Here is a 54,693-nt window from a genome sequence, read left to right on the forward strand (position 1 = left end):
ATCGCGCGCTCGCCAAACGGCCCGCGGATCGGTTCGACTCCTGCGCGGAGTTCGCCGCGGCCGTGCAGCAGGCGTTGCGGGGACCGGTCAGCGCGCCGCACGCCGTGGCGCAGCCGAGGCCGCACCCGGGTCCGCAGGGCTCGGCGCCGAACCCGATGCCGGTGGCGCATCCGCCGCGCTACGCCCAACCCACGCCGCACTATGCGAACGCCGGTGTGCCGCAGGGCTATCCGCCCGGTTACGGCGCCGTACCACCGGGGTATCGTCCGCCCGTCGCGCCGCGGCGGGGCGGCTCCGGCGCGAAGGTGCTCGCGGTGATTCTCGGCCTCGTCTTCGTGCTGCTCGCCGGGTGCGGGACCTTCGTGTTCACCGACGATTCGACCTGGGTGTCGCAGCTGACCGGACGCTCCAAAGGACACAAGGATCTGTCGGCGATGTCGGCGGCGTTTCCCGGGATGCTGCCGAGCGGCAACCGCGACACCGGTAGGGGCTACAACGGCGCATCCTGCCGCCCGGCATCCGAATGGAAGGACTGGCAGGCCGAAAAGGGCGATCAATCCGCCTTCGACCACTGGCAGGCCCGCTGGGAATGTCTGCTGGAGGGCGGCGCCAAGCTCGCGTATCGCTTCTACGCCTTCCCGAGCGCGGAGGCTGCGCGGCGGGCGGTCAGCACGTTCAAGTCGCGGGCGAGGTCCGAAGGTTCCAGCACGGAAGGCACCAGGACCGACGAACGCTTCCTCTACAACGACAACTACGGCGAGTCCGCGCTCATCCTGTCGACCTTCTCCGACCCGTCACGCGACCGCTGGGTACTGACCTTCCACGGCCCCACGCGCCGGGACGACGAACTGGCGACGAAGGTCCGCAACGCCCCGCTCTGAGGCAGACTGCACCTTCCGCTGCGGTCGTCCGCGGGCCGGGACGGAATTCCGACGTAGGTGCCGTCGGCGGTGAGTGTCGCTGCGGGCCAGGGGCGACACGCTGGCGGTCGATGCCGCCGATCCGCTCGACGTCACAATCAGCTGGAATCAGCTGGATCTCGGCTTGGACTGATCGCCCCTATCCGAAGCGGTTCTTGGCCGGGCGGTTGGTGGTTGCGCGGCGTTCGGCTTCTTTTGCCTTGACGCGCTCGTTCTCGCGGAGGACGGCCTGGTAGTTCTCGCGTTCGCGGGTCAGCCATTCCGGGGGGTCGGCGAGGAGGGCGGTGATCTCGTCGGCGGTGAGGGCGTCGGAGACGCCGGAGCGGGCCAGGCCGCTGTTGGAGATGCCGAGCTTGCGGGCGGTGATGTCGCGGGGGAAGGGGCCGGTGCGGCGCAGTTCGGTGAGCCAGGCAGGGGGATCGGTGCGCAGCCGGTCGAGGTCGGCGCGGGAGATCGGCGAGTTCCGGAAGTCCTCCGGCGCGGCGGGGAGGTAGATGCCGAGCTTGTCCGCCGCGGTCAGCGGCTTCATCATCTGCGGGTTCTTGTCCGGGCTCACCGGGACAGCCTAGTCGACGGCCGGAGTGCCCCTGTCGTCGCGGCGACCGTCCTGGCGCGTGTATGTCGTGCAATACCCTTTACCGAATGAGTCAGGTGGAGTCGATCGACGTCGAGCGGTTGCGCTGGTTCGTCGCGGTGGCCGAAGAGCTGCATTTCGCGCGGGCGGCGAAGAGTCTCGGCATCGCGCGTCAGCGGCTCAGCCGGGCGGTCATCGACCTGGAGACCGAACTCGGCACGAAGCTTTTCGTCCCCGGCGCCCAGCCGACGCAGCTCACCGACGAGGGACGCGAGCTGCTCGCCGCCGCCCGCGCGGTCATCGCGCGCAGGGAAGTGGCCGAGCCGGAGCCCGAGGTCACGGCCGAGCTGCGGGTGGGTTTCGTGCCCGGCGTCACGGTGTCGAAGTGGGAGCGGATCTGGGCCGAGCGGTTTCCCGAGGTCCCCTTGCGGACGATTCCGCTCGCCGCCGCCGACCAGCTGACCGCCCTGCGGGACGGCCGGGTCGACATGTGCTTCGTGCGCCTGCCCATCGACCGCGAAGGGCTCAGCGCGATTCCGCTGTACCGGGAGGTGCCGGTCGTCGTGGTGCCCAAGGAACATCCGATCTCGCTCTTCACTGAGGTCACCGCCGCGGAGCTGGCCGACGAGCGCATGCAGGACGCCTCGGACATCGACGCGGCGGCGGTCACCTTCGAAATGGTCGCCGCCGGAGTCGGACTCGCCATCGTCCCGCATTCCATCGCGCGCCTGCACGCCCGCCGCGACCTGGTCTACCGCACCGTCACCGATCATCCCGACACCGAGATCGCCCTGGCCTGGCCCACGGCCGAGACCACCGAACTGGTAGAGGAATTCGTCGGTGTGGTGCGCGGCCGCTCCGAACGCAGCTCGCGCTCGCCGTCGACCAGCACCGCGCGGCAACCGAAGACGGCGACGAAAAAGCCTGTGGCACAGAAGAAGTCCGCAGCAGGGAAGAGCGCTACTCCGGCTCGCGGTGCGCGCTCCTCCGGCGCGAAGAAGCCGAGCAAGCGGCGCGGTCGCTGATTCGCGCTAGTCCGCCTCGTGGACGCGCGGCAGGATCTCGTCCCGCAGGCGCGCGCGGATCTCCGCGATCGCGGCATCACCCACTGTCACCCGCGGCGCTCTTCCACGTCGACAAGCGACGACCGCTCGGCAGGCAGGACAACGGCCGCGCTCCCGGTGTGCACCGAGCGGCGCGGCCGCGAAAGTATCAGGGCTACCTGGGCTTGCGCCGCAGGATCGAGTCGCGCACCAGGATGACCACGATCAGCGCGGCGAAGCCGACGAGGTAGATGTCCTCGATCAGCCCCTTGTGGTTGCCGATGATCATGGCCAGCAGGGCGAAAGCGACGAACCAGCCCGCGATGCGGAAGGTGCGGCGCGACTCACCGCTCCAGCCCCACTCCGCGGAGGGAACCTCGGCGGTGTCCACGTGAGTGACGACGGCGCGCTCGTTGTTGGCGGGTTCGATGTCCGTGGCGGCCACGATCGCTCCTCAGGTGGTTCGGGTACCGAACTTCCGGTACACACTCTTGGGCTACTGGTCGATATCGTGACATACGACGCCGCGTCGTTGGTAGTCGGGCCGCGCACGACGAGACGGCCCGCGCGGTAGGACACAATGACTGGGTGTCCGACATCGTGAGAGTCCTGCTGCTCGGCAGCACCGGATCCATTGGTACCCAGGCGCTCGAGGTGATCGCCGCCAACCCCGACAAGTTCGAGGTGGTCGGATTGGCCGCGCGCGGCGGCAATACCGAGCTGTTCGCCGCGCAGATGGCGGCCACCGGGACCCGCAATGTCGCCGTCGCCGATCCGGCCGCCGCCGCGGCACTGGACATTCCGTTCTCCGGCCCCGCGGCGGTCACCGACCTGGTGCGCCGCACCGAGGCCGACGTGGTGCTCAACGCGCTGGTCGGCTCGCTCGGCCTGGAACCGACCCTGGCCACCCTGGAATCGGGCACCCGCCTCGCGCTGGCCAACAAGGAGTCGCTCGTCGCGGGCGGTTCGCTGGTGACCCGCGCCGCCGCCCCGGGCCAGATCGTGCCGGTGGACTCGGAACATTCGGCGCTGGCGCAGTGCCTGCGCGGCGGCCGGGCCGAGGAGGTGGACCGGCTGGTGCTGACCGCCTCGGGCGGGCCGTTCCGCGGCTGGACCGCCGAGATGCTCGAATCGGTCAGCCCCGCCGAGGCCAAGGCGCATCCGACCTGGTCGATGGGTCTGATGAACACGTTGAATTCGGCGTCGCTGGTCAACAAGGGCCTCGAACTGATCGAGACTCACCTGCTGTTCGGCATTCCCTACGACCGCATCGACGTCACCGTGCACCCGCAGTCGATCGTGCACTCGATGGTCACTTTCACCGACGGCTCCACGTTGGCGCAGGCCAGTCCGCCGGATATGAAGCTCCCCATCGCGCTCGCCCTCGGCTGGCCGGACCGGGTGCCCGGCGCCGCGGCCCCGTGCGATTTCGGAACCGCGACCACCTGGACCTTCGAGCCCGTCGACAACGAGGTGTTCCCCGCGGTCGAGCTGGCCAGGCAGGCGGGCATCGCGGGCGGCAGCGTCACCGCGGTCTACAACGCCGCCAACGAGATCGCGGTGCAGGCCTTCCTCGACGGTCTGATCGGCTTCCCCGCGATCGTGCGGACGGTGGCTCGCGCGGTGGAGGCGGCCGACCAGTGGCGCGCCGAGCCGCAGAGCCTGGCCGAGGTGCTCGCCGCCGACAGCTGGGCGCGCGACTACGCCCGGCGTGTCGTCGGAGCCTGAACCGCCGGTGTCGGGCGCGTCCGCCCGCGCGCTGGCAGACTGAGGCGTACGCACTAGTGTGGTCGGGGTGCTCGCGGCCGCGCCGGCGCGTGCGCGGGATGTCTACGAGCTGCGCAACGCAGGAGGGCTGGAGAGCAAATGGTGTTCGCCATGGGGTTCGTGCTGTTCGCGCTCGGCATCCTGATCTCGGTCGCCCTGCACGAATGCGGACACATGTGGGCGGCCCAGGCCACCGGCATGAAGGTGCGCCGCTACTTCGTCGGCTTCGGACCGACGCTGTGGTCCACCCACCGCGGCGAGACCGAATACGGCGTCAAGGCCATCCCGCTCGGCGGTTTCTGTGACATCGCGGGCATGACCGCACTGGACGAGGTGCGGCCGGAAGACCTCGACCGCGCGATGTACCGCCAGGCGACCTGGAAGCGGCTCGTGGTCATGGTGGGCGGCATCGTCATGAACTTCGTGCTCGGCTTCCTGCTGATCGTGGTGCTCGCCGTCGGATGGGGCCTGCCGCGACTGGACGAGCCGACCCCGACCGTGGGAACCCTGAGCTGTGTCGCGGACGCCAATCCGGACGGGACGCTGCAGCAGTGCACCGGCCCCGGCCCCGCGCAGCAGGGCGGACTCCAGCCGGGCGACACCGTCACCGCCGTGAACGGCGTCGCGGTCGACACGTGGGCGGAGTTCACCGAGCAGACCCGCAAGCAGCAGGGCCCGATCACCTACACGGTGGACCGCGCCGGACAGCGGGTGCAGGTGACGGTCTCCCCGCAGCCGGTGACGCGCTACACGAAGGACGGCGCGAAGACCGAGGTCAGCGCGGTCGGCGTCACCTTGGACGTGCCGCCGATCGAGAAGGAGAACATCGTCACGGCCATCCCCGCCGCGGCCTCCTTCACCGGCGACCTGTTCGTGCGCACCTTCGAGTCGCTTGCCCAGATGCCCGCCAAGGTCGCGGCGCTGTGGGACGCGGTCACCGGCGGCGCGCGCGACCCGGAGACCCCGGTCAGCATCTACGGCGCGAGCCGCATCGGCGGCGAGAGCGCACAGGCGGGCCTGTGGCAGGTTTTCGTGCTGATGCTGGCCAGCCTGAACTTCTTCCTCGGCGCGTTCAACATCCTGCCGCTGCTGCCGCTGGACGGCGGTCACATCGCCGTGGTGCTCTACGAGAAGCTCCGCAACACCATCCGCGGTTGGCGCGGCTTGGCGCCCGCAGGTCCGGTCGACTACCTCAAATTGTTGCCCGCGACCTACGTCGCGGTGGCGCTCGGCGGCGCGTACATGGTGCTGACGCTGGCCGCAGACATAGTGAACCCGATCCGGCTGTTTCCCTGAGATTTTCCGGTGGACCTGCTCATTCTTTCGTTCTCTGGATGAGTGCCGTGCGACGGGAACGCAGGGGCTGTCGGTGCGCCGTCCACGCGTAAGAACACCCGCTGGGGGCGGCGGGGCCGGTGGACCTGCCCAGCCCACACCCTGCTGGGACGCGGCGGGGTAATCTGTCGCGGGCAATTGCGGGACATCTCGTTGTCATGCCGTGTCACGGGCGTCACAGGGTAGTGGTCCACCGCGCACGGCTAAGCTCGGTAGGCGAACGGCCCGCAGCACACGTACGGAAAGTAGGCAGCCGAAAGTGACCAGCACAATCGGACTGGGGATGCCCGCCGCACCCGCGGCCGTTCTCGCGCCCCGGCGCAAGACCCGCCAGCTCATGGTCGGTGGTGTCGGCGTGGGCAGCGACCACCCGATTTCGGTGCAGTCGATGACCACCACCAAGACCCACGACGTCAACGCGACCCTGCAGCAGATCGCGGAGCTCACCGCCTCGGGCTGCGACATCGTCCGGGTCGCCTGTCCCCGCCAGGAGGACGCCGACGCGCTGGCGACCATCGCCCGCAAGTCGCAGATCCCGGTGATCGCCGACATCCACTTCCAGCCCCGCTACATCTTCGCCGCCATCGACGCGGGCTGCGCCGCCGTGCGCGTGAACCCGGGCAACATCAAGGAATTCGACGGCCGGGTCAAGGAAGTCGCGAAGGCCGCGGGCGCCGCCGGTATCCCGATCCGCATCGGCGTGAACGCCGGTTCGCTGGACAAGCGAATGATGGAGAAGTACGGCAAGGCCACCCCGGAGGCGCTGGTGGAGTCGGCGCTGTGGGAGGCGAGCCTGTTCGAGGAGCACGGCTTCGGCGACATCAAGATCTCGGTCAAGCACAACGATCCGGTGATCATGGTGGAGGCCTACCGCCAGCTGGCCGCGCAGTGCGACTACCCGCTGCACCTCGGTGTGACCGAGGCCGGTCCGGCGTTCCAGGGCACGATCAAGTCCGCCGTCGCGTTCGGCGCGCTGCTGAGCGAGGGCATCGGCGACACCATCCGGGTCTCGCTGTCCGCCCCGCCCGCCGAGGAGGTCAAGGTCGGCGGCCAGATCCTGCAGTCGCTGAACCTGCGTCCGCGCAAGCTCGAGATCGTCTCCTGCCCGTCCTGCGGTCGCGCCCAGGTGGACGTCTACACGCTGGCCAACGAGGTGACCGCCGGTCTGGAGGGCATGGAGGTGCCGCTGCGGGTCGCGGTGATGGGCTGCGTCGTGAACGGCCCCGGCGAGGCGCGCGAAGCGGATCTCGGGGTGGCCTCGGGCAACGGCAAGGGGCAGATCTTTGTCAAGGGCGAGGTCATCAAGACCGTGCCGGAGGCGCAGATCGTGGAGACCCTGATCGAGGAGGCCATGCGCATCGCCGAGGAGATGGGCGAGAGCGCGGGCGCTGGGGAGCCGGTCGTCACCGTCGGCTGAGGCCGCATCGACCAGCGGGTTTCGGATACCCGTACCGCATCGGCCGCGTTCGTGGCAGGCTGTCGATTGTGCGGAGTCTGCTGGAGCCGACGCGAAGAGCGAAGTTTGCTTCCGCGCGTCAGCTCGCCAACCGGGATCTGGCGCAGGTCCTGCGAGTGCTCGACAGCGATCCGGTCGCCTCGTGCATGATCGCGGCCCGATTGCAGGAATACGGGCTGGACGCCAGGGGCGGGCACGGTGAGCTGTGGAGCCGCGGCGGTCCTGCCGAATCCCTCTGCTTCTCCGGAGCGAATCTGGTGCCGCTGCGTGGTGACAACGACGCGTTGCGCGCCTTCGCCGACCGCGCGACGCGCTGGCCGCGAATCTGCTCCTCGGTGGTCGGCCGCCAAGAGCTCGCGCTGCCGCTGTGGGAGATGCTCAGCGACAGCTGGGGCCCGGAGCGGGAACTGCGCGGCACCCAACCGCTACTCGCCCTCGGTCAGCCTGCGCTGGCCACGGCCGACCCGCAGGTGCGCAGGGCGAGACCGGACGAGCTGGACCGCTACCTCAACGCGGCGATCGCCATGTTCATCGAAGAGGTCGGCGTCGACCCGAGGGCGGGCGACGGCGGTCGCGGCTACCGGCGCCGCATCCAGAATCTCATCGAATCCGGCCGCGCCTGGGCACGTTTCGAGGACGGCGAGGTGGTCTTCAAGGCCGAGGTCGGGTCGCTGTCCCGGCGCACCGGCCAGATCCAGGGCGTGTGGGTGCATCCGGACCGGCGCGGCAAAGGCGTCGGCACCAGCGGCACCGCGGCGGTGGCCAACGCGGTGGTGGCCTCCGGGCGCACCGCGAGCCTGTACGTGAACGACTTCAACACCGTGGCCCGCCGCGCCTACGGCCGCGTCGGATTCCGCCAGATCGCGACATTCGCCACCGTCCTGCTCGACTGAACGAGAAACGGTGCGCCGCAGGCATTTGCCCGTTCGTGGCCAGTACCATCGGCAGCGATGTCGACACGCATGTTGATTCCGCTGGCCGTCGCGGTGCTCGCGGCCGCGGCCGCGGGCTGCTCGGCCGGTCCGCAGGGCCCGGCGCCCGCGGCGGACGCCTTCGTCGCCGCCTTCGCCGAGAACGATCTCACCGCGGCCGCCGAACTCACCAGCCACCCCGAGAAGGCCACTGCCGCACTGGCTTCCGCGTGGCAGAACCTACAGGCGGAGGACCTGACCGCGCGCACGGGCGCGGCCCGCGTCACCGGTGACACCGCGACCGTCGACTACACCTACGAGTGGCGGCTGCCGAAGGACCGCACCTGGACCTACACCGGCCAGTTGCAGATGGGCCGCACCGGCGGGCGCTGGATGGTGCGGTGGACGTCCTCGAACATCCACCCCGAACTCGGCGACACCCAGACGATGGAGCTGCGCGCGAACCCGGCCCCGCGCGCCAGGGTGAACGAGCAATCCGGCAGTGATGTCTTGGTGCCGGGCAAGGTTTCTCGCGTCGCCTTCACCGCGGCCGACGCCGCCGATCCCAGCGCGGTGGCCACGGCGCTGTCGCGGGCGCTGCTGCGTTTCGACGAACGCCTCACCCCCGACGCCATCCTGAAGGCCGCGAGAAACACCAACGGCGCCTATACCGTGCTGCTGCTCACCGAGCTCGAATACAACCAGGTCGGCTCCGAGCTCATCGGGCTGCCCGGCGTGCGGTTGACCCAGGAGTGGGACATGGTGCCCACCGACCGCGACTTCGCCCCCGACCTGATGACGCAGGTGCGCCAGACGGTGATCGCCGAGGTGGACGGCAAGTCGGGCTGGAGCGTGGTCACCATGAACGCGCACGGCGCCGACACCGCCGTGCTCACCGAGGTGCCCGCGCAACCGGCGCCGTCGTTCGCGCTGAGCATCGACCGCTACGTGCAGAATGCCGCCCAGCGCGCCGTCGACCTGCGCACCGAGCAGACGATGATGGTCGTGCTGCGCCCGTCCACCGGCGCGATCCTCGCGGTCGCGCAGAACAAGGAGGCGGACCGGGACGGGCCGATGGCCACCATCGGCCAGTATCCGCCCGGCTCGGTGTTCAAGACGGTGACCGCCGCGGCGGCCATGGCCGAGGGGCTCGCCACACCCGACACCGTGCTGCCCTGTCCGAGCAGCATCGTCATCGGCGAGCGCACCATTCCCAATTACAACCATTTCACCGTCGGCAACGTGCCGATGGCCACCGCCTACGAACGGTCCTGCAACACCTCCTTCGCCAAGCTCGCCAGCCAGCTGCCCGCCGACGCGCTCGCCGTGACCGCCGCGAAACTCGGTGTTGGCCAGGACTATTCGGTGGTCGGTCTGCCCACCGCGTCCGGGTCGGTGCCGCCCGCCGACGACCTGGTGCAGCGCACCGAGGACGGGATCGGGCAAGGCAAGGTGGTGGTCAGCCCGTTCGGCATGGCGGTGATGGCGGCGACTATCGCGCACGGCTCGGCGCCGGTGCCGTACCTGATCGCGGGGCGGCCCACGGCCGTCGAGGGCGAGCGGCCCGCGATCGCGCCGGAGGTGATCGACGGATTGCGCGCGATGATGCGCAAGGTGGTCACCGGCGGCACCGCCGAACGCATCGCCGATCAGGGCGAGGTGTACGGCAAGACGGGCGAGGCCGAGGTCGACGGCGGCTCGCACTCCTGGTTCGTGGGGTACCGCGGCGACATGGCCTTCGCGACATTGCTGGTCAAGGGCGGCAGCTCGGACAACGCGGTCGCGGTGACCCGAGATATGTTCGCCGCGCTGCCGACCGGGTACTGACGGTTGTCACCCGGCCTCGGTCGGCCCGCCGTGATGGTCAGGCGCGGTGCAGGGTCGCGGCGAGATGGTGGGTCAGGGGTTCGCCGACCGCGGCCATGCGCAGCGTGTAGTCGATGGTGTCGCCCGCGACACGGAACGACCGGCCCAGCGCCGTCACCACCTTCGCCGTGCTGCTGCGGCCGATGCTGGTGGAGTCGAACTCCATCCGCACCTCGCCGTCGGTGATGGTCAGCCCGCCCTCGCAGATCTCGGTGATGCCGGTCGGGTGGGCGAGGATCAGCTCGACGTGATCGGGCCGAGGGCAGCGCAGGTAGCCGGTCTCGGCGTGCATCGACCTGCTGCCGTCGGCCGCACGGGTGCGCTGGCGGTAGGTGAGGAACGGGCGGCCCAGGTGGCCGAACCGTATCTCCTCCAGGTAGTCGAACGGTTCGATGGTCGGGTACTCACCGTGCCCGCCGCCGCGCCAAGTGCCGAGCAGCGAGGCGAGCGGTGCGATATCGGGATGGGGAGCGACGGACGGTAGGGGATCGACCACGGCGGACAGCCTAGACCCGTGTCCGCCGCCTCGCTCCCCGAGTCCCGAAATTGCACCGACCCGGCCTTTCGGGAGGGCGCCGCGCGGCCGCGTGCGCTTGCCATCTCGCGCACCGGCCCCGGTGCGTAACCTCGGACCGTGTGATGGACGCAGAGATGCGCGGCCACGCCGTCCGACGACCGCGGTTGGTTGTCGTCAGCGGACCGCCGGGCTCGGGGAAGACGACCTTGGCGCACGCGCTCGGCCGCGCCGTCGGCTGGCCGGTGATCAGCCGTGACGAGATCAAACAGGGGATGGCGCACGCCGATCCCGCGTTCGAGCCAGCGCCGGAGGACGAACTGGCGCTGCGTACCCTCGACACCTTCTTCGAGGTGCTCGCGGTGTTGGCGCGCGCGGGCGTCGACACGGTGGCCGAGGCGGCTTTCCAAGATCGCCTGTGGCGGCCGGGGCTCGAGCCGCTGGCCGCGCTGGCCGATCTCCGTTTCGTGCACTGCGTCGTGGACCGGGACGTGGCGGTGGATCGCATCGCCCGCCGCAGGCGCGACGAGCCGCTGCGGCGGGTGCATTCCGCGCCGGGCGCACCTGATCCGGCGGCGCTCGCCGCCCGGCACGACGCGTTCCAGCGGGTGCGGCTGGAGGGGCCCGCCCTCGAGGTGGACACGACGGGTGAGTACCTGCCCGGGCTGGACGAGATCGCCGCTTTCGCGAAGGATGCGCGGATCATCGATATCCGGTGAAGCGCCGCGGGATTCGGCCGCGGGGTGGTACACCTCAGATGTGCCTGGCAGGGCGGGTGGACCGCTTGTCCGCTTCCCGCCGTGGCGCGGCTCCGGAATCATGGTGGCGCGGGGAGGCGGTGCGATGTGACGACCGACAACTGGATGGTGCCGGGCAAGGAGCAGCTGGTCGCGGCCTGCCGCGGCTTTCCGCACGACGACCACCCGATGCTGGACGCGGCGGGCGAGCTGGCGCGGCTGCACGCGCTACGGGAGCGCACGCCCGCCCGCGAGGTGGCGAAGCTGGATCGGCGGCGCGTCCAGCTGGTCCGGGCCATCGACCGGTGGATGACGCTGGCGACGCCCGTGCCGGGCGGTGCGGCGCACGCCCACAGCGAGACGGTCGGGCGGATCGTGGACCGGCTGGCCCAGCTCACCACGCAGGCCTGGGTCCCGCCGGCGGCGCCGGATCCGGTGTCCTACGACGCGTGGACGCAGGTCGTCGAACTCGCCGACGTCTATCAGGATCTGGTGGACGCGCTGCAAGCGGGAACGCGCCGGGTGTCGGACGGCGTTTAGCGCCCGCGCCCGAATGACTCAGCGCCCGCGTCCGAAAGACTCAGCGCCCGCGCCCGAAGAGCCGGAACCCGCGCCCGCGCCGCTGCGGCAGCGTCGCGTACACCATCGTCATATCGGCGAACACCTCCGCCTCCTGCTCGCGCTCCGCGCCGAACTCGTTGCGTCCCAGCACATGCTGCGCCGCCATCGAGGGCAGCAGCGCGGCCAGCTTCGGCGACAGCGGTGCGGCGTCCTCGGAGTCGTCCCTGCCGTGTCCGAGCAACATGTGCCCGATCTCGTGCAGGATGATGTGATCGGCGTTGCGCTCGGTGGCCTCGGCGTCGTACACGATGATGTCGTCGTGTTTGCGGGCGACCCACAGACCTTTGCCACGACAACCGTTTTCGGCGAGCATCTCGGCGGGCACCGGTCGCAGCGAGATGGAGCGCCCGCGATGCGCAGCCACGTCGGCCAGGTAGGCGTTGAGGTTCCACGGACTGGGCAGCGGCACCGTCCGGTTAGCGTCGCCGAAACGGGCTTCCATGCTGGTCATCGGCGCTCACTCTACCGACACCGCCGCGCCGCGTCATCCCGGTGCTCGGTCACATGGCGGCCGTGATCGATTGTGGCCGACCGGGTTCCGCACGCGCTGCCAGTGCGGCTACCTGCGCGAACAGCGGTGTAGTCGGTCGCGGATTCAGGCTTCCGGAGTCGACGCGGCGGTGGTCGGCGGCGTCCTGCGCTGGGAGCGGATCGCCAGCTGGTTCAGCAGCCACAGTGCGACGCCGATGGCGAGCAGCACGCCCGCGATCAGGTACTGATCGGGGTTGCGGTCGGTGAACGGCGTGACGAGGAATCCGCAGGACAGCGCACCCACCACGGGCAGGAAGGTCGGCGTCCGGAAATGCTTGTGCTCGACCGGATCCCGGCGCAGCACCAGCACCGCGACGTTCACCACAGTGAACACCGCGAGCAGCAGCAGCGCGGTGGTGCCGCCGAGTTCGGGCACCTCGCCGACGAACGCGATCAGGCCGAGCGCCAGCAGCGTGGTGAAGACGATCGCGACCTGCGGCGTCCGTCGCCGGACGTGCACCTTGCCGAACGCGTGCGGCACGACGGCTTGCCGCGCCATGCCGTAGAGCAGCCTGCTCGCCATCAGCATGTTGATCAGCGCCGAGTTGGCGACGGCGAACATGGTGATGAACGCGAAGACGTGCGTCGGGAATCCGGGCGCACCGACCTCGACCACCTGAAGCAGCGGGGTGTCGCCTTCGCCGAGCTGCTCGGTGGGCACCAGCGCGACCGAGGTGATCGAGACGAGCACGTAGATCGTCCCGGTGATGAGCAATCCGGTCAGCAGCACCTTGGGGAAGATCCGGTTCGGTTCCTTGCACTCCTCGGCCATGTTGACCGAGTCCTCGAAACCCACCATCGCGTAGAAGGCCAGCGTGGTCGCGACGATCACGCCGCCGAGCGCGCTGCGGTCGCCGGTCTCGAATTCGGTGATGCGGCCGAAATCGCCGTTGCCGAAGCCGAGCGCCCACAGTCCGATCGCGATGACGATCAGCAGACCGGTCAGCTCCACGCAGGTGAGCAGCACGTTCAGCTTGACGCCCTCGCTGACGCCGCGCAGGTTGATGGCCGCGATCACGGCCATGAACGCCAGCGCGACGGCGGTGATCGCGATGCCGGTGCCCACTTCGAAATCGAAGGCCTCGGCGAAGTTCGCCGCGAACGCGCGCGAGGCGGTGGCCGCCGAGGTGATGCCGGAGCTCAGCACCGCGAACGCGACCATGAAGGTGAAGAAGTGGATGCCGAACGCCTTGTGCGTGTACAGGGCCGCGCCCGCGGCGTGCGGGTACTTGGTGACGAGCTCGAGATAGCTGAAGCCGGTGACCAGCGCGACGAGGAACGCGACGACGAACGGCACCCACACCGCCCCGCCCACCTCGGCGGCGACCCGCCCGGTGAGCGCGTAGATGCCGGTGCCGAGAATGTCGCCGACGACGAACAGCAGCAGCAGTCCCGGCCCCATCACCCGGTTCAGACTGGGTTCGGGCTTGGCGGGTTCGGCGGACACGTCGGCCATCGTGGACTCCTGTGCGCGGTTGCGGATGGGATCCTGGAGTACCCATTCTTCCGGCCCCACAGTCGCCGGAACACCGGAGAACGCTAGCTCATCCCGGCGGCGATCTCCTCGATCAACGCGACCGAATCGCGCGGGCTCAGCGCCATCGCCCGGAGCTGATCGAAGATCACCCCGAAGCGGCGGACCTCGTTGTGGCCCTCCACGAGTGTGTCGCCCGCGATGCCCTCCACGTACACGAGTTCGTTGTCGTCGGGATTCTGGAAGTCGAGCAGCGTGAACGAGCCCGCCATGCCGGGATGCGCGCCCGCGTTGAACGGAAGGATCTGCAAGATCACGTTTTTCCGTTTGCTCTCCAGCAGCAGCTTCTCCAGCTGCCCGCGCATGGTGTGGTGGCCGCCGACCTCCCGGCGGATCGCCGCCTCGTCCAGCACCACCCACAGCTCGAGCGGCTTGTCCTTGTCCAGCACCGCCGCCCGGTTCAGCCGGGCGTGGACGCGGCTTTCCATGATCGCGGTCTCGACCTTCGGCATGGACGTGTCGATCACCGCGGCCGCGTACTGCTCCGTCTGCAAAAGGCCTGGGATGTAAGAGGTTTGGTAGTGGCGGGCGGACAGCGCCTCGGATTCGAAGTTGATGTAGGCCGCGTACACCTCGGTGAGATTGGCCTCCCACGGCCGGGACATGCCGGGCTTCTGCGCGTCCGACAGCAGCTCGAGCGCGTATTTGCGCCGGTCGGGATCGACTTCGTAGATGTCGAGCAGCGTGTTCAGCGTTCGGCGCTGCGGACGGGCCTGGGCCTGTTCGATCCGGTACAGCGTCGTCACATTGATCCCGGTGCGGGTGCTGACTTCCTCCTTGCTGAGCCCGACCGTGTCGCGCATCTCGGTCAGCAGCGCCGCGAGTCGGCGCAGGCCGGCGGTGAGAACCGTGCGCTTGCCCGCCATACCGCAATCCTTTCGTGGTGACAGCGCCTCAGCCTACCGTCGTGTTCTCCGTGTTTTCGGGCGTTTTCGGCGCGATCGGGGGTTGCGCGGCGCCCGCTCGTCGCCTTCAATGTAAGTAAGTGGTTACTTACGTAGCGGTTCGAGAAGTGGAGAGCAATGAGCAGGACGTCGCGGGAGCGGATCATCGTCGAGGCGCTGCGGCTGTTCGGCGAGCAGGGTTTCGCGCGGACGTCCGTGGCCCAAATCGAACAGGCCGCAGGGCTTTCCGGCGGATCGGGGGCGCTGTACCGGCACTTCCGATCCAAGGACGCGCTGCTGGTCGAGGCGGTCCGCACCCGGCTGACCGATCGCGCGGAATGGGAGGCGTTCCTCGATCCGGAGTTCTCGTTCGTCGCGCTGCTCGACGCGGCGATGCCGGGCGGGACGGACGTCGATCGACTGGTCGCGCTGTGCCACGTCGGTCTACAGCGCCTCGACCACGATCGCGACGTGACCCGGATCCTGTTGCGCGACAACTCCATCGACCCCGGGGTGCTGGAGGTGTTCCAGCGCGAGGAGTACGGCGTGGTGATGTCGGTGGTGACGCGGGCCCTGGCGCAACTGGCCGGACCCGGTGGCGGCGAGCAGGACTGGACGGCAACGGCCGCGGTACTGGTCGGCGCCCTCGCGCACTTCTGGCTGATCACCGACATCTTCGACGGCGAGCACCCGGCGTCCGTCGACGCGGACCGCTATCTGCGTGCCACTGCGGAGCTGGTCGCCGCCCGGCTGGATCGGGCGGGCCACCGAGGAGAGGAAGCACCGTGAACACACACATCACCGTCATCGGCGGCGGCTTGGCGGGTCTCACCGCGGCCATCGCCTGCGCCGAGGCAGGCGTGCCGGTCCGGCTGCACGAGGCGCACCGGACGCTCGGCGGGCGCGCGCGGGCAACGGCCGCACCGTACGTCGCACACGAGGGCGCGCACGTGTTCTACGCCGACGGACCGCACTACACCTGGTTGAAGAAGCGCGGATTCGTGGCCGACCTCGGCTGGCCTTCGCTCGCGGACGCGACGAAGCTGGGTTTCCGCGTCGACGGCCGCCTCCGGCGACTTCCGCCCGTTCGGATGCTGCGCGCCCAGGCGCGTCTCGATCTCACCGCGCCCGTGGACGTCGACTTCCGTACCTGGGCGGCGAACCGCTGGGGCGAGGCGACGGCGGAGCGGATGGCGAACGCGATCAGCGTGGTCACCTACGACGCCGACACCGGCCGCCTCTCGGCCGCGTTCGTGTGGGAGCTGTTCCAACGGGTGTTCAGCGCGCCCATCCCGGCCGTGCGCTGGGTGAAGGGCGGCTGGCAGCGCGTGGTCGACCGGATGGCGGCACGCGCGACGGAGCTCGGCGTCGTCGTCGAAACCGGTTCGCGGGTGGACGAATTGCCGACGGACGGGCCGGTGATCGTGGCCACCGACGTGCACGCGGCCCGCGCGCTGCTCGGCGACGACAGCCTGACCTGGCCCAGTGGCTACTGCGCGTTGCTCGACATCGCCGTCACCGCCGACCGCCGCGACCGCTCGCTCGTTTTCGACCTCGACGCGGGCGGCTTCCACGAGAGCTACACCATGCAGGACGACACGATCGCTCCCGCGGGGGAGTCGCTGTTCCAGCTGCAGATGCCGGTGCGCGAGGGCGAATCCCCGCGCGACGCGCACCAGCGGTTGCAGGACTTCGCCGACCTGTGCGTGCCGGGTTGGCGCGACCGCACCACCTTCCAGCGCACCGCCACCGCCAAGAACCGCACGGGCGCAGTGGATTTGCCCGGCCACACCTGGCGCGACCGTCCCGCCGTCGATCGGGGCGGCGAGGTCTACCTCGCAGGCGACATGGTGGCGGCCCCCGGCATGCGCGCCGAGATCTCGATCAACAGCGCCCTGCTCGCCGCGCGCGGAGCGACCGCCGCGCTGCGATCCGGCGCCTCGGCGGTAGTCCGGCCGTAAGTGGCTGCGGCCGTGGGGATCACCTCGATCGGCTAGCCACGGTCCAGCTCGCCGAGCTTGTGCGCGATGCCCGCCCGGCCGCTCAGTTCGAGCTTGCGCAGGATGCGACCGAGGTGGTCCTCGACGGTGCGCGGGCTGAGATACAGCCGGTGCGCGATCTCCTTGTTCGGGTGGCCGCGTGCGGCCAACTCGGCGACTTCGCGTTCGCGCGCCGTCAGCGCCATCGCACCGCCGGGGGCGCGGCCACCGGCCAGGCGGCGTTGCAGCGAGGTCGTGGCGGCCACGAGCTGGGTCGCGCCCGCGGCCGCGAACGTCTCCCTGGCGCGGACCAGTCGCTGGGTCGCGAGCGCGAAATCGCCTCGCTGCCCCGCGATCTGGGCACCGAGCAGCACCGCTCGCGCGCGGTCGACCGGCATATCGGCCTGATCGAACCATTCGACGCAGGCCGTGGCAGCGGCCTCCGCCGACTCGAGATCATCTATAGCGCAGCAGTATTCGGCGCGAGCGAGCGAAGCGGCCGCCAGCTGACTCGGCAGGCCGAGGCGGGCGGCCGCCGCCTCGGCACGGGTGACGAGCTCGCCCGCCGCGGCGTGATCCCCGTCGGCCAGCGCCAGATTCGCGTACCGCGCCAGCTGGGTCGGCTGCATCGGGCCCGGCCGGTTGTCGGTCAGGGGCGGTAGACCGGGTTCGATCACACCGAGCCGAACGCCCACCTCGTGCAGCGTCGTCTCCACCACCTGCCGCCACCAGCGCATCACCGGTCTCGGCTGCTCGTTCAGCGCCGCCCACTGCCGGAGCACGTCCTCGCGCGCCGTGACCAGTTGCAGCGCACGGAGTTTCAGCGCGCCGGCGAACGGGATCAGATCGCCGTAGCCGAACTGCCGCGCCAGGTCGTCGGCGTCCTCGGCGGCGGCCAGCGCCTCGCCGACGCGGCCCAGCTTCATCAGGCAGTAGGCGCGCACCGTGTGCAATTCGGCCAGCGCGTAGCTGCGCCCGAAGCGGCGGCTGACCCCCACCGCGCGGTCCAGCTGCGCCAAACCCCCCGCGTGCGTGTCGAGGAAGTACGCCGCCCAGCCAAGGGCGGGCGTCGCGTGCACCACTTCGCGCAGCCGGTCGTCGTCGAGACGCTCGAACTCGAGGTCGGCCTGCTCGAAACCGGCACGCGCGGAATCGATGCGCGGCTCGGCTACCACGCCGAGGCAGCGCAACGCGGTCGCGGACGCGCGCACGGCGGGATCGGCGATGGCGTCGGAGGCGAACAGCGCGTCCAGCCGGGCGTGCCCCTCGGCGTCCTGGCCGTCCTGCAACTCCAGGATGGCCAGTTCCAGCTGCACGGGTCCGTCGCCGGGCAGCAGCGGCAGGTCCGCGGCGGCGGCGAGCAGCGCCCGCGCGCGATCGACCCGGCCGAGCATGCGTTCGCAGCGCGCCGAAAGCAGCAGCGCCTCCAGTCGATACGCGCCGGGCCGTGCGATCAGCGGCTCGAGCGTCTCGCGGGCCCGCGCGCCCGCGCCGGACAGCAGGAGCGCGCGTCCGAGCAGCAGCATGTCCTCCGGGGGTTCGGGCTGCCCGCCCGGTGTCGCGCGCAGCGCCGCGGCGATCCACCGTGCGCTGGTGGCCGGCGAACTCGGCAATACCTGCGCCGCCGCGTCTTTCAGCTCCGCGGCCGCGACCGGATCGGTGCCGAGCAGGCCGAGTTCGAGGTGGCGGGCCAGCGCGGGCAGGGCCGCGCTCCGTTGCCGGAGCAGCGTGGCCGCCCTGCGGTGCGCGGCGGCCCGCCAGCCCGCGCCGGCCAGCCGATGCGCGGCCGTGCGGATCAGCGGATGCCCGAACGTCACCGACGACCCGGCGACCTCGACCAGGGCGCGCCTGCTCAGCTCGTCGAGCGCGGCGGTGACCGCGTCGATCGGCAATTCGGATGTGGCGCAGAGCATCTCGAGATCGGCATGCGCGCCGCACAACGCGATGGCCTGCGCGACGAGTCGTTCCCGATCCGGCAGCTGCGCGAGTTCGGCGCGCAGCGTGCGATCCAGACCGGGGTAGTCGCCCTCGGCCGGGTCCTCGCCGCTGACCGCCCGCTCCACTTCGTGATCCGGCAGGTCGGCGAGCAACAGCAGGTAGAGCGGGTTTCCTCGGGAGGCCGCGAGCAGCCGATCGCGGCGCGCGGCGGTCGTGTCCGGCAGCAGGGCGGCGACGTCGGCGCCGGTGAACGGCGGCACCCGCACCGTCCGGGTCGCGGCGCCGGTCGCGGTCAGCACGCGGGTGAGCGCCACCGGGCACTGGCCGGAGCGATAGGCGAGCAGGAGGCGGAAGGTCGGCGCGGGGCGGTTGCGGACGAGGTAGGTCAACGTGCGGACGGATTCGGCGTCCAGCCAGTGCGCGTCGTCGACGACGAGCAGCGTGCCGGTCGCCGCGAGGTGCCTGCGCAACGCCCGGCCCAGCCGGTTGCCGTCGCCGTCGGACGGCACGTCGGTCACCTCCGCACCCGCGTCGGCGAGCCGTTCCAGCACATCGTGGATGACGTGCGAGGGTTGCGGCTGCTCGTCCTCGGTGGCGGTCACCGAAAGCACCCGCAGGCCGCGGCGCGCTGCGGCCGGGGCCAGCGCCGCGAGCAACCGGGATTTGCCGATACCGGCCTGACCGTCGACCAGCAGAACCCACGGCCCATCGGGCGATTCCAGGGCGTCGTCCAGGGCGGCGAGCTCGGCGCGGCGTCCCACGAATGCGCGCTCGACCATGATCCTCCGCCGACTTCCGGCAAACCTGCCGCGAAACAACCCCGGGCGAGCTTAACCGGTGCCGTGCCGCCACGGGGGAATCCCGTGTTTTCCCGGATGCTGCCCGCGCGATTGTGCGGTTTGGTGTTCGAGGCCGATCGCGACCCTCCGGGGGATGCGCCGAAGGGCACGGCGACGGCCGGAGTTCGGCGCAACGAGGGGTACTCCGGTCGGCCGCCTTCGCATCGACGAGAAAGTGACACGAATGAGATTCGTTGGTTCTGGCATCCGCACGCGGCTGCCGCTGGTGCTCGCCACCGTGGCCGCGTTGGGCGCGCTCGGCTGTTCGGCAGTCGAGAAGGGCGCCGACATGGTCCAGGATGCCGGGAAATCCGACACCGCCCGCGCGAACGTGGGTGACTGCATCAACGTCATCGAGGGATCGATGATCGACTCCAAGACCGAGCCGGTGGACTGCTCCTCGGACCAGGCCGTGTACAAGGTCGTGCAGGTCTTGGAAGAGAAGACCGAATGCCACGCGGACTACACCTCTTACGAGGAGACCCTCAATGGCGGCACCACCGCGTTCCTGTGTCTGGCGCCGAACTTCAAGCAGGGTCTCTGCTACAACGAGAGCATGCTGACCGGCTACAAGTACGTGGCCTGCACGGCGGCGGAGGCCAGCTTCAAGGTCGTCCAGCGCATCGACGGCCAGGCCGACGAGCAGCTGTGCGGGGAGGATGCCGACAAGTTCCTCACCCTGACCGAGCCCAAGACCACGTTCTGCCTCGGCAGCCCGAAGAGCTGACCAGCACATCCCGGTCGGCCGCACCACCTTCGGTGCGGCTGCTCTCCTTTCTTCAGCGAAAGGTGCGCCGGTAGGTATCCGGACTGACGCCCGCGGTGCGCTTGAAGCGGTCGCGGAAGGCTGTGGGCGAGCCGAAACCAACCTGGGCGCCGATGCGTTCGACGGTGTGGTCGGTGGTTTCCAGCAGGTGCTGTGCCCGGTGCACACGGGCGCGGTGCAGCCATTGCAGCGGGGTGGTGCCGGTCTGCTCGCGGAACTGCCGCAGTAGCGTGCGGGTGCTCGTTCCGGCCTCGGCGGCGATGTCGGCGAGGGTGAGGTTGCGAGAGAGGTTGTCCTGCAACCACATCAGCAGCGGTTCCAATGCCGAGCCGCGGGGTGCGGGCGGAAACGACTGAATGATGAACTGGGCCTGCCCGCCTTCGCGCTCCAGCGGCATGACCGACAGCCGTGCCGCATCGGCGGCGACGGCCGAACCGTAGTCGCGACGGATCAGGTGCAGACACAGGTCGAGCCCGGCGGCCGCGCCCGCGGAGGTGAGGATCTGGCCGTTGTCGACATAGAGGACATCGGGATCGACCGTGATGTCGGGGTGGCTCGCCGCGAGCGTGTCGGCGGCGAGCCAATGGGTGGTGGCCCGCAGCCCGCTCAGCAATCCGGTGGCGGCGAGCGGGAAGGTGCCCGTGCAGATGGAAGCGATCCGGGTACCCGCGGCGGCCGCGTCCCGCACGGCGTCGGCGACCGCGGGCGCCAGCGGCGCGGTGGGGTCGGCAACGCCGGGAACGATCACGGTGTCGGCTCCGGACAACCCGTCCAGCCCCCACGGAGCCCGGAGGGTGAACGCGCCCGCGTCGACCTCGGGCCGCTCGGCGCAGACGCGGACTTGATACGCGGGGCGGCCGTCCGGGAGGCGCGTCCTGGTGAAGACCTCGATCGGTGTGGACAGATCGAAGGGGATCACCCGGTCCAGGGCGAGAACGGCGACCACATGCATGGCTACAACCTAACCGGGCAACGGCTTCACGCCACCGGCACCGACATGGGCGAACGCCGAAGTATGGAGTGAATTCAGCTAGTGGCGATTTTCCGTTGATGTGTGGCATGAATGCCACTGGGCGGCGCGGGATCGGTTGCCTAACTTCGATGGCGATTTCGTTTGCATCCCCCAGGAGTCGTCCCGCCATGACCTACTTTGCCCCGCTGCTCGTCGGCGTCGTCTACATCACGCTGATGTCCCTGATCCGTGAACCCCATCGCCGCCACTTCAACGCCATCATGGTCGCGGGCGCGGGCGCGGCGTATCTCAGCGGTGGTGGATTCGCCGCGTGGGAGTTCGCGTTCACGGCGGTCGTCACCTACTGCGCTTACCGCGGTGTGCGGTCGTGGACGTTCATCGGCATCGCCTGGTTGCTGCACACCGCATGGGACTTGCTGCATCACCTCGAGGGCAATCCGATCATCCCCTTCCTGCACGGCTCGTCCCTCGGCTGCGCGCTGTGCGACCCCGTCATCGCCCTCTGGTGCCTGCGCGGCGGGCCCGATGTAATCGCCTGGGGCCGTAGCCGACTTCGCGCACTCGTCTCGCGCGAGCCGATGCGCGCGGCGTAGCACCGGCGCCCGTATCGGGGGAGCCGAGCGCCTGTGGTGGCCTGCCTCGAACCGGTGGCCCGCGGGCCCGTTTCGCCCGGGTTTCGCCGGGTAACCGGCCACCGAACGGGAGGTGAGAGGCACATGGCCCATACGACAGACGCGCGGCCCGCCGCGACGCGAGCGCGACCCGCGTCGGATACGCGTTCGGTCGCCGAACTCGTCGACGACGCGACCACACAGCTCACGCGGCTGGTTCGCGACGAGATGCAATTGGCCCGGCTGGAGATGCAGGACAAGACGAAGGGCATCGCCAAGGGCGCTGGCCTCGCGGGCGCGGGCAGTCTGCTGGCGTTCTACGGCGGCGCGGCGTTGATCGCGGCCGCGGTGCTGGCGTTGGCGATTCCGCTGCCGGATTGGGCGGCGGCACTGATCGTCGGCGTGGCATTGCTCGCCCTCGGCGGTGTGCTGGCATTGGTCGGCAAGAAGGCCGTCACCGAGGCGTCGCCGCCGGTGCCGAGCGAGGCCATCGAAGGCGTCCGCGACGATGTCGAAGCCGTCAAGAAGGGGAGCCGACGATGAGCGATGTCGGACGACCGAACATTCCGAACGGATCCGACGCTCTGCGCAAGGATCGAGACCAGGCGCGGCGGCAACTCGGCGAGACGGTCGCGGAGCTGACCGGCAAGTTCGACGTCCCCGGCCGCGTCGAGGACAAGGCGCACGAGACCGCGGACGCGGCGCGTCATCGGGTGGCGGACGCCAAGCAGCACGCGCACGAGACCGCGGACGCCGCGCGTCATCGCGTCGCGGAGGCCACGCATCACGCGCGCGACACCGCGGAACAGGCGCGCGCCCAGGTCGGGCACCTCGTCGATCGCGCCGCCAAGGCGCAGGAACCGGTGATCCACCGGGGCAAGCAGCTGGTCGGCGCGGCGCGCATGCGGCCCGCCCCGATCGCGGCGGCCGCTGTGGGCGCGGTGGTGTTGTTCTGGTGGATGCGGCGGAGGCGGGCATGACGACGCTGTACAAACCCCTCGGCATGATCGTCGGCGTGCTCGGCGGTGTAGCGGCCAACGCGGTGTTCACCCAGGTGTGGCGCCGGGTCAGCGGCGAGGAGCAGGCGCCGAGCGCCACGGCGCGCGAATACGGTTGGCGCGAAGTGCTCGTCGCCGCGGCGTTGCAGGGCGCGATCTTCGGCTTGGTGAAGGCCGCCGTCGATCGCGCGGGCGCGACGGGATACCAGCGCCTGACGGGCACCTGGCCCGACAAGTAGCGAATCCGGGTGAATCCGCGCGGGTCAACCGCGCGGATTCGCCGGTGCGCGAAGGGCTTCGAACAGGCGCACGCAGCGCGCCGTCATCTCGTCGGGGGAGTGCTGCGGATGCTCGCCCCACCAGGCGACGACGGTGGACACGACGCTGAACCAGATCGCCAGCAGCAGCGAGTGATCCTCCGCGTCGGTCACCGCGGCGTCGGCCAGCACCTGTGCCGAACCCTCGGCGCCCATGGCGTTCAAAGCTTTCTGATAGCCGCGCGCCACGTCGGCGGCCGGACCATCTGTGGGCAACGTGCTGTCGTAGATGATCTTCCAGTTCTGCACTCGCCCGTCGATCGCGGTGAAGATCGCGGCCAGCGTGGCAAGCGCCTTGCCCTCCGCGCCCGAAACCGCCTGTGTCGCCGACACCGCCGCGACCAGCCCGTCGCCCGCGCGACGCACGCACGCGGCGTGCAGACCGTCCCTTGATTCGAAGTAGTTGTAGATCAACGGTTTCGACACACCGGCCGCTGCCGCGATATCGGCGACCGACGCCTTCGCGTAGCCGCGGTCGCCGAACTCCACGGTGGCGATGTCGAGGATCTGCTGCTCGCGCCGTTCCCGTGGCACGCCTTTGGTGCCCGCCTTGCCCAGCGTCATGCGCCATCCCGCGCGAGCGGATCGATCAGCACGCCGGGGTTGAGAATCCCGGCCGGGTCGAGCGTCGACTTCGCCGCGCGCAGCGCGGCGGCGAACGGATCCGGACGCTGCCGGTCGTACCACGGCCGATGGTCGCGGCCGACCGCGTGATGGTGGGTGATGGTGCCGCCCGACTTCGCCAGTGCCTCCGAGACCGCCGCTTTGATCTCGTCCCACTGCTCCACGGTCCGTCCCCAGCGGCCCGCGGCGTAGATGCCGAAATACGGTGCGGGGCCGTCGGGATAGACGTGGGTGAACCGGCAGGTCACAACCCCCGTTACGCCGACGGTCTCGAAAGCGGAGGTCGCCGCGCGCAGCACGTCCGCCCGCAGTTCGTCGAAACGGTCCCAGGTGCAAGCGGTTTCGAAGGTCTCCACGATCATCGACTGCGCGGCGAGCGCGTCGCGCTGGTAGGGCATGCGCAGGAACGAGGAGCGCCAGGTGTCCGACGCGCCGCCACCGGCCTTTCGCTCGGCCGCGTCGGTGCTGCGCACGCCGTCGGGGAACCGGCCGCCGTGGTCGCGGCAGATTCGCACCGCCCACCGCATCGGCTCGTCGACGGGGTGATCCGCCGACTCGAAGCCGAGCACCAGAACGCCTCCCGCGCAACTGGTTCCGGCGTTGAGGAAGGCCTCCACCGGGTCGAGCAACCGGCAGTTGGCCGGGAACAAGCCGGATTGGGCGATGGTCCGCGTCGCCGCGACGGCCGCGGCGTAGTCGTCGAAGACCACCGACGCGCCCGCCCGCCAGCGCGGCCGGTCCTGCAACCGCATCCACGCCTCGGTGATCACGCCGAGCGCGCCCTCGGAGCCCAGGAACATCCGGTCCGGCGATGGCCCCGCGCCCGACCCCGGCAGCCTGCGCGATTCGCTGACGCCGATCGGGGTGACGACCCGCATCGACTCGACCAGGTCGTCGATGTGGGTGTAGACGGTCGCGTAGTGCCCGCCCGCGCGGGTGGCCAGCCAGCCGCCGAGGCTGGAGAACTCGAACGACTGCGGGAAGTGGCGCAGCGTCAGATCGTGGTGGCGCAGAGCGTCTTCCAACGCGGGCCCGAGAATGCCCGCCTGGATGCGTGCTGCTCGGCTCGTGCGGTCGATCTCCAGCACCTGGTTCAGACCGCTCAGATCCACCGCCACCGTCGCGGGATATTCGGCGGCGCAACGCGGTTCGACGCCGCCGACCACCGACGTCCCGCCGCCGAACGGAATCGCCGCCACCCTCGCGTCGGTGCACCAGTCGAGAACGTCGATCACGTCCCGCTCATCGCGGGGGCGCACGACCTGATCGACCACGTGATCGACGCGGCCGAGCAGACTGCGCACCACGTCGCGGAATGCCTGCCCGTGCGAGTGCGTCACGCGGTCGACGGGATCATCGGATGCCAAGGGCGCCAACGTATCCGGCACCCGCACCCGCGGCGCCGGTAGCTCCAGCGACGACGGATCGGGCGGCTCGTGCACGGTGAGGTCCGCCCCGGGCAGCAGCGCCGCGACCCGGCGTGTCAGCGCCGCCCGCTCCTCGCCGGTCACGGCGTCCGCCACGTTCCCCCAGCCCCACCACGATCGCGTCGCCATCCCGGTCCTCTCGACTCGAATTGACCCGATAGTAAATTAACTGCGAGTCAGTTCACAACTGTTGGTTGAACGACCCTGGCCGGAGCGAATGCGAAGGAACGCATGAAGGGCGCTGCCGGACGTAGTCCGTCGATAGACCGCGCATGGCCGGAGCGAAGGCGGAGGTACGCATGAAGAGCGCTGCCGGACGTAGTCCGTCGATAGACCGCGCATGGCCGGAGCGAAGGCGGAGGTACGCCTATGTATCGCGGCCCCGCTCCACCCGAATGCGCTGTTCCAGGCGGTTCGTCAGCGAGCGCACCCGCTCGTCGGTGCTCAGCTGCTGGTCGAGGACCACGTTCAGCGCGCCGCGCAGCATGGCGTACGGCTCCCAGCCCGCGGGCGCGATCGTGCGCGGCGCGCGCCGGGCGATGCCGTCGGCGATGGACGCGGCGGCGTCGGCGGCGCTGATCCGCTTGTTCAGCGGCCACGGCAGCAGGTCGCCCAGTTCCGCGCCCAGGTCGCCGTCATCGAGCGTGTCATGGGTCATCGCGGTCTCGACGACGCCGAAATAGGCGACGCCCGCGGTCGCGTCCGAGGCGGCGAGCTCGACACGCAGCGCCCTGCCGAACTGCTCGACGCCCGCCTTGCTCACCATGTACGGCGAGCCGCCCATCCCCGGCGCGAACGCCGCGCAGGACGACACGACGACCACGTGCCCGCGCGCGGCGACGATGTCGTCGAGAGCAGGCTGGACGGTGTTGAAGACGCCGGTCAGGTTCACGGCGAGGACGCGGTCGAAGTTCGCCGGATCCATCAGCCGGATGCTCGACGGTTTCGGCACGATGCCCGCGTTGGCCACGACGACGTCGATGCCGCCGAAGTGCTCGCGCACCCGGCCGATCGCGTCCCGCATGTCCGCGCGATCCGCCACGTCGGCCCGCACGCCGATCGCGTCCCCGCCGAGCCGTTCCGCCGCGTCGGTGGCCGCCGCACCGTCGATGTCGACCACCGCGAGCCGCGCTCCCCGTTCGCAGAGCAACTCGGCGAGCGCGAAACCGATGCCGGTGGCGCCGCCGGTGATCATCACGACCTTGCCAGCGACGTCATACTGTCCCTGGCTGCCTATCAGCGCTGCGGGAACCGCGCGCAACAGCTGTCGCACGGTGTGGAAGGTGCTCATCGCAGGCTCGATTCGTAGGATTCGGCGTCGAATTCGGCGACGCGGCGCCGGTAGTGGAAGCTCCAATCCGGATACAGACCGGCGTTGCGGCCGTCGGCGGTGGTGTAGTAGCTGTCGCATCCGCCCTTCAGCCAGACGGTCTCCCTGCTGCGTTCCTCCATCTCGTTCAGGAAGGACCGCTGCACGCCCGGACGCACCTCGACGCGCCGGATACCTTTGGCGCGCATCGTCTTCAGCGCGTCGACGATGTAACCGATCTGCCCCTCGATCATGTAGATGGCCGACTGGTTCCCGGCCGCGCCGAACGGACCGAGCGTGCAGAACATGTTCGGGAACCCGGCGGCGGCCGCCCCGAGGTAGCTGCCGGGACGTTCCTGATACGCCTCGGCGATCGACCGTCCGTCCTTGCCGATGATCCGCTCGTACAACTGCGGCAGCGAACCGAAACCGGTACCCCACACGATGGTGTCGACCGGGTATTCCGCGCCCGTGTAGGTGACGATCGACCGCGGCCGGATCTCCGCGATGCGTTCGGTGACCACCTCCACGTTGTCCCTGGTGAGCGCCGGATAGTACGCGTCGGAGAAGATGGCGCGCTTGCAGCCGATCATGTAGTCGGGAGTCAGCTTCGCGCGCAGCGCGGGATCGTCGACCTGCCGGTGCAGCTGCCACCGTGACAGCGCCTGGAACGGGTGCCGGAACCGCCGATCCACGAAACCGACCAGCCCGAAGCTCTCGATACCGGCGAAGTACGCGCCGCGGATCGCCTTGCCGAGCACCGGCATTCGTCGCAGCAGCGCCCGCTCGACGGCGTGCGTCCGCCGGTCCATCCGGGAGACGATCCACGGCGCGGAGCGCTGGAAGACCGTGAGCCGCCCCACGATCGGCTGGATCTCCGGAATGAACTGCACCGCGGACGCGCCCGTTCCGATCACGGCGACACGTTCGCCGGTGAGATCGTGCTCGTGATCCCAGTGCAGCGAATGGAACTGCGCGCCTTCGAAATCGGCGAGCCCGGGGAAGTCCGGGATCTTGGCCTCGCTGAACGGGCCGACCGCCGAGATCAGCACGTCGGCCGTGAGCTCGCCCCGTTCCGTCTCGATATGCCAGCGCAGCTCGTCCTCAACCCAACGCGCGCGGACCAGCGGGGTGTCGAACCGCATGTGCCGCACCACATCGTGCCGTTCGGCCACCGAGCGCAGGTAGGCGAGAATCTCCGGCTGGGTTCCGTAGGTGCGCGACCAGTTCGGGTTCGGCGCGAACGAATACGAGTACAGGTGCGAGGGCACGTCGCACGCGCAGCCCGGGTAGGTGTTGGCCTGCCAGGTGCCGCCGAGGTCGCTCGCGCGCTCGAGCAGGACGAAGTCGTCGAAGCCCGCTTCGCGCAGCTTGACGGCGAGGCCGATGCCCGCGATGCCCGCGCCGATCACGACGATCGCGCGGTGCCCGGGGCCTGTTCCGCTGGGTGCGGCCATGAAGGGTCTTCCTTTCCGAAACGGGCGCCGTTGCCCGTTAGAGATCGAGGACGAGTTCGTCCCCGAGTGCGCGTGAAACGCAGGTGAGCATGGTGGAATCGCGCTCGGACTCCGTGAGCAGCCGGTCACGATGGTCGATCTCGCCGCCGAGCACCCGCGTCTTGCAGGTGCCGCAGAAGCCCTGCCTGCACGAGAACGCCGTGCCAGGCAGAACTCGCCGGATGGCGGACAGCGCGGATTCGTCGGCGCCGACCTCGACAGTTGTCCCGCTGCGCCGCAACGCGATTCGGAACGGGCTGCCGTCCTGGACGGGCAGCGGCGAGAACCGTTCGGTGTGCACCGAGGCGGTCGGGTCGGTGGCGGAGAGCACGCGTCGCGCGGATTCCATCAGTGGCGGCGGTCCGCAGACATATACGGCGGCACCGCGCGGCGCCTCGGTCATCAGGGCGTCGAGATGGGGGACGCCGAACTCGTCGTCCGGCCGCACCTCGAGGTCGCCGCCGCGGCAGCGTTCGAGCTCGCCGAGAAACGGCATGCTCGCCCGCGATCGCCCGAGGTAGATCAAACGCCACGGCAGACCGCGGTGCGCGCACTCGGTGACCATCGGCAGGATCGGCGTGATGCCGATCCCGCCCGCGACGAACAGGTACGCGGGCGCGTCGATGAAGGTGAAGGCGTTGCGTGGCCCACGTATCCGCAGCAGGTCGCCTTCCCGTAGCTCGTGCAGCTCGCGGGAACCGCCGTCGCCATCGGCGATGCGGCGCACCGCGATTCGGTACCGCAACCGGCTCGCGGGATCGCCGGTGAGCGAGTACTGACGCTGACGTCCGGACGGCAGGAAGACATCGATGTGCGCGCCGGGAATCCAGGTCGGCAGCTCGGCCCCGGTGGGCGACCGCAGCGACAGACTCACCACGTCCTCGGCCTCGACGACGCGGGCCTCGATCCGCAGCTCCATGTCGAAACCCGTGCGCCGCACCGGATTCGGTCGCGACAACAATCCGGCCGTCGCTTCGGCGGTGAAAGTGCGCTTGTAGGCGTCGAGCAGCCCGGCCATGGCGCGAGCCGGGAGCGGCGGACGATAGCTCCCGGTCACGACGGCGCTCACGCCTCACCCGCGCGAGCCGCGGGGGACTGCGCCAGGTAGCGAATCGCGTTGTCCATCGGGCCGAGCTGGGACGGATGGAAACCCGGCCGCAGATAGCGGGGGATCTCGGTGACGAAGGTGGTGAACCGTGGAATCACACCGCGGGCAGAGGCGCTCAGCAGTTGCAGCGGCCAGAGGCGTCCTTTGTCCGGCTCGGGATCCTTGTGGAACAGGTAGCCGCCGGAGATCACGAACAACGCGAGCAAGCCGAAGCTCGCCAGCAGGCTGGTCCGCGCCTTGCGGAAATATCCGCCGTCGACGTGCATGTACGCGTCGTAGACCACGCTGCGGTGCTCCACCTCCTCCGCGCCGTGCCAGCGGATCAGGTCCAGCATGGCGGGATGCATGTGCTTGGCCTCGAGCTTGTCGTTGGTCAGCAGCCATTCCCCGATGACGGCGGTGTAGTGCTCCATCCCCGCGAACAGGGCCAGCCGCTCGCACAGCCACTCGTGCTTGGCGCGCCCGGTGAGGCCGTGATCGCCGAGCACCCGGTCCACCAGCCAGGCCACGGTGTTCACCATCGGGGCGACGTCCAGCCCGATCGCCTCCAGGTGCTTGCGCGCCTTCTCGTGCGAGCTGGCGTGCATGTTCTCCTGGCCGATGAAGCCCTGCACCTCCTCGCGCAGGCGTTCGTCGTCGATGAGCGGCAAAGCCTCGGCCAGCGCCTGCGCCATGGCCCGCTCGCCCTCCGGCAGCACCAGGTGCATGACGTTGATGATGTGGGTCGCCATCACCTCGCCGGGGATGTAGTGCATGGGGACCGAATCGAAATCGAACCGCACGTCGCGCGCGTGAATCGCGTGGGCTTGGTCCTCGTACGCCGTTGTGGTCATGCCGCCGTCCTCGCGTCTCATCGTTGAAACAGGCACCCCTCGACGGTATTGTTGACATCACGTGATGTCAACACTGTCTCCGATATCGAAATCCCGATGTCTCCTATGCCGATTCCTATTGGTGAGGCCGGGTGGGTCGGGCCTACCGTCGGGGTATGGCGAAGATTCTTTTCGTGATGACCGGTGTCGACCACTGGACGTTGGCCGACGACACCAAGCACCCCACCGGATACTGGGCCGAGGAGTTCGTCGTGCCCTTCGAGGCGCTGAAGGACGCGGGCCACGAGATCGTGGTGGCCACCCCGGGCGGCGTGATACCCACCGTGGACCAGGGCAGTCTCGCGCCCGAGGTCAACGGCGGGCAGGAGACCGCCGAGCACCGCGCGCGGGTGGTGTCCACGAGTCCCGAGCTCGCCGACCCGGTCGCGCTGGCGGAGGTCGATCTCGCCGACTACGACGCGGTGTTCTATCCCGGTGGACACGGGCCGATGGAAGACCTCGCCGTCGACGCCACCTCCGGCGCACTGCTCACCGCCGCACTGGATTCCGGTAAGCCGCTGGCCGTCGTTTGCCACGCGCCCGCCGCGCTGCTCGCCGCAACCAAGGCCGACAGGACCAACGCGTTCGCCGGTTACGCGCTGACCGGCTTCACCAATGCCGAAGAGACACAAGCGGGTTTCGCCGACAAGGCGAAGTGGCTGCTCCAGGACCGCTTGGTGCAGATCGGCGCCGACTTCCGCGAGGCCGATCCGTGGACGCCGAACGTGGTCGCCGACCGCAATCTGATCACCGGCCAGAACCCCGCCTCCTCGGCGGGCGTCGCCAAGGAACTGTTGCGGAAGCTGGCCTGAGCACGGTCGGCTACCTCGTGGCGGCCTGAATCGCGCGAGGCGACAGCTGGTTCGAGGCGCGAGCCGCAGCGGTATGGACGGAAGGCCGGCTACTTTCTCGGCCGGTCTGCCTGTTTCGTGTTGTCGGGTTCGAAAGTCATGGGTAGGGTCGTGGTCGACACCAGGGGCGTTGTGCCCGTAGGCAAGCGCTGCCGAGACTTCGGTGGGGCAGGAGGGGAACCGGGCCATGATCACCCTTCGGAAAGAGGACGGCGCCGCGGATCTCGCCGGCGTCACCAAGCTGAGTGTCGGCGTGAGCTGGGATCCTTCGGCGGGCACCAGCGGCGGCGCACTCGGCTGGGCGCGTCGCAAGCGCGGCGTCGACCTGGACTTGGTCGCCATCCTCATGCAGGGCAGCGAGCCGGTTCGCTTCGCGGGCCTGGATTCGCTGGATCCCCTTGGCAACGGTGCGGTCCTGCACACCGGCGACGCGCAGACCGGCGCCGCCAGCGGTGACGACGAGACGGTGCACGTCACCTTCGCCGATGTCCCCGGCGGCATCGACGCCATCATCTTCGTGGCGGCGGCCTTCAAGAAGGGCAGCTCCTTCGAGAAGGCGAACAACATCTCGTTCAAGGTCTACGACGCCTCCGGCGGCAGCAGCCAGCAGGTCGCCGACATCTGGCCCTCGCTGCTCGGCACCGACAACGCCAATGCCGTGGCCCGCGCCTTCCGCAACGGCAACGCCTGGCAGCTGGAAGTTCTCAACCGCAAGGGCAAGATCAAGCAGGGCGACAAGCAGGCCTTGCTCCGCTTCGCGATGCAGTAGGCGGGCGACCTGCCCGAGTGGGTGGCCGTCAGTCCCGCGTATCCGCCTCGGCCACATACGGTTTCAGCAGTTCGCCGAGTTGATCGATGGCCCGGTCGATGTCGATCCGGTCGGGTGTCATGGCGCTTTGCACATGGATGCCGATGGCCGCGCCCACGAGTACGGTCGCGAGGTCGTCGGCGGTCATGGTCTCAGGGAGGCGGGCGAAGCGCTCGATCCACCGCTTCGTCGACTGTCGCAGCCGTTCGTGCAGCGCCACGTATTTGTCGTGAATCGGAGACGTGGGCTTCACCGCTTCGACGTAGAGCGTGACGAACAGCAGCGACGTGCGCGCCATTGTGGCTCGCTTGGCCTGTGCCACGAGGTCGAAGGCCCGCGGTGAGTCCGCCGCGTCGGCGCGGTCGGACGCCTCGAGCAGCGTCTCCGAGGCTTGGTCGAGCACCGCGGCGAGCAAGCCCTCCTTGTTCCCGAAATGCCACGGAATCGAGCCGCGGCTGATCCCGGAACGCTGCGCCACATCGGCGAAAGTCGTCTGCTGATAGCCCTTCTCGACGAACAGGGCGGAGGCGGCATCGATCAGCATCCGCCTGCTCTCGCGGGTCGTCTCGGCGCGTCGATCGGCCACTGCGGTCCTTCCTTCCCGTACCGGTGCGTCGAGCCTAAGCCATCGACCATTGACTAGCCGCTGAACACATTCTATGTTGGCTGACACAGAATCGTGACGGCGATGATCTCTATCGCGCCGATCTGCCAGGTGCGGCCCGTGCCGGCACGCCGATCCGGTCGACAAGTGAGGTGGGTCCGTGGATATCGCAGATTCGGTCGTTCTCGTCGCGGGTGGTGCGTCGGGTCTCGGACTCGCCGTGGTGCGGCGGCTGACAGAGGTGGGTGCGACAGCGGTCGTGCTCGATACCCGGCCCGCCGAATCCGGAGCGTTCCAAGGTGGTTCGGTGCACGAAGTCCTCGGTGACGTGTGCGAGGAAGGCGACGTAGCCGCTGCGTTGGATCGGGCCGCCGAGTTCGGTTCGCTACGCGCCGTGGTCAATTGCGCAGGAATCGATCGCACCGGACTGACGCTGGACGCTTCCGGTCCGCTTCCGCTGGAGCAGTTCGGGCAGGTCGTCCAGGTGAATCTGGTCGGTGCGTTCAACGTGATTCGCCTTGCCGCCGAACGGATGGCGCGGCTAGAGGCCGTGGCGGGGGAGCGCGGTGTCATCGTCAACACGGGTTCGATCGCGGGTTCCGATGCACCGGCCGGACTGGTGTCGTATGTGGCGTCCAAGGCGGGCCTGGCCGGAATGACTTTGGCGGCGGCGCGCGATCTGGCGGGCGCGCTGATTCGCGTCGTCACCGTCGCGCCCGGCATGTTCGATACGCCGATGTTTCGTCGGCTGCCCGATTTCGCGCAGCAAGCGTCGCTGGCGCTCGCCGCGCACCCGGCTCGACTCGGCGCACCAGCGGAATTCGCCGAGCTGGTGGCGCACGTGATTCACAACCCGATGCTCAACGGCGAGACGATCCGGGTCGACGCCGCCGCTCGGCTCGGCGCGCCGTGACGGTGCGCGGTGTGATTCGCCACAGGGTCGTCATGTCGATCTTCCGCGGAAGCGGGTATGCGACCGACTGAGGAAAGCCGACTGAAGGAGGACGACGTGGCCGTTCCGGCTTCGCACCCGCAGTATCGTGCCGACCGCCGACACCGTTCCGGCTCGACCGACGACGCAGGTTCCATTCATCTGACCATCGCGGCATGGATTCTCGTGCTCTCCGTGCTGAGCTTCACCCTGGTCCTGCTGTGAGCCGACGCCCGCGTGGCGCGCCGAAGCAGTGATCGAAAACGCCTGGGCCACGGTGCGGCCGTCGAAACACGCGGCGGCGCACCGTGGCCGAGGTGACGACGAGAGGAGTTCGATCTCGTGGAAGACGTACTACGGCCGCTGATCGTGCTGCTCGGCACGGTCGCGATCACCGTGTCGGCGGGACTGCTGTTCGACTGGCTGCTGCGCTACAGCGCGCGCCGTCGACCCGGCACGCACCTGCCGATGCTGTTGCGCCGCGTGCAGCTGCCGCTGCAAGTACTGCTCGGCGCGGTGGCGCTGCACGCGACATATCCTCTGGCGGAGTTGGACTTACGCCAAGACGCGATGATTCGCACCATCCTCGCCGCAGCGGCCATCATGGCCGCGGCGTGGTTGGTCATCCGGGCCGCCGACGCGGTCGCCGAGAACCTGCTGCGCCGTTATGCCGAGCACACGAGCGAGATCTCGCGCGTGCGCCAGCTGCGCACCCAGCTCGGACTCGTGCGCCGCATCATCACCTCGGTGCTGGTGGTGACGACCGCCGCCGTGGCGATCCTGCTGCTGTTCCCGAGTCTGCGCACGCTGGGCACCTCGCTGCTGGCGTCGGCGGGCGTCATCGGCATCATCGCGGGCGTGGCCGCGCAGTCGACGCTGAGCAATCTGATCGCGGGGTTGCAGATCGCCTTCGGTGATTCGGTGAAGATCGGCGACACCGTTGTGGTGGAAGGGGAGTGGGGGACCGTCGAGGAGATCACCCTCGCCTTCCTCACCGTGCGGATCTGGGACGACCGTCGACTGACCATGCCGGTCTCCTACTTCAACAGCAAGCCGTACGAGAACTGGTCGCGCGGCGGCCCGCAGATCACCGGCACCGTGTTCCTGCACCTCGACCACAGCACGCCGGTGCCGCTGCTACGCGAGCACCTGCACGACTACCTCCGCGACCGCCCGGACTGGGACGGCCGCAACTGGAACCTCCTCGTCACCGACAGCACGCCGACCAACATCGTTGTGCGCGCGACGATGTCGGCCGCCGATGCCGACGACGCCTGGACACTGCGCTGCGCCGTCCGCGAGGAACTCCTCGACTGGCTCGGCCGCCACCACCCGCACGCCCTCCCGAAGATCCCCACCGCCATCACCAACCAGGGCGAGCCGGATCGGGAAATGGCATTGTCCACCAACGGTTCCGGTGAGGCGAGCAGTCGGACCGGCGACTGACGAACGTGGCCTTTTCGGCCCTCGGCTTGGTAGAATGTTCTGTTTATCGCAGGACCCTAGACCCTGGCCGGGGGGCCGTGAAATGCGTCTGCTCTCAGCATTTTTCAGTTTGGAAACGAAGGACAAATTCACCACGTCGTTCGCCGCCATCACCTTGATCGTGAGTCTTGTGGCCTTGTGGGTCGCGATCGGTTCGCGTGACATATCCAAAGAAGCTCTGGCGGTGTCGAGGCTCGAGGCGGCGAACGTTTACCGCGTCACGATGACTCTACTCTGGGCGAATCAGCAGGGTGGCAATGTGACCACCCTGGTGTCAGGCGGCTCGCCCGACGAGTTCTCGTCGGATGTGTTCCTCTCGCCCAGATCGTGGTTGCAAGTCGAGATCACCAATATCGGAAACCGGCCGGTCACCATCTACGACATCGCCCTCATCGCGAAGCCGGAGAACGGCCTCGGATTCTGGATCACCAACGAGGCGTACAGCATTCCGGACTATTGCGAATCGGAAACCGACAGCAGCCGCGACGTGAAATGCTTCTCGTATCCGATACTCATCGCGGTCGGACGCTCGATAAGACTGCTCTGGCAGATGTCCTACTGGGGGCCTCGCCTGATCGAGGAAGCGGCGATCGCCCCGATCCGAGTGGGGATCAACAGCCGGACTGGGTTCGACTTGTTCGAGTCGACGCTGTTCGTCCGCTGAATCGCGCTCCGCGCGTGGGTGTTCGGGCCGCGGCGGCGAGGTCGATCGGTGATGTCGATCAGGGTTGTGGCTCGGGTGGCAGCATGGCTTCGATGTCTTCGAGTGCGGCCAGAGTTTCCGCGAGTTCGGTGTGTTCGGATTCGGAGAAAGGTAGCGCACGTGCTCGGGTGAGGGCGTCGCGGGCGGCGGTCGGGTCTTCGGCGCGGAGCGCGAGTTCGGCGCGGTAGGCCAAGGCTTGGGCGAGTTCGGTCAGCGTCGCGGTGTCCCTGTCCCGCTCGAGCGCGGCGTCCAGGATCTGGGCTGCTCGTTGGTGTTTGCCGTGCGAGTCGCCCATCACGACGGCCCCGTTCAGCGTTGTGGTGAGTTTGCCTGCGGCTGGGTCGTTTCCGGCGGGGCGGGGTGCGGCGGACATGATCCTGATCCAGTTCCCACCCGGGTCGATGACGGTGAATCCGGAGCGATTCTCGGCGTTCTTGCGTTTGCGCGGCCGGGTCATTCGGGGGATCCCGGAGACGAGGAGTCTGCCGTGCGCCTTGCGCATGCCCGCGGCGAACGCGTCGAAGAGTTCTCCGGTGTCGGGCACCAGGACCACGCAGGTCCCGTAAGAATCCTCGGGCTCGAAGTCCGGCATGCCGAAGAAGTCCAGTTGCAGGTCTTCGCGTTTGAGCGAGACGTACGGGTTGGGGCGGACCTGGTAATAGGTCCGGGTGAAGCCGAGCATGGTGTAGAAGTCGACGATCTCGTCGATGGATCGGCAGGGAAGCAGTGGCACGGTGATCTCGTTGGCCATGGATTTCTCCGCTCTGACGGTGAATTGCGTTCGGCTCGACGGCTATTCGGTGGAGTCGGCGGCTTCGTCGGCCATCGTGAAAGCGCCTTCCTCCAAGCGGCGAATGAGCCGGTCGGTCCACTGGGCGCCGGTGTCGGCGGTGGTCAGCCACAGCGACAGGACCTCGCCAACGGGCCCCCACGTGTCCAGATCCGTGTCCGCGGGCAGGTGCGCCGTGATGCTGGTGCGCCAGTCGCGCATCGCGCGGGATCGCTCGCGCAGCATCCGCAGCGCCTGCTCCCGTGGCAGATCTTCGATGAGGCCGATGGCGGCGCCCAACACGTCCAGGCCAGGCTCGCGGTCGGCGAGGGCCCGGCTCAGCAGCGTCAAGTACTCCTGTTCGCCCGCGTCCGTCAGTTCGTACTCGGTTCGCGGCGGGCCCCCGGCCGCTGAGGGGGCAGTCTCGTGCGCTACCAGTAGCCCCTTGCCGGCCATGCTGCGCAGCGCGTGATACACCGAACCCGATGTGGCCGTGGACCATTCGTGCGCACCCCACGACTCCAGATCCGTGCGGACCTGATACCCGTGCGCGCGTCCGCGCCTGCGCAGCGCACCGAGTACCAGCAGTCGTACCGAGTTCATTCAGCCTCTCCTCCTGGCTAGCCAAAGTTGGCTAGCTACCGACCTGAGGCTACGCACACTAGACAAATTTGGCTAGTCTGCGCCGGGTCGTATCGAGTTCGAGGCTGACGGCCGCGGGTAGACGGACGTGCGCACTGTTGCCGTGGCCGGTCGCCGATGAGAGGATGAGAAGGTGAATTTCTCATCGAGTCCAGGGGTGGATATGAGGATCGCGCCGAGCGGCCATTTCGAACTGCATGCGGGCGAGCCCGTCCCGACGTATCCGGCCGTCGCGATGCGCGGCACCAATGGTCGGGCGGTCGAACTCGACAATCCGTCGGCACGATGACGGACCTCTCGCACCTCGTCGCGCCGGAGCGCACCAGCGCTTCGCTGCTGCACCGCTATCTGGGCGACCGCCGCTTCGCGCTGACCTTGCCGCGCGCCGTCGCACTACAGATCCTGCATCCCGCCATCGCCGCCGGGCTCGTCGAGCACACGCATGTGCGGTTGTGGGAGCACAAGAAACGCACGGTCTCGAGCATGATCACCATCGCCTATTCCTCGCGGGATCTGCGCTCCCTCATCAGGTATGGGCACGAACATGTCAAGGGTGTGGACGACGCGGGACGTCGGTACCACGCCCTGCACCCCGAGGTCTTCTTCTTCCAGCACGCGACCTACGTCGACACTCTGGTGACGGCGATCGAAACCTTCGCGCGGCCCCTCACCGCGCTCGAACACGAACACCTCTACGCCGAATGTTGCGACTGGTACGACCGCTACGGCATCTCGACTCGGCATGTACCGCAGACCTGGGCGCAGTTCACCGAGTACTTCGCCGACGCCTGCGATTCGATGCTGCGCCGCAGTGCCCACAGCGACCGCTTGGCCGCGCAGGTGCTGCGCCCCGATGCGTGGATCCCGCGCCGACTACCGGATTTCGCCGTCCGCGCACTCCAGCACGAACGGGCACGAGAGCTGCTGGACGTGCGGTCGGGGACGGCCGATCGCGCCGCACTCGAGGTCTACGCGGGAACCGTCCGCACCGCGATGGCGGCCGCTCCGCCCCGGATTCGACTTGTGCGGCAGGCGCGGCCGGCGAAATGACCACGGTGCTTCTCGCTTCCATGCGGGCACAGCCCGTTCGTGGCGTCGGGTGGCACTCGGGCTACTTCCGTGCCGACTGCGATCGGATATACGGTCACTGTCGTGTCTTTCACGATGGAAATCCCCGCTACACCGATGGCAGAAGCCGCGCTCGCGATCGTGCGGCGATCAGAGGCCGAAGCCATCGTCAACCACAGCGTTCGCAGCTTCTTCTTCGCCGAGCTGCTCGCCGACCACGAGGGGCTACACGAAGATTCCGGCTATGACCGCGAGCTGCTGTTCGCCGCTACTGTCATGCACGATCTCGGAACCGGCGCTCTGGCGCCCGGTCGCGAACGGTTCGAAGTCGAGGGCGCGGACATCGCTGCCGGAGTTCTCGCCGAACACGGTGTGCCGCAATCGGATATCGATCGCGTCTGGGAAGCCATCGCACTGCACACCTCGCCCGGAATCGCCGAACGCCGTGGTCTGCTGGCCTATCTCACGGCCGAAGGCAGCAAGATGGACATCGGCCTCAATGCCCCGGTGACCGCGAGCCATCAGGCAGCGATCCACGCGGCCTACCCGCGACTGCGGATGGTGCGGACACTGACCGACGCGATCGTCGACCACGCCGCCCGCTCGGAAACCGCCGCGCCGATCTATTCGATGGGACAGCAGTTCAGTATCGAGCGACGGGAAAGCGGCGCCACACAATTGGAGCGGCTGGCGGCGGGCCTGATCCCCTGGGGCGAGTGATCTCGGCGCTCACCAAGCCCTTGGTCACGAGATCGGCGATCATTTCCGAAGGGGGTGATGATCGCCGGTGATGACCCCGGCCTCGGTCCGGCGCAGGGGCTGGATCAGTATCGGTTCATGGTCAGATCCAACCGGTCGATGTGAAACCGAGTGTCGGTGACAACGACGGAGGTTTCGGTGAAGCGGCTCCGTCCCACGACCTTTCGAATGAAGTCGCGCTCATCGACAGCGCGATCGCCTTGAACCGGCCGCCGTGCGACCTGGCGAAGCGGAGCTCGGAATCGGTGACGCGACCGGTCACCAACCGAGTCGTCGACTGAGCCAGTCGGTGGTGATCTGGGCCGAGTGGGCTTGGTAGCGGCGAAGCCGGGGTGATCGCGGTGGTGCGGGCTCACGGCTTTTCGTCGCCCAGTATCCGGCCAAGGCGCACAGGAACGCCGATATCGCGTCGGGATCGACGGCGCTGGTCGTTGGATGTGTGGCGAGGAGTTGATCGACGTCGATTCCGTGGGCGGCGATTGCCGGGGTGAGGGCGACGAGATCGATCCACGCGGCGCCGCGGCAGGGCCATGCCCAGTCGAGGATCACGACGGTGCCGTCGGGTTGGAGCAGCATGTTGTCCGGGCGGAGGTCGGTGTGGAGCAACGTTTCGCCTGCGGCCTCGCGGGTCCAGGTCGCCTCGAGATCTGCCAGCCTGTCCAGGTGGCGAAGCGACCAGCGATCGAGGTCGGCGGGAGGCTGCTGTTCGGCGAATCTCCTCCAGCCCTGCAATTGTGGTCCGTAGTCCTGGGCGATGGTCGGCAGATCGGGCAACGGGCTGGGAGTGAGCACGATCGCCAAATGTTCGATCACACCCAGGACTGCCGCCTGATCAGCTTCGCGATCGAGCCGGGGGTGGTGACCGGGCACGTAATCGAAGACCGTGATCAGCCACCCTTGGGTCTCGAGAGCGAACCGCACGGCCGGCGTGGGCACTGTGGACGGCAATCGGGAGGCGGTCTCGAGTTCGATGCGGTACATCGCGGCGAGACTGTCCTCGGTGCTGATCGCCTTCACGAAAACGCTTCGGCCGTCGCGCAATTGGAGTCTTGCAGCCAACCCATGGCTGAATCCCCTGGTTGCGTGGTTGCCGCGTGCACCCGCGCGCCCAGACGATGCTCGACCTCGGCGCGCACACCGCTGGGAAGCTCGCCCCATCGAATCCGGTTCCCGCTGTTGTCATTGCCGTCCATGCGACCATCGTGATGCGGGCCGTCGGATGGATCCAGTTCATTTCACACGCTGCTGCGTGCGGACGCGAGTGTGCCTCACTGTCGGCTGTCGGGCTCGAGCTGGCGGAGCAGGCCGAGGTCGTCGCGTACCGCCCAGTGCTCGGTCAGTTTTCCGTCGGTGATGCGGAAGATGTGCACCGCGTCGGCTGCGACCTCGCGGCCCGTGATGGGCAAGTGCGTCAAGTTCGGGAAGCCGTTGCCGATGTGGCGGCCGCGCATCGTGACCCACACCATGAGCCGGTCGCCGTCGCTCATGATCGCGTGCACGTCGAAGGCGGGATCGGCGAGGGTGGCCGTGAGCCAGCCGTGCAGGGTGCGCCAGATGTCCAAGCCGCGCTGCCCGCTGACGTGGTCGATGATGTCGGTGGCGAAGGTGCGTGTGGCGACTTGCTCGTCACCGGTGCGCAGGAATCGTAGAAACTGTTCGACCAACGCGGCCGCGTGCCGAGCGGCCATGGTGCCCCCTGATCGTCGAACCTTGCGGGCGGTCAGTACCTTTCGGTATCGGGCATTCTATCGCCAGCCCGCGGGATGGGGCCGGATACCCGAGCCGCCGAATGCGATGGCTGCTCAGGGAAGGTTGGGTCGGCGGTCGCAGTCGCACGGCTGTGCAGTGGGCACACGAGTTGACGATCGGTGGGTCGGGGCGTGCGCCCGGCGGTCTGATCGAAGGCGGCGCGTGCGGTTTGGGCCGACCGACGTTTCGCCAAGGGCTGGCGCACCTCGGCACGTCGTCGGATCGGCTCGCCGCCGATCAGGTGGAGCGGAAACCCCTCATCGATCCCACCGCGTGATGGTGATTTCGTTACGTTTCGGCGACGCATCCGCAAACCCGGACGAGCGGTGGAAAGCCCCCTTACGCTTCGGTATTCGGCTCGATCGGCCCGTCGCAACACGTCCTAGCTGCATGATTGTGAGTCGTGGGGCGGGTGGGGAGAGCGGGATGCAGCAGAGGGAACGCAATATTGCGTTTTCTGTTGTGTTCTTGCATCTGTAAGAGCATGATCCAGCTAGCCTAGTTGTGAACAACCGATCCGATGACCGGGAATACCGAATCGAGAGCCAATCATGTTGGTACATAGCGCGTTGGTGTCGGGTGAATCAGGGGTGTGGCGATGAGTGCGCCGACGGTGGGGATGCTGCCGACGGCTCCGCAGATTTTGTGTGCTTTTCAGGGACGGCGCTTCCAGGACCGTGAGCTGTTGCGGTCCGCGCACGCGCTCGCCGAGCTGCACGCTCGGCGCGCCGAGGTGCGCGACGCCTACCTGGTCGCCGAAATAGATTGTCGGCGTAGCGAACTCGTCGACGATATCAACGACTGGGTCGCGCAGGAGATGCCGCAGCACCGCAATGGCGCCTCGCTGCACACCGAGAGCCTCGGCGCCGTGGTCGACCGCATGGCGCGCAGCTGGGTGAACGCGAACCAGGCCATCGACGTCGACGGCCCGCGCAGTGACAATACCCATAAACACTGGTATCACTTGGCCGAACTCGTCGACGGCTACACTGATCTGGTAACCGACGTGGCCGGCGGCCGCCGTCGGCTGCCCGAGCAGTAGCTGCTCACGACGGCCGAACGGGCTACCGCGCCACCGCCACGACGGCGACGTCCCGGGTGGAATGTCATCCGACCAGTGCGTCCGCCCGGATGCGAACGTCGCCGCCCGTAGTGACGGCGGGCGCAACGGGGCGCCCCGCCCGGCGTGCCGCGTGGTCGACTGGCGCGGCACGCCCGCTGGTTGCTCGGGTGCGATCAGTCGGCCGGAGTGATGGATGACGCCGGCGTTCGTCCGGCGCGCCGACGTTCGCGCCGCCGACGGCGGTAGCGGCGAATCCGGCTCGCCAGCAACGTGATCAAAACGAGGCCGATCAGCAGGAGCATTCCCGCGACGATCGCCGCGGCCACCGGGTAGAAGATCGCGAGGGTGACGACGCCCGCGACGGCGAGATCCTCCACGGCGCTGGTCACGATATTGCTGGCAGGTTCGGGTGACGTGTTGATCGCCATCCGCAGTCCGGCCTTGACCAAGTGGCTGACCAGCGCGGTGGTGCCGCCCACCGCCGCCGCGGCCAGTTGCGACAGTGACTCGTCGGAGCCCGCGATGAGCGCCGCCACCACCGCGCCCGTGGCCGGCCGCACCACCGTGTGCAACGTGTCCCAGAACGTGTCGAGGTACGGGACCTTGTCGGCCACCGCCTCGATGAGGAAGAGCACCGCGGCCGCGATCAGCACGTCGGTGCGTTGCAGGCCTTCCGGTACGTCGTCGGAAAGCCCGGTGACGCCGAACAATCCGAACAACAGCACCACGGCGTAGGCGTTGATACCGCTGGCCCAACCCGCGGTGAAGATCAAGGGGAGCAGGGACACACTTCGATCCTAGGCGCGGCTGCCTGGCTCACCGCAGCGCCGCGCGTCCCCTCGCTCTGCCGAGCAGCACCAACGCCACCAGCGTGACCAGCACCAGGAGTGTCGTCCCCGCCGCGGCGTCGAACACGTCTCCCCGATCGGTCTGCCCGAAGATGGTGACCGGCAAGGTGCGCCACGTGGCGGGGTACACCATGATGGTCGCGCCCAGTTCACCCATCGACAGCGCGACAGCCAGGCCGGCGGCCGCGCCGAGCGCGGGCAGCAGCAGCGGAAGCGTCACCTGGCAGAGCACCCGAACCGGCCCGGCGCCAAGGGATTCGGCGGCCTGTCGATAGTCCGGATCGAGGCGGTCGAGCGCGGCCGACACCGCGCTGAACGCGTAGGCAAGCACCAGCACCGCGTGCGCAACGATGACGATCCACTTGGAACCGCCCAGCAGCAACGGGCGCTCGTTGAAGGCGATCAGCACGCCGAGACCGATGGCAACCGAGGGCACCGCCACCGGCAGGTGGAACACGGCGTCGGTCAGCCTGCGACACCACGTCGGCGCCTCCCGCGCGGCGAGTGCGGCCCAGGTGCCGACGATCAAAGCCAAAGCGCCCGCCAGCAGCGCGGTCTGCAAACTCACCGACAGGCTCGCCGCTTGCTCACCCGTCAGCGCCTGCCGGAAGTTGGCGAGGCCGAGATCCGAAGGGAGCGGGCCGGTCCAACTACCGGCCAGCGACGCGGCGACGACGGTGGCGATCGGCGCGACGAACACGACCGTGACGACCAGACCGAACACCGTCAGCAGCACCGCCCGGCCGGTTCGGGTCCACACCAGCATGGTCACTGTCCTTTCCGCGCCGTGACGCGCGCGAAGACGAATCGGTAGGCCGCGTACAGCGTCAGCGACAGCGCCACCTGCACCGAAGCCAGCACCGCCGCGCCGGGCAGGTCGAAGGTCACGATGCCGCGGGTGTAGATCAGCGCGGGCAGTGTCAGCACGCCCTTGGCGCCGGTGAACAGCACGATGCCGAACTCGTTGAGCGTCAACAGGAGAACGAGGCTGCCGCCCGCGGCCATGGCGGGCCAGGCCTCCGGCAGCACGACCTGGCGCAGCACCCGCCACGGCGAGGCGCCGAGACTGGCCGCCACGTCGAGCTGTTCGCGCGGGAGCCGAGCGAACGCGGCGAGCAGCGGACGCACCACGAAGGGCGTGAAAAAGGTGATCTCCGCGGCGATCACGCCGAGCGGGGTGTTGAGGAAGTTCAGCAGGGGAGTGTCGCGGCCGGTGAGCTCGGCGATCAGCGCGTTGACCGCGCCCGCGGTGCCGTAGAGGAAGGTGAACGCGAGCGTCACCAGGAACGACGGCAGGGTGAGCACGGTATCGATCAGCCTGCCGACCACCGCCGAGCCCGGGAACGGCACGAACGCCAGCACGATGGCGAGGAACGCGCCGAGCACCAGGCACCCCGCGGTCGAGGCGAACGCGATGGAAACCGTGCGCCACAGCGCGTTTCGGAACGACTCCGAACCCAGCACCGAGGACCACACCTCGGTACCGCGCCCGTTCGAGGTGACCGTCGACTCGGTGAGCACCCGCAGAATCGGATATCCGGCGACGAGGAGAACCAGCAGCACCGGCGGCAGCGTCCACAGCACCGCGCGCCGCGGCCGCCGCGCGGGTGCCGGTGGTTCGACGCTGTCCACCGGATGTTCGAGCAGTACCGTGCTCATGCTGGCACCTCCGTCGCATCGCCGGTCGGCGAACCGGATGGCACCGCGAGCCAGCGCCCGCTGCCGCCTCGCGAGGGCGTCCTGCCGTTGTGCAGGACCCGCGGCCAGCCGATCGCAACTCCCGCGCGGGCGTCGGCGAGCCCCCTCGTGCCCGCGTCGGCGAGCCCGCTCATACCCGCGCTCCCGGCTCACCCGAAATCCCTGGCGCAGTGGAACCCCCAGCACCGACCGATCGCGGGATGAGCACACCTGACGGATCGGGAAGCCGGATGCCCACCGCGGAGCCGGGAGTCGTCGCACAGTGGCCCGGTACGTCGACCGCGATCGGATCCGGCAATCCGTCCACGCCGACCTCGAGCCGCGTAGACGCCCCACGCCACACGCTCGACACCACGACGCCGCGCAGCGCGTTTCGATCGGACAACCCGCCGATGGTCACGGTATGCGGCCGAATGCACAGCAGCGCAGCGGAATTCGGGTCCAACGCGAGTCTGCCGACGCCGGGCGCGGGTGCATGGGCTCGCAACGTGTGCGAGCCCGCGGTAACCAGAGCGACGCCCCCGGAAACCCGATTCACCGTGCACGGCACAAGATTCGCCCCGCCGAGGAACGCCGCGGTGAAGTCACTGGGCGGCCGCTGCCAAAGATTCTCGGCGGTGTCCACGTCGACGAGGCGGGCGTCGCGCATGACCGCGATCCGGTCGGCGAGCGCCAACGCCTCGGCCTGATCGTGCGTGACATACAGCATCGCGGTGTCCGGCAACGCCTCCCGCAACTGCCGCAACTCACCGAGCATCGTCTGACGCAACTGGGCGTCCAGCGCCGCGAGCGGTTCGTCGAGCAACAGCACCTTCGGCCGGATGGCCAACGCCCTGGCGATGGCCACGCGCTGCTGCTGCCCGCCGGACAGCTCGCGCGGCAGCCGCTTGCCGTACTCGGCCATACCGACCATGGTCAGCGCCTCGGTCACCCGCTCCGCGATGGCGTTGCGCGGCACGCGATGCGCTTTCAGTCCGAAGGCCACATTGCCGTGCACGGTCATGTGCGGGAACAGCGCGTAGGACTGCACCACCACGCCGATTCCGCGCTTGGCCGGTGACAGATTGGTGACGTCGCGCCCGGCCAGCCGGACCGCGCCCGAGGTCGGCCGGACGAACCCGGCCAGCGCCTTGAGCGCGGTCGACTTGCCGGAGCCGCTGGGCCCGAGCAGTGCGACTGTCTCGCCCGCGGCGACGCGCAATGTGAAGTCGGCAAGGGCGACGGTGGACTTGCGGCCGGTCCCGTACCGGACGCCGACCCGGTCGAACACGATGGCGGGTTCGCCGTCGACTTCGTGACGCGAAGTGGCGGTGGACGTTTCGGTGAGCGTGTCGCCGGGGATCATGTCAGCCTCCGATGGCCTTCTCGTAGGCGGCTACGTCGTCGTTCAGGTCGGCGAGGACTTTCGTCCAGTCGGGGCGCACGATCTGAACGCCCTGCAACAGGGCGGCCGGGCTCGGGCCGGAGCCGGTGGCGTCGGCCAGATCGGTGCGGGCCGAAACGGCGAACGCGTCGGGGCCGAGCGTCTGCTGCACCTCTTTGCTGAGCAGGTAGTCCATCAGCTTCTTGGCGGCCTCCGCGTGCGGGGCGGCCTTGGCCAGCCCCATGAAGTAGGGCAGCGCGACGGTGTGCTTGGCGCCGTCGGCCGAGGCCGGGAAGAAGATGCCGAACTTCGAGCCCTTCGAGGTGATCGATTCCATGTTCATCTGGATGTCGCCGTTGGCGATCAGCAGCTCGCCCTTGTCGACCTTGGGTTGCAGCTTGCCGGTGGACGCCGACGGCCCGACATTGTTGACCTGCAACCGCTTCAAGTACTCCAGCGCGCCGTCCTTTCCGCGCAACTGTTGCAGGAGGATCAGCACGGCGGTGCCGTCTCCGGCCTGGCCCGGGGTCGAATACTGGAGCTTGCCTTTGTATTCCGGCTTCAGCAGGTCGTCCCAGGTGAGCTTCGAGGCGTCGACGGAATTGTTGGCGATGAAGTTCAGGTAGTTGCCCGCCACGCTGACGAACCTGCCGTTCGGGTCCTTCCCGGTGGCGGGGTAGGCCGAGGTGTCGACGCCGAGCGGCTGCAAAAGCCCTGCGGCGTCGGCCTTCTGGATGAACGGGGGCAAGGTGACCACCACGTCGGCCTGCGGGTTGGACTGCTCCTTCTCGAGGCGGTTGACCACCTCGCCGGATCCCGCCGCGACGACGTTCACCGCGATGCCGGTCTCGGACCGGAACTTGTCGAAATGGGTCCGGTACCAGGCGTCGAGGCCGTCGGCGGAGTAGACGGTGACCGTCTCGGAGCCGCCGGAACCCGTTCCGCCGCAGGCCGCGGTCACGGCGACGACGGTGGCGGTGACGACCAGCAGGGCGGTCCTGGACAGGACGCGGGACAGGCGCGTGGGGGAAGTACGCACGGTGGGAGCAACTTTCGCTTGATGGTGTCGATGGTCGTAGGGACGAGGACTCAGGCGCGCTCGGCGCGGATCAGTTCGGCGAATTCGACGACCGAGGGCAGCACGTGGGTGGCCCCAGCGGCACGCAGCCGCGGTTCGTCGTGCGCGCCGGTCAACACGCCCGCGACGATGCGGGCGCCCGCGGCACGGCCGGTGGCGATGTCGCTGGTGGTGTCGCCGAGCACGGCGACACGGTCGACGGCGTCGACGCGCAAGCGCAGCAGCGCGGTGAGCACCATGTCGGGGTAGGGGCGGCCCCGACCGGCGTCAGAGGGCGCCAACGTGAGATCGGCGATTTCCCGCCAGCCAAGCGCGTCGAGCAGCCGATCCTGGGTGCTCCTGCTGAAGCCGGTGGTCAGCGCGACCCGCACACCCGCGTCGCGCAGCGATGAAATGGCCTCGGCCGCACCCGGAATGGGCGAGATGTCGACCTCGCCGATCAGTGCATCGTAGGCGTCCTCGAAGGCGCGGTTGGCGGCCTGCGCGCGGTCCTCGTCGCCGAGCAACGCGCGGAACACGGCGATCTTGGACTGTCCCATGGTGTCCAGCACGTACTGGCGGGCGTGTTCCCGCCGCGGCCCTTCGGTGTCCATGCCCGCGGCCGTCGCCGCCGCTTCGAACGCGCGCTGCACCAGGCCGCCGTCGGCGACGGTTGTTCCCGCCATGTCGAGTACGGCCAGCTGAATCATGTTGTCCGGCATCGTTTCTCCTTCAGAGGCCGAGTAGCTCGGCGGTTTCCTCGCCGAGGACCGGGCCGAGGGTCATGCCGCGGCCGCCGGGGCCGGTGATCACCCAGACGTGCTCGTCGGCCTTGGCTCGCGTGACGATCGCGGCGGGATCGACGCTCTGGCTGTACACCCCGGCCCACCGGCGCACGATCGGCGGCAGCTTGCGGCCGAGCAGTTCCTCGGTGACGGAGGTGAGGTGCTCGTAGGGCGCTTCGTCCACGTCGAAGGCGAACGGCTCGGTGTACTCGTGGGTGTCGCCGATGGTGAGTCCGCCGTGCAGGCGCTGCACGCACAGCAACTGCATCCGGTGCTCGGCCGCGGTGGCGGTCTGGGACTGCTCGCGTTCGAGCGCGTCCACCTCCGGCCCGGCGAAGCCGGGGTAGTAGCGGAAGCTGTCGCCGTCGGCGACGGCGGTGGTCAGCGGCTCGCCGAGCGGCGCGGTCTGCATCATCTGGAGCCGGACCCGGCGCACGGGGATCGTCCCGACCAGTTCCCTGGTCAGCCCGGTGTGCGCGGCGCCGGGGCAGACCAGCACCAAGTCGGCCGTGAAGGCGCGGCCGTGGTCGTCGAGAACCGTTGCGCCGGAACCGGTGTCGGTGACGGATCGAGCTTCGGTTCCGGCGTGGAACGAATAGCGTTCGGAGGCCGCGAGATAGGCGCGCAGCGCGGGCAGCGCCTGCCGCGACTCGACGGCGGCGTCGGTCGAGCAGTGCAGTCCGGCCAGATACTTGCCGCGCAGCGCGGGGTTGATCGCGCGCACCCGCTCCGGCTCGAGCAGTTCGAATCCGCGCGCCTCGGCGCTCTCGCTCGCCGCCGCCGCGCTCGCCACGGCCAGTTCCTCGGGGGTGCGCACCAGCGTGATGGACCCGGCGGGCCGGAACCCGACGCCGGGGACCTTGCCGCCGATCTCCTCCCAGATCTCGCGCGAACGCAAGGTCAGGTCGAGCTCCGTCGCCGACCGCCCGGACACCCACACCAGGCCGAAGTTGCGCACCGTCGCGCCACGCGCCTCGGGCTCGCGCTCCAGCTGCACTACCTCGTGTCCGCGGCGGACCGCGGCAAGGGCGTGGGCGGTGCCGAGGATTCCACCTCCGATGATGACCACTCGCATGGGACCCATGGTGGGCAATGGTCTAGACCGATGAGTGTTGCCCGTGCGAACGCCGGGTTAACAATTGGTATAGACCAATTGCGGGTAGGCTGTCGGGCATGGAAGCAACGGAGGTGACGCGCGGTCGGCGTGGCGAGACATCCAGCGGCGGCACCGAATTGGTCCTTCCGGAGCGCTTGCCGAAGTCGTATCGGGTGCGCACCGAGCTGGAGGGGATCATCGACGAGCTGGCCGAGGGCGATCCGGTGCCCTCGGAGCGCGAACTCGCCGTGCGATTCGAAGTCGCCAGGGAAACCGTCCGGCAGGCGCTGCGAGATCTCTTGGTGGAAGGGCGGATTCGGCGGCAGGGACGCGGGACGGTGGTGTCCCGGCCGAAGATGGTGCAGCCGCTGTCGCTGCGCTCCTACACCGAGGGCGCGCTGAGCCTGGGCCGGGTGCCCGGCCGCATCCTGGTCGGCTGGGAGGACGTCCCCGCCGACGCCGACACCGCGCGCGATCTCGGGCTCCCCGTCGGCACGCCCGTGATGCACCTGGAGCGCGTGCTGCTCGCCGACGGTGAGCGCATCGGACTGGAGAGCACCTTCCTTCCGCTGGCGCGCTTCGCCGGACTCCGCGACAGCTACGACCCCACCACCTCCCTCTACGCGGCCGTGCGCGCCTCGGGCGTGGAATTCGGCGCGGCAACCGAACGCATCGAGACCGTGCTCGCCTCCCCGCGCGAGGCCGCCCTGCTCGAATGCACCACGGCGCTGCCCCTGCTGTTGTTGCACCGGCGCAGCGTCGACGAGGAGGGCGCGCCCATCGAGCGGGTGCGCGCCCTCTATCGCGGCGACCGGATCGCCTTCGAGGCGCGGCTGTCGAAGTAGCCGTCAGCGGAGCTGCGGCGCCACTTTCGTGCCAAGTAGGTCGATCGTGCGCAACACCTTCTCGTGCGGCAGCGTGCCCACGCTTGTGTGCAGCATGAACCGGTCAAGGCCGAGAGTGTCGCGCACTCCGGCGATCTTCTCGGCGACGTAGTCCGGCGTCCCGACGAACAGCGAGCCGCTCTGCGAACGCAGCGCGTCGAACTGTGCCCTGGTCATCGGACCCCAGCCGCGCTCGCGGCCGATGGTGCTCATGGCCAGCGCGTACGGCTGATAGAAGTCGGCGACGGCCGCTTCGTCGGTGTCGGCCACGTAGCCGTGCGCGTGCACCGCCACCGGCTGCCGCTGGTGCCCGCCCTCTGCCAGCGCCCGGTGATACAGATCGACCAGCGGTGCGAAACGCGCGGGCTGGCCGCCGATGATCGCGATCGCCAGCGGCAGACCGAGCAGCCCGGCGCGGATCACCGATTCCGGGCTGCCGCCGACCGCGATCCACACCGGAAGCGGCCGGTCCTCGGTGCGCGGATAGACCACCGCGTCGCGCAGCGGGGCGCGGAACTTCCCGGACCAGGTGACGGGCGCGTCCTCGCGCAGCCGCAGCAACAGCGCCAGCTTCTCCTCGAACAGTTCGTCGTAGTCGGCCAGGTCGTAGCCGAACAAGGGGAACGACTCGGTGAACGAGCCGCGGCCCGCCATCAGCTCGGCACGTCCGCCCGACAGACCGTCCAGCGTCGCGAAGTCCTGGTACACGCGGACCGGGTCGTCGGAGCTGAGCACGGTGACCGCGCTGGTCAGCTGGATGCGCTCGGTGCGCGCCGCGATCGCCGCGAGCACGACCGCGGGCGAGGACGCGGCGAAGTCCTTGCGGTGGTGTTCGCCGACGCCGTACACGTCCAGGCCGGCGCGCTCGGTCGTCACCGCCTCCTCGACCACCTCGCGCAGCCGCTGCGCGGCGCTCGGCGCGGGCCGGTCGCCCGCCGGGTACAGCTCGGCGAACGTCGTCAGTCCCAGTTCCACAGCTTCAGTCCTCTTCCTGAGTAGTTGCCCAGAATAATCGGACTGCGGTCCGGTCCTATTCCGTCCCGGCGCGGGCGGCGGGGTGGCGCCGAGCGGGTGCGGATAGTCTTGTCCCATGTCCGTGCGTACCCGTAAGCCACTCGTTCCCGGCACGCTCTCGCCCACCCGAGAGGTGCCGCGCTCCATCGAGCGACCGGAGTACGCGTGGAAGAAGACCGTCAACGAGGGGCGCGAGCCCTGGGTGCAGACGCCGGAGACCATCGAGAAGATGCGCGTCGCGGGCAAGATCGCCGCGCAGGCGCTCGAGGAGGCAGGCAAGGCGGTGGCGCCCGGGGTGACCACCGACGAACTGGACCGCATCGCCCACGAATTCCTCTGCGACAACGGCGCGTACCCATCGACGCTGGGCTACAAGGGCTTTCCGAAGTCCTGCTGCACCTCGCTGAACGAGGTGATCTGCCACGGCATTCCGGACTCCACCGTGATCGAGGACGGCGACATCGTCAACATCGACGTCACCGCCTACATCGACGGCGTGCACGGCGACACGAACAAGACCTTCCTCGCCGGTGACGTCGACGAGGAGGTCCGGCTGCTGGTGGAACGGACCGAGGAGGCCACCATGCGGGCCATCAAGGCGGTCCGTCCCGGCCGGGCGCTCAACGTGATCGGGCGCGTCATCGAGTCCTACGCCAACCGGTTCGGCTACGGCGTGGTGCGCGACTTCACCGGCCACGGCGTCGGCCCCACCTTCCACAGCGGCCTGGTGATCCTGCACTACGACCAGCCCGCCGTGGAGTCGATCATCGAGCCGGGCATGACCTTCACCATCGAGCCGATGATCAACCTCGGCGGCATCGACTACGAGATCTGGGACGACGGCTGGACCGTGGTCACCAAGGACCGCAAGTGGACCGCGCAGTTCGAGCACACCCTGGTCGTCACCGAGACCGGCGCGGAAATCCTCACCCTGCCGTGAGCGATCGGCGCTGCCCTGCTCGCCGCGGCCGGGAGCGGACGCGATGAAGGGGGCGCTGCTCGTCGCGGGCACCACCTCCGACGCAGGGAAAAGCGTTGTGGTGGCGGGCATCTGCCGCATGCTGGCCAGGAAGGGCGTGCGGGTGGCGCCGTTCAAGGCGCAGAACATGTCCAACAACTCGGTCGTCACGCTGGACGGCGGCGAGATCGGACGAGCACAGGCACTCCAGGCGCAGGCCTGCGGTCTAGAGCCCAGCGTGCGGTTCAATCCGGTGCTGTTGAAGCCGGGCAGCGACCGTCGCTCGCAGCTCGTGGTGCGCGGCAAGGCCGTCGGCACCGTGGGCGCGGCCGACTATTTCCGGCACCGGCAGGAGCTGCGCGCGGTCGTCGCGGCCGAACTCGACGCGCTGCGAGCCGAATTCGATGTGGTGATCTGCGAGGGAGCCGGGTCGCCCGCCGAGATCAATTTGCGCGCCACCGATCTGGCGAACATGGGGCTGGCCGAGGCGGCGGTTCTGCCGGTGCTGGTCGTCGGTGACATCGATCGTGGCGGGGTGCTCGCGCACCTGTTCGGCACGCTGGCCGTGCTGGATCCCGCCGATCAGCGGCTCATCGCGGGTTTCGTGATCAACAAGTTTCGCGGTGACGTCGACCTGTTGCGGCCGGGTTTGGAGCGGCTGACCGAACTCACCGGACGACCCACCCTCGGTGTCGTCCCGTTCGCCGAAGAACTGTGGATCGATGCCGAGGACTCGCTCGGCACCATCGCCGACGCCCCGGTCGGCCGCCCGGCCGCACCCGCGGGAACGGAATGGCTGACGGTCGCCGCCATCCGGCTGCCACGCATCTCGAACTCCACCGACGTCGAGGCGCTGGCCTGCGAACCCGGCGTCGCGGTGCGCTGGGTGCGCGATCCGTCCCGGCTGGCCGACGCCGACCTGGTGGTGCTGCCCGGCAGCAAGTCGACGGTGTCGGATCTGGACTGGTTGCGCCGCAGTGGAATTGCCGCCGCCCTGGCCGAGCGCGCCGCGGCCGGGCGGCCGATTCTCGGTATCTGCGGCGGCTATCAGATGCTCGGCCGTCGCATCGTCGACGACGTGGAATCGGCGGCGGGCACGGTCGACGGACTCGGTCTGCTCGACTTGGACGTGGAGTTCGCCGAGCCGAAGGTGTTGCGCCGCACCGAAGGTCACGGGCCCGCGACGTCCGTCGAACGTATCCCCTTGCAGGGCTACGAAATTCACCACGGCCGCGTGACACGCAACGGCGACCCGGCTTGGCTCACGGCGGCGGAGGAGCCGGAGGGCAGCGTTCGCGGCGCGATCTGGGGAACGCACCTGCACGGACTGATGGAGTCCGACGACTTCCGCCGCGCCTGGCTGCGGGAGGTCGCCCGCCGGGCGGGCCGCACGGGTTTCGTTGCGGCCGAGGCGACTTCGGTCGCCGCCGTGCGGTCCGCCCAGCTGGATCTGCTCGCGGATCTGATGGAGCAGCACCTCGACACGAGCCTGCTGGAGCAGCTGATCACCGAAGGCGCGCCCGGTGCGATGCCCACGCTCAGCTCGAGTCTCGACGCACTCGATGTGGCGGATCGGCGCTAGACGAGGTCAGCCACCTTCGCCCCGGCGACCCTGCGCGCCGATCTCGGCGGTCGGCCGGTCGCCCTGCCCGCACACCATCCCGGCCGAATGGAGCTCGGCGACCGGCGGACCGTCCGCTAACGCTGCGGGTCGGTGACCTCCTTCGGCAGCGGATCGCTCATGGCGACACCCGAACCGGTCCACGTGTAGGTGATCGTGACCGGACCGCCCTGCGGCGCGGCGAACGGCTCGTCGGCCACCAGCCACCGGTACCCGACGCTGACCGAGTTGCCGTTCGAGCCCGCCACGTGCGTGAACGCGTAGGGCTCGGAAGTCGCCGTGCCCAAGTACTTTCCGTCGTGGAAGAACATCACGTGGATCGGCGCGCCCGCCGAGTTTCCGCCCACGGCGCGCACCCACAGCAACTGCCCGCAGCTACCCGGCTGGTCGGCCGAGGCCTGCGTGGCGACCCAGCCTTCGCCCAGCCCGGCCAGCGCGGCGCGCACACCCGCCGACGCGGGGTCGACGCAGCGCCCTTGGCCGCTGATGTTGTCGCTCGGCACGGGCTCGGTGTCGGAGGGGACGGGTTGCCGCGATGGTTCGGTCGCGACAGGCGGTGGTGTCGTGCCGGGCGCGGGCGTGGCCGCGGGAGGCGTGGCCGTGTCGCCGGGCGCCTGCGGCGCGGACGTGGTCGTTCCCCCGGGAGCGGACGCGGGCACCGTTGTCCGTGGCGAAGTCGGCGTCTGCGTCGAGTCGTCGCTGCCGCAGCCCACCGCCAGCGCGGCCGCGGCGGCCAGCAGCACGGCCATTCGACCCATGTGGTTCATGTCCCCTCGATTCTGTCGAGACCGTGCCATCGCACGCTCGTTCGTTTCATCGTGGATCCCGATCGGCGCGTTAAACGCGGGAATTCGGGGCATCGCTACCCTTGACAGGATGAATGCGCCCGCTGAGTTGTTGGTGACGGTTGCCGCGGATCTGGAGTCGGTGACGACGACCGGTCCGGAAGACGATCCGGCCGATGTCGGGGTGAGCCGCGCCGCGATCGACGCCGTGTGGGAGTCGGTGCGCGCGTGGTACCGGTTGGGGACCACGCCTGCGATTCAGGTGTGCCTGCGGCGCGACGGGAAGATCCTGCTGAACCGGGCGATCGGGCACGGGTGGGGCAACCGGCCTGGGGACGGGCCGGACGTGGCGCGGGTGCTCGCGACGCCGGACCTGCCGTTCTGCGGATTCTCCACCGCCAAGGGCGTCTCGGCGGCGCTGATGGCGATGCTGGCCGAGCAAGGCGCGTTCGCGTTGAACGACCCGGTGTGCGAATACATTCCGGAGTTCGCGGCCAACGGCAAAGAGCGCATCACGATCGGCGACGTGCTGTCGCATTCGGCGGGCGTGCCGTTCGTGACGGGGCCGTATCGGGGCTACCAACTGGTGGTCGACGAGGACCTGGCGGTGCGGGCGCTCGCCGATCTCCGGCCCAGCTGGCCGACCGGTCGTTTCCGCGTCTACCACGCGCTGACCAGCGGTTTGATCCAGCGGCTCCTGGTGCAGCGGGCAACGGGCAAGCGGATGCGGGAACACCTGCACGAGCAGGTGCTCGCGCCGCTCGGCTTCCGCTGGACCAACTTCGGCGTGCGACCGGAGGAGGTCGATCAGGTGGTGCCGAGCGTGCCGGTCGGTCCCGGTCCGTCGCGGATCTGGAAGTTCTTGGCGCGCAAGGCGCTCGGCGGCGGCATGGGCGGGGCGATGAACGACGAGGCGACCCGCGCTTTCCTCACCGCGGAACTGCCGTCCGGCAATCTGGTGACCACCGCCTACGAACTGTCCCGCTTCTACGAAATCCTCGCGCGCGGAGGAGAATTGGACGGTGTCCGGATCATGCGCCCGGAGACCTTGCGCGAGGCGGTGCGCCCGGCGAGCCGGATTCCAGGGGCGGCGGGCCGAGTCAGCGTGGCGGGCTACGAACTCGGCGGCAGCCGTTCGAAGTTCGGCCGCCACACCGAAACCCATTTCGGCCGCAGCGGACTCACCACCCAGTACGGCTGGG

General features: G+C 69.1%; 59 protein-coding genes (2 of these 59 running past the window's edge). 30 read left to right on the top strand and 29 right to left on the bottom strand.

Annotation, left to right across the window (positions count from 1 at the left end; translation table 11 throughout):
• On the top strand, window positions 1–881 hold the 3' portion of the coding sequence (locus CRP45_RS26430) for a serine/threonine-protein kinase (RefSeq protein ID WP_101750203.1). It extends 742 nt beyond the left edge of the window; 881 of the gene's 1,623 nt are visible here — the last part of the coding sequence; the start codon falls outside the window, past its left edge; its stop codon occupies window positions 879–881.
• Between the two features lie 178 nt (window positions 882–1,059).
• On the opposite strand, the gene CRP45_RS26435 is transcribed toward CRP45_RS26430, so the two are convergent.
• Complete coding sequence (locus tag CRP45_RS26435) at window positions 1,060–1,476, bottom strand: DUF5997 family protein (RefSeq protein ID WP_097247455.1); 417 nt, start codon at window positions 1,474–1,476, stop codon at window positions 1,060–1,062.
• Between the two features lie 86 nt (window positions 1,477–1,562).
• Here CRP45_RS26435 and CRP45_RS26440 point away from each other — a divergent pair, with 86 nt between their 5' ends.
• A complete protein-coding gene (locus tag CRP45_RS26440; protein WP_097247456.1) occupies window positions 1,563–2,519 on the top strand; it encodes a LysR family transcriptional regulator in 957 nt (318 codons plus the stop codon).
• 193 nt (window positions 2,520–2,712) lie between these two features.
• On the opposite strand, the gene CRP45_RS26445 is transcribed toward CRP45_RS26440, so the two are convergent.
• Window positions 2,713–2,982 (bottom strand): DUF2631 domain-containing protein, encoded by a 270-nt coding sequence (locus tag CRP45_RS26445; RefSeq protein WP_067782234.1) that lies wholly within the window; start codon window positions 2,980–2,982, stop codon window positions 2,713–2,715.
• Between the two features lie 143 nt (window positions 2,983–3,125).
• Here CRP45_RS26445 and dxr point away from each other — a divergent pair, with 143 nt between their 5' ends.
• The 5 genes from dxr (at window position 3,126) to CRP45_RS26470 (ending at window position 9,833) form a co-directional block, all read left to right on the top strand.
• A complete protein-coding gene (gene dxr, locus CRP45_RS26450; protein WP_097247457.1) occupies window positions 3,126–4,265 on the top strand; it encodes a 1-deoxy-D-xylulose-5-phosphate reductoisomerase in 1,140 nt (379 codons plus the stop codon).
• A gap of 138 nt (window positions 4,266–4,403) precedes the next feature.
• Window positions 4,404–5,600: a M50 family metallopeptidase gene (locus CRP45_RS26455; protein ID WP_097247458.1), complete on the top strand. Its 1,197-nt coding sequence runs from the start codon at window positions 4,404–4,406 to the stop codon at window positions 5,598–5,600.
• A 298-nt stretch (window positions 5,601–5,898) separates the two neighbouring features.
• Window positions 5,899–7,056 (top strand): flavodoxin-dependent (E)-4-hydroxy-3-methylbut-2-enyl-diphosphate synthase, encoded by a 1,158-nt coding sequence (gene ispG, locus CRP45_RS26460; protein WP_067782242.1) that lies wholly within the window; start codon window positions 5,899–5,901, stop codon window positions 7,054–7,056.
• 68 nt (window positions 7,057–7,124) lie between these two features.
• Entirely contained in the window at window positions 7,125–7,988 is an 864-nt protein-coding gene (locus tag CRP45_RS26465) for a GNAT family N-acetyltransferase (protein WP_097247459.1), read from the top strand.
• 57 nt (window positions 7,989–8,045) lie between these two features.
• On the top strand, window positions 8,046–9,833 hold the full coding sequence (locus tag CRP45_RS26470) for a penicillin-binding transpeptidase domain-containing protein (RefSeq protein WP_097247460.1): 1,788 nt from the start codon (window positions 8,046–8,048) through the stop codon (window positions 9,831–9,833).
• A gap of 37 nt (window positions 9,834–9,870) precedes the next feature.
• On the opposite strand, the gene CRP45_RS26475 is transcribed toward CRP45_RS26470, so the two are convergent.
• Complete coding sequence (locus tag CRP45_RS26475) at window positions 9,871–10,377, bottom strand: peroxynitrite isomerase (protein ID WP_301316218.1); 507 nt, start codon at window positions 10,375–10,377, stop codon at window positions 9,871–9,873.
• Between the two features lie 134 nt (window positions 10,378–10,511).
• On the opposite strand from CRP45_RS26475, the gene CRP45_RS26480 reads away from it, so the two are divergent.
• A complete protein-coding gene (locus CRP45_RS26480; RefSeq protein WP_245910488.1) occupies window positions 10,512–11,105 on the top strand; it encodes a P-loop nucleotide/nucleoside kinase family protein in 594 nt (197 codons plus the stop codon).
• A gap of 126 nt (window positions 11,106–11,231) precedes the next feature.
• Window positions 11,232–11,663, top strand: coding sequence for a DUF4254 domain-containing protein (locus tag CRP45_RS26485; protein WP_245910458.1), 432 nt, complete (start codon window positions 11,232–11,234; stop codon window positions 11,661–11,663).
• 40 nt (window positions 11,664–11,703) lie between these two features.
• Here CRP45_RS26485 and CRP45_RS26490 read toward each other — a convergent pair whose 3' ends face one another.
• From CRP45_RS26490 to CRP45_RS26500, 3 genes are all read right to left on the bottom strand, one after another.
• Window positions 11,704–12,195 carry an ImmA/IrrE family metallo-endopeptidase gene (locus CRP45_RS26490; RefSeq protein ID WP_097247461.1) on the bottom strand — a complete coding sequence of 164 codons (492 nt, stop codon included), beginning with the start codon at window positions 12,193–12,195 and terminating at the stop codon, window positions 11,704–11,706.
• A gap of 144 nt (window positions 12,196–12,339) precedes the next feature.
• Window positions 12,340–13,731, bottom strand: a complete 1,392-nt coding sequence (locus CRP45_RS26495; RefSeq protein ID WP_097247634.1) for an APC family permease — start codon at window positions 13,729–13,731, stop codon at window positions 12,340–12,342.
• Window positions 13,732–13,814: 83 nt separating this feature from the next.
• A complete protein-coding gene (locus CRP45_RS26500; RefSeq protein WP_067782254.1) occupies window positions 13,815–14,675 on the bottom strand; it encodes a helix-turn-helix domain-containing protein in 861 nt (286 codons plus the stop codon).
• Window positions 14,676–14,831: 156 nt separating this feature from the next.
• On the opposite strand from CRP45_RS26500, the gene CRP45_RS26505 reads away from it, so the two are divergent.
• Window positions 14,832–15,482 (top strand): TetR/AcrR family transcriptional regulator, encoded by a 651-nt coding sequence (locus tag CRP45_RS26505; RefSeq protein ID WP_097247462.1) that lies wholly within the window; start codon window positions 14,832–14,834, stop codon window positions 15,480–15,482.
• Entirely contained in the window at window positions 15,479–16,654 is a 1,176-nt protein-coding gene (locus tag CRP45_RS26510) for an FAD-dependent oxidoreductase (protein ID WP_097247463.1), read from the top strand. Before CRP45_RS26505 ends, CRP45_RS26510 begins: the two co-directional genes overlap by 4 nt.
• A 32-nt stretch (window positions 16,655–16,686) precedes the next feature.
• Here CRP45_RS26510 and CRP45_RS26515 read toward each other — a convergent pair whose 3' ends face one another.
• Entirely contained in the window at window positions 16,687–19,389 is a 2,703-nt protein-coding gene (locus tag CRP45_RS26515) for an AAA family ATPase (RefSeq protein ID WP_097247464.1), read from the bottom strand.
• Between the two features lie 244 nt (window positions 19,390–19,633).
• On the opposite strand from CRP45_RS26515, the gene CRP45_RS26520 reads away from it, so the two are divergent.
• A complete protein-coding gene (locus CRP45_RS26520; RefSeq protein ID WP_067782263.1) occupies window positions 19,634–20,176 on the top strand; it encodes an LppU/SCO3897 family protein in 543 nt (180 codons plus the stop codon).
• 52 nt (window positions 20,177–20,228) lie between these two features.
• Here CRP45_RS26520 and CRP45_RS26525 read toward each other — a convergent pair whose 3' ends face one another.
• The gene (locus tag CRP45_RS26525) at window positions 20,229–21,167 is read right to left on the bottom strand and encodes a GlxA family transcriptional regulator (RefSeq protein ID WP_097247465.1); all 939 of its coding nucleotides are present in this window, start codon (window positions 21,165–21,167) and stop codon (window positions 20,229–20,231) included.
• 188 nt (window positions 21,168–21,355) lie between these two features.
• Between CRP45_RS26525 and CRP45_RS26530 the strand changes: the two genes are divergently transcribed.
• From CRP45_RS26530 to CRP45_RS26545, 4 genes are all read left to right on the top strand, one after another.
• Window positions 21,356–21,781, top strand: a complete 426-nt coding sequence (locus CRP45_RS26530) for a DUF6010 family protein (protein WP_097247466.1) — start codon at window positions 21,356–21,358, stop codon at window positions 21,779–21,781.
• Window positions 21,782–21,904: 123 nt separating this feature from the next.
• Complete coding sequence (locus CRP45_RS26535) at window positions 21,905–22,342, top strand: phage holin family protein (RefSeq protein ID WP_097247467.1); 438 nt, start codon at window positions 21,905–21,907, stop codon at window positions 22,340–22,342.
• Window positions 22,339–22,779, top strand: a complete 441-nt coding sequence (locus tag CRP45_RS26540) for a DUF3618 domain-containing protein (RefSeq protein WP_067782275.1) — start codon at window positions 22,339–22,341, stop codon at window positions 22,777–22,779. The genes CRP45_RS26535 and CRP45_RS26540 overlap by 4 nt, the downstream gene beginning before the upstream one ends.
• A complete protein-coding gene (locus CRP45_RS26545; RefSeq protein WP_067782726.1) occupies window positions 22,776–23,036 on the top strand; it encodes a DUF4235 domain-containing protein in 261 nt (86 codons plus the stop codon). Before CRP45_RS26540 ends, CRP45_RS26545 begins: the two co-directional genes overlap by 4 nt.
• A gap of 24 nt (window positions 23,037–23,060) precedes the next feature.
• Here the strand turns inward: CRP45_RS26545 and CRP45_RS26550 are convergent, their stop codons facing one another.
• The 6 genes from CRP45_RS26550 to CRP45_RS26575 all read right to left on the bottom strand — a co-directional run bounded on the left by CRP45_RS26550 (window position 23,061) and on the right by CRP45_RS26575 (window position 29,911).
• A complete protein-coding gene (locus tag CRP45_RS26550) occupies window positions 23,061–23,678 on the bottom strand; it encodes a TetR/AcrR family transcriptional regulator (RefSeq protein WP_179831025.1) in 618 nt (205 codons plus the stop codon).
• Window positions 23,675–25,294, bottom strand: a complete 1,620-nt coding sequence (locus CRP45_RS26555; RefSeq protein WP_097247468.1) for an FAD-binding oxidoreductase — start codon at window positions 25,292–25,294, stop codon at window positions 23,675–23,677. Before CRP45_RS26555 ends, CRP45_RS26550 begins: the two co-directional genes overlap by 4 nt.
• A 238-nt stretch (window positions 25,295–25,532) precedes the next feature.
• Complete coding sequence (locus tag CRP45_RS26560; RefSeq protein ID WP_097247469.1) at window positions 25,533–26,456, bottom strand: short-chain dehydrogenase/reductase; 924 nt, start codon at window positions 26,454–26,456, stop codon at window positions 25,533–25,535.
• Window positions 26,453–27,931: a flavin-containing monooxygenase gene (locus CRP45_RS26565; protein WP_097247470.1), complete on the bottom strand. Its 1,479-nt coding sequence runs from the start codon at window positions 27,929–27,931 to the stop codon at window positions 26,453–26,455. The genes CRP45_RS26560 and CRP45_RS26565 overlap by 4 nt, the downstream gene beginning before the upstream one ends.
• Before the next feature lie 37 nt (window positions 27,932–27,968).
• Window positions 27,969–28,988 (bottom strand): PDR/VanB family oxidoreductase, encoded by a 1,020-nt coding sequence (locus CRP45_RS26570; RefSeq protein WP_097247471.1) that lies wholly within the window; start codon window positions 28,986–28,988, stop codon window positions 27,969–27,971.
• A gap of 47 nt (window positions 28,989–29,035) precedes the next feature.
• The gene (locus tag CRP45_RS26575) at window positions 29,036–29,911 is read right to left on the bottom strand and encodes a metal-dependent hydrolase (protein WP_097247636.1); all 876 of its coding nucleotides are present in this window, start codon (window positions 29,909–29,911) and stop codon (window positions 29,036–29,038) included.
• A 155-nt stretch (window positions 29,912–30,066) separates the two neighbouring features.
• Here CRP45_RS26575 and CRP45_RS26580 point away from each other — a divergent pair, with 155 nt between their 5' ends.
• Complete coding sequence (locus CRP45_RS26580) at window positions 30,067–30,762, top strand: type 1 glutamine amidotransferase domain-containing protein (protein WP_097247472.1); 696 nt, start codon at window positions 30,067–30,069, stop codon at window positions 30,760–30,762.
• Between the two features lie 226 nt (window positions 30,763–30,988).
• Window positions 30,989–31,570 carry a TerD family protein gene (locus CRP45_RS26585; protein WP_097247473.1) on the top strand — a complete coding sequence of 194 codons (582 nt, stop codon included), beginning with the start codon at window positions 30,989–30,991 and terminating at the stop codon, window positions 31,568–31,570.
• 28 nt (window positions 31,571–31,598) lie between these two features.
• Here the strand turns inward: CRP45_RS26585 and CRP45_RS26590 are convergent, their stop codons facing one another.
• Entirely contained in the window at window positions 31,599–32,195 is a 597-nt protein-coding gene (locus CRP45_RS26590) for a TetR/AcrR family transcriptional regulator (protein ID WP_097247474.1), read from the bottom strand.
• A 178-nt stretch (window positions 32,196–32,373) separates the two neighbouring features.
• On the opposite strand from CRP45_RS26590, the gene CRP45_RS26595 reads away from it, so the two are divergent.
• The 4 genes from CRP45_RS26595 to CRP45_RS26610 all read left to right on the top strand — a co-directional run bounded on the left by CRP45_RS26595 (window position 32,374) and on the right by CRP45_RS26610 (window position 35,293).
• Window positions 32,374–33,126 (top strand): SDR family NAD(P)-dependent oxidoreductase, encoded by a 753-nt coding sequence (locus CRP45_RS26595; RefSeq protein ID WP_097247475.1) that lies wholly within the window; start codon window positions 32,374–32,376, stop codon window positions 33,124–33,126.
• Window positions 33,127–33,222: 96 nt separating this feature from the next.
• Window positions 33,223–33,369 carry a hypothetical protein gene (locus CRP45_RS34045; protein ID WP_179831026.1) on the top strand — a complete coding sequence of 49 codons (147 nt, stop codon included), beginning with the start codon at window positions 33,223–33,225 and terminating at the stop codon, window positions 33,367–33,369.
• Window positions 33,370–33,486: 117 nt separating this feature from the next.
• A complete protein-coding gene (locus tag CRP45_RS26605) occupies window positions 33,487–34,590 on the top strand; it encodes a mechanosensitive ion channel family protein (protein WP_097247477.1) in 1,104 nt (367 codons plus the stop codon).
• Window positions 34,591–34,699: 109 nt separating this feature from the next.
• The gene (locus CRP45_RS26610) at window positions 34,700–35,293 is read left to right on the top strand and encodes a hypothetical protein (RefSeq protein ID WP_143861545.1); all 594 of its coding nucleotides are present in this window, start codon (window positions 34,700–34,702) and stop codon (window positions 35,291–35,293) included.
• A gap of 58 nt (window positions 35,294–35,351) precedes the next feature.
• Here the strand turns inward: CRP45_RS26610 and CRP45_RS26615 are convergent, their stop codons facing one another.
• Entirely contained in the window at window positions 35,352–36,083 is a 732-nt protein-coding gene (locus tag CRP45_RS26615; RefSeq protein WP_097247479.1) for a hypothetical protein, read from the bottom strand.
• A 42-nt stretch (window positions 36,084–36,125) separates the two neighbouring features.
• Window positions 36,126–36,704: a PadR family transcriptional regulator gene (locus CRP45_RS26620; protein ID WP_097247480.1), complete on the bottom strand. Its 579-nt coding sequence runs from the start codon at window positions 36,702–36,704 to the stop codon at window positions 36,126–36,128.
• A gap of 202 nt (window positions 36,705–36,906) precedes the next feature.
• On the opposite strand from CRP45_RS26620, the gene CRP45_RS35010 reads away from it, so the two are divergent.
• The 3 genes from CRP45_RS35010 (at window position 36,907) to CRP45_RS26630 (ending at window position 38,531) form a co-directional block, all read left to right on the top strand.
• On the top strand, window positions 36,907–37,032 hold the full coding sequence (locus CRP45_RS35010; protein WP_281256220.1) for a hypothetical protein: 126 nt from the start codon (window positions 36,907–36,909) through the stop codon (window positions 37,030–37,032).
• Window positions 37,029–37,793 (top strand): oxygenase MpaB family protein, encoded by a 765-nt coding sequence (locus tag CRP45_RS26625; RefSeq protein ID WP_097247481.1) that lies wholly within the window; start codon window positions 37,029–37,031, stop codon window positions 37,791–37,793. Before CRP45_RS35010 ends, CRP45_RS26625 begins: the two co-directional genes overlap by 4 nt.
• A 69-nt stretch (window positions 37,794–37,862) precedes the next feature.
• Window positions 37,863–38,531 (top strand): HD domain-containing protein, encoded by a 669-nt coding sequence (locus CRP45_RS26630; protein ID WP_245910460.1) that lies wholly within the window; start codon window positions 37,863–37,865, stop codon window positions 38,529–38,531.
• Window positions 38,532–38,828: 297 nt separating this feature from the next.
• Here the strand turns inward: CRP45_RS26630 and CRP45_RS26640 are convergent, their stop codons facing one another.
• From CRP45_RS26640 to CRP45_RS26645, 3 genes are all read right to left on the bottom strand, one after another.
• Window positions 38,829–39,587 (bottom strand): phosphotransferase, encoded by a 759-nt coding sequence (locus tag CRP45_RS26640; RefSeq protein ID WP_179831027.1) that lies wholly within the window; start codon window positions 39,585–39,587, stop codon window positions 38,829–38,831.
• Window positions 39,584–39,763 carry a hypothetical protein gene (locus tag CRP45_RS34050; RefSeq protein ID WP_179831028.1) on the bottom strand — a complete coding sequence of 60 codons (180 nt, stop codon included), beginning with the start codon at window positions 39,761–39,763 and terminating at the stop codon, window positions 39,584–39,586. Before CRP45_RS34050 ends, CRP45_RS26640 begins: the two co-directional genes overlap by 4 nt.
• A 75-nt stretch (window positions 39,764–39,838) precedes the next feature.
• Window positions 39,839–40,258, bottom strand: coding sequence for an ester cyclase (locus CRP45_RS26645; RefSeq protein WP_097247484.1), 420 nt, complete (start codon window positions 40,256–40,258; stop codon window positions 39,839–39,841).
• 743 nt (window positions 40,259–41,001) lie between these two features.
• On the opposite strand from CRP45_RS26645, the gene CRP45_RS26655 reads away from it, so the two are divergent.
• Complete coding sequence (locus CRP45_RS26655) at window positions 41,002–41,361, top strand: DUF4254 domain-containing protein (RefSeq protein WP_067782732.1); 360 nt, start codon at window positions 41,002–41,004, stop codon at window positions 41,359–41,361.
• Between the two features lie 194 nt (window positions 41,362–41,555).
• On the opposite strand, the gene CRP45_RS26660 is transcribed toward CRP45_RS26655, so the two are convergent.
• The 7 genes from CRP45_RS26660 to CRP45_RS26690 form a co-directional block, all read right to left on the bottom strand.
• Window positions 41,556–42,170, bottom strand: a complete 615-nt coding sequence (locus CRP45_RS26660; RefSeq protein WP_097247486.1) for a DUF4126 domain-containing protein — start codon at window positions 42,168–42,170, stop codon at window positions 41,556–41,558.
• A gap of 28 nt (window positions 42,171–42,198) precedes the next feature.
• Window positions 42,199–42,996: an ABC transporter permease gene (locus tag CRP45_RS26665; protein ID WP_097247637.1), complete on the bottom strand. Its 798-nt coding sequence runs from the start codon at window positions 42,994–42,996 to the stop codon at window positions 42,199–42,201.
• Between the two features lie 2 nt (window positions 42,997–42,998).
• A complete protein-coding gene (locus tag CRP45_RS26670) occupies window positions 42,999–43,889 on the bottom strand; it encodes a 2-aminoethylphosphonate ABC transporter permease subunit (protein ID WP_097247487.1) in 891 nt (296 codons plus the stop codon).
• Window positions 43,890–44,058: 169 nt separating this feature from the next.
• Entirely contained in the window at window positions 44,059–45,273 is a 1,215-nt protein-coding gene (locus CRP45_RS26675; protein WP_097247488.1) for an ABC transporter ATP-binding protein, read from the bottom strand.
• Between the two features lies 1 nt (window position 45,274).
• Entirely contained in the window at window positions 45,275–46,330 is a 1,056-nt protein-coding gene (locus CRP45_RS26680) for a 2-aminoethylphosphonate ABC transporter substrate-binding protein (RefSeq protein ID WP_179831029.1), read from the bottom strand.
• A 50-nt stretch (window positions 46,331–46,380) separates the two neighbouring features.
• Complete coding sequence (locus tag CRP45_RS26685; RefSeq protein ID WP_097247489.1) at window positions 46,381–47,070, bottom strand: phosphonatase-like hydrolase; 690 nt, start codon at window positions 47,068–47,070, stop codon at window positions 46,381–46,383.
• A 10-nt stretch (window positions 47,071–47,080) separates the two neighbouring features.
• Window positions 47,081–48,208, bottom strand: coding sequence for a TIGR03364 family FAD-dependent oxidoreductase (locus CRP45_RS26690; protein WP_097247639.1), 1,128 nt, complete (start codon window positions 48,206–48,208; stop codon window positions 47,081–47,083).
• 98 nt (window positions 48,209–48,306) lie between these two features.
• Between CRP45_RS26690 and CRP45_RS26695 the strand changes: the two genes are divergently transcribed.
• Window positions 48,307–49,074, top strand: coding sequence for a GntR family transcriptional regulator (locus CRP45_RS26695; protein ID WP_097247490.1), 768 nt, complete (start codon window positions 48,307–48,309; stop codon window positions 49,072–49,074).
• A gap of 3 nt (window positions 49,075–49,077) precedes the next feature.
• On the opposite strand, the gene CRP45_RS26700 is transcribed toward CRP45_RS26695, so the two are convergent.
• On the bottom strand, window positions 49,078–50,088 hold the full coding sequence (locus tag CRP45_RS26700) for an LLM class flavin-dependent oxidoreductase (protein WP_097247491.1): 1,011 nt from the start codon (window positions 50,086–50,088) through the stop codon (window positions 49,078–49,080).
• A 115-nt stretch (window positions 50,089–50,203) separates the two neighbouring features.
• Here CRP45_RS26700 and map point away from each other — a divergent pair, with 115 nt between their 5' ends.
• Both map and CRP45_RS26710 read left to right on the top strand, forming a co-directional pair.
• Window positions 50,204–51,067 (top strand): type I methionyl aminopeptidase, encoded by an 864-nt coding sequence (gene map / locus CRP45_RS26705; protein ID WP_067782356.1) that lies wholly within the window; start codon window positions 50,204–50,206, stop codon window positions 51,065–51,067.
• A gap of 43 nt (window positions 51,068–51,110) precedes the next feature.
• Window positions 51,111–52,667, top strand: a complete 1,557-nt coding sequence (locus CRP45_RS26710) for a cobyric acid synthase (protein WP_097247492.1) — start codon at window positions 51,111–51,113, stop codon at window positions 52,665–52,667.
• Between the two features lie 116 nt (window positions 52,668–52,783).
• Here CRP45_RS26710 and CRP45_RS26715 read toward each other — a convergent pair whose 3' ends face one another.
• The gene (locus tag CRP45_RS26715; protein WP_143861546.1) at window positions 52,784–53,473 is read right to left on the bottom strand and encodes an LppP/LprE family lipoprotein; all 690 of its coding nucleotides are present in this window, start codon (window positions 53,471–53,473) and stop codon (window positions 52,784–52,786) included.
• A gap of 109 nt (window positions 53,474–53,582) precedes the next feature.
• On the opposite strand from CRP45_RS26715, the gene CRP45_RS26720 reads away from it, so the two are divergent.
• Window positions 53,583–54,693, top strand: the 5' portion of a protein-coding gene (locus CRP45_RS26720; RefSeq protein ID WP_097247494.1) for a serine hydrolase. 122 nt of this gene lie beyond the right edge of the window; the window shows 1,111 of its 1,233 coding nt (coding positions 1–1,111); the start codon lies at window positions 53,583–53,585; its stop codon lies beyond the right edge, outside the window.

Source organism: Nocardia amikacinitolerans (assembly GCF_900215415.1).
Lineage (GTDB): Bacteria > Actinomycetota > Actinomycetes > Mycobacteriales > Mycobacteriaceae > Nocardia > Nocardia amikacinitolerans.

Excerpts from the sequence above, each read along its gene's own strand:
- CRP45_RS26670 (WP_097247487.1), bottom strand. The coding sequence starts at position 43,889 with ATGAGCACGGTACTGCTCGAACATCCGGTGGACAGCGTCGAACCACCG.
- CRP45_RS26500 (WP_067782254.1), bottom strand. The coding sequence starts at position 14,675 with ATGGCGGGCAAGCGCACGGTTCTCACCGCCGGCCTGCGCCGACTCGCG.
- CRP45_RS26515 (WP_097247464.1), bottom strand. The coding sequence starts at position 19,389 with ATGGTCGAGCGCGCATTCGTGGGACGCCGCGCCGAGCTCGCCGCCCTG.
- CRP45_RS26470 (WP_097247460.1), top strand. The coding sequence starts at position 8,046 with ATGTCGACACGCATGTTGATTCCGCTGGCCGTCGCGGTGCTCGCGGCC.
- map (WP_067782356.1), top strand. The coding sequence starts at position 50,204 with ATGTCCGTGCGTACCCGTAAGCCACTCGTTCCCGGCACGCTCTCGCCC.
- CRP45_RS26580 (WP_097247472.1), top strand. The coding sequence starts at position 30,067 with ATGGCGAAGATTCTTTTCGTGATGACCGGTGTCGACCACTGGACGTTG.
- CRP45_RS26530 (WP_097247466.1), top strand. The coding sequence starts at position 21,356 with ATGACCTACTTTGCCCCGCTGCTCGTCGGCGTCGTCTACATCACGCTG.
- CRP45_RS26505 (WP_097247462.1), top strand. The coding sequence starts at position 14,832 with ATGAGCAGGACGTCGCGGGAGCGGATCATCGTCGAGGCGCTGCGGCTG.
- CRP45_RS26560 (WP_097247469.1), bottom strand. The coding sequence starts at position 26,456 with ATGAGCACCTTCCACACCGTGCGACAGCTGTTGCGCGCGGTTCCCGCA.
- CRP45_RS26695 (WP_097247490.1), top strand. The coding sequence starts at position 48,307 with ATGGAAGCAACGGAGGTGACGCGCGGTCGGCGTGGCGAGACATCCAGC.
- CRP45_RS26710 (WP_097247492.1), top strand. The coding sequence starts at position 51,111 with ATGAAGGGGGCGCTGCTCGTCGCGGGCACCACCTCCGACGCAGGGAAA.
- CRP45_RS34050 (WP_179831028.1), bottom strand. The coding sequence starts at position 39,763 with ATGGACGGCAATGACAACAGCGGGAACCGGATTCGATGGGGCGAGCTT.
- CRP45_RS26555 (WP_097247468.1), bottom strand. The coding sequence starts at position 25,294 with ATGGCGACGCGATCGTGGTGGGGCTGGGGGAACGTGGCGGACGCCGTG.
- CRP45_RS26685 (WP_097247489.1), bottom strand. The coding sequence starts at position 47,070 with ATGCCGGACAACATGATTCAGCTGGCCGTACTCGACATGGCGGGAACA.
- CRP45_RS26495 (WP_097247634.1), bottom strand. The coding sequence starts at position 13,731 with ATGGCCGACGTGTCCGCCGAACCCGCCAAGCCCGAACCCAGTCTGAAC.
- CRP45_RS26665 (WP_097247637.1), bottom strand. The coding sequence starts at position 42,996 with ATGCTGGTGTGGACCCGAACCGGCCGGGCGGTGCTGCTGACGGTGTTC.
- CRP45_RS26550 (WP_179831025.1), bottom strand. The coding sequence starts at position 23,678 with ATGACGCTGGGCAAGGCGGGCACCAAAGGCGTGCCACGGGAACGGCGC.
- CRP45_RS26545 (WP_067782726.1), top strand. The coding sequence starts at position 22,776 with ATGACGACGCTGTACAAACCCCTCGGCATGATCGTCGGCGTGCTCGGC.
- CRP45_RS35010 (WP_281256220.1), top strand. The coding sequence starts at position 36,907 with ATGAGGATCGCGCCGAGCGGCCATTTCGAACTGCATGCGGGCGAGCCC.
- CRP45_RS26525 (WP_097247465.1), bottom strand. The coding sequence starts at position 21,167 with ATGCATGTGGTCGCCGTTCTCGCCCTGGACCGGGTGATCCCCTTCGAT.
- CRP45_RS26480 (WP_245910488.1), top strand. The coding sequence starts at position 10,512 with ATGGACGCAGAGATGCGCGGCCACGCCGTCCGACGACCGCGGTTGGTT.
- CRP45_RS26615 (WP_097247479.1), bottom strand. The coding sequence starts at position 36,083 with ATGGCCAACGAGATCACCGTGCCACTGCTTCCCTGCCGATCCATCGAC.
- CRP45_RS26565 (WP_097247470.1), bottom strand. The coding sequence starts at position 27,931 with ATGGCCGCACCCAGCGGAACAGGCCCCGGGCACCGCGCGATCGTCGTG.
- CRP45_RS26520 (WP_067782263.1), top strand. The coding sequence starts at position 19,634 with ATGAGATTCGTTGGTTCTGGCATCCGCACGCGGCTGCCGCTGGTGCTC.
- CRP45_RS26535 (WP_097247467.1), top strand. The coding sequence starts at position 21,905 with ATGGCCCATACGACAGACGCGCGGCCCGCCGCGACGCGAGCGCGACCC.
- CRP45_RS26625 (WP_097247481.1), top strand. The coding sequence starts at position 37,029 with ATGACGGACCTCTCGCACCTCGTCGCGCCGGAGCGCACCAGCGCTTCG.
- CRP45_RS26715 (WP_143861546.1), bottom strand. The coding sequence starts at position 53,473 with ATGAACCACATGGGTCGAATGGCCGTGCTGCTGGCCGCCGCGGCCGCG.
- CRP45_RS26540 (WP_067782275.1), top strand. The coding sequence starts at position 22,339 with ATGAGCGATGTCGGACGACCGAACATTCCGAACGGATCCGACGCTCTG.
- CRP45_RS26675 (WP_097247488.1), bottom strand. The coding sequence starts at position 45,273 with ATGATCCCCGGCGACACGCTCACCGAAACGTCCACCGCCACTTCGCGT.
- CRP45_RS26575 (WP_097247636.1), bottom strand. The coding sequence starts at position 29,911 with ATGACCACAACGGCGTACGAGGACCAAGCCCACGCGATTCACGCGCGC.
- CRP45_RS26440 (WP_097247456.1), top strand. The coding sequence starts at position 1,563 with ATGAGTCAGGTGGAGTCGATCGACGTCGAGCGGTTGCGCTGGTTCGTC.
- CRP45_RS26570 (WP_097247471.1), bottom strand. The coding sequence starts at position 28,988 with ATGGCCGGGCTGCTCGACGCCTACAAGCGCACTTTCACCGCCGAAGCG.
- CRP45_RS26490 (WP_097247461.1), bottom strand. The coding sequence starts at position 12,195 with ATGACCAGCATGGAAGCCCGTTTCGGCGACGCTAACCGGACGGTGCCG.
- CRP45_RS26645 (WP_097247484.1), bottom strand. The coding sequence starts at position 40,258 with ATGGCCGCTCGGCACGCGGCCGCGTTGGTCGAACAGTTTCTACGATTC.
- CRP45_RS26620 (WP_097247480.1), bottom strand. The coding sequence starts at position 36,704 with ATGAACTCGGTACGACTGCTGGTACTCGGTGCGCTGCGCAGGCGCGGA.
- CRP45_RS26690 (WP_097247639.1), bottom strand. The coding sequence starts at position 48,208 with ATGCGAGTGGTCATCATCGGAGGTGGAATCCTCGGCACCGCCCACGCC.
- CRP45_RS26585 (WP_097247473.1), top strand. The coding sequence starts at position 30,989 with ATGATCACCCTTCGGAAAGAGGACGGCGCCGCGGATCTCGCCGGCGTC.
- CRP45_RS26455 (WP_097247458.1), top strand. The coding sequence starts at position 4,404 with ATGGTGTTCGCCATGGGGTTCGTGCTGTTCGCGCTCGGCATCCTGATC.